This is a genomic window from Phaeodactylibacter sp. (assembly GCF_040219495.1).
In the GTDB taxonomy this organism is placed as follows: Bacteria; Bacteroidota; Bacteroidia; order Chitinophagales; family Saprospiraceae; genus Phaeodactylibacter.
On record NZ_JAVJSK010000119.1, the window covers coordinates 1 to 49,058 of the forward strand.

Here is a 49,058-nt window from a genome sequence, read left to right on the forward strand (position 1 = left end):
GCTTGCGCGTTAGCATTCGCATTGCCGAGCGTTGGCTTGTTTGTTATTTTCCTCTTTACCAAGCAAGTATTTCCTTTTAAGCAATCTCCCCTCAAACCCCATAATTTTAATTGAGGGTTGGCTTCGGGGGTAGAGTACAACTCTTTTATATACGCTTTATTTGGAGGATTTGTTGCTCTTTTCCTCCCCATCCCCCTCAAACAAACTATCCAAAGGACTGCGCACTGACATCAAAGACCGCTTAGAGCTTGTTTAGAGCGGTTTCGTCATAAAAATCAAGGATTTATGGTTCTGGCTTCCTCACTAAATTTGAGTTTAGCGGGCTAAACTCAAATTTAGTGAGGAAGCCAGAGCTTGCCCCGCATTTCTGCGGGGTTCATAAAGCGTTGATTTGCAATAGTAACGAGCTCCAAACATGCGCTAAGCCTTTGATGCAAAGTGCATCTCTACTTCTCCTTTACCTTTTGCTTTAATCTTCCCGCGGCTTTTAAAGGTGAAGGTGGGATTATGCTTCAACAGTTCGTAAGTCGCCTGACTGATGTTTACGCTACCCACCTCGCCTGAGCTTTCCATACGGCTCGCTGTATTTACCGTATCGCCCCAAATGTCGTATTGGAACTTTTTCACACCTACTATTCCAGCCACAACCGGCCCCGTGTGAACGCCCACCCTTACCTCAAAATAAGGTAGGTTCCGGGCTATCTTTCCGGCTTTCCCTTTTTCCACCACTTCAACCATTTCCAGGGCGGCTTCCACTACATCTGTTGCGTGTGTGTGGTTTGTCGAAGGCAATCCGCCAGCTGCCATGTAGGAATCCCCTATGGTTTTAATTTTTTCAATGCCATGCTTCTCACAAATTTGGTCGAAAAGCGAAAAGCACTCGTGCAAGTCCCTGACCAATTCTTTAGGGCTAAGCTGCTCGCTCATCGCAGTAAAACCTTTAAAGTCAGTAAAAAGCACTGTAACCTGATTGATCAGCTTGGCATCAGCATGTCCTTTTTCTTTAAGCTCCTGGGCCGTTTCTTCGGGCAATATATTGAGGAGCAACTCCTCGCTGCGTTGCTTTTCTTTTCCGATGCGGTTGCGTTGAATAAAAAATACTCCCGCAAATAGTAATACAACGGCAAATCCGCCCATAAAACCATTGCGCACCAGCTTTTGCCTCTCCAGCTCCTCCAAAGCAATGGCATCTTTTTTCTCTTGCTCAGCTTGCCTTGCCGCCTCTTTTCTGGAAAATTCGTACTGCATTTGTGCTTGAGTCAACTTACGGGTGTTTTCCTCATTGTAAATGCTATCCTTCAAGATAATCCTCTCCTCAAAGTAGGTAAGGGCCTTTCCTTCATTTCCCAGTTCTTTATAAGTGCCGTAAAGGCACTGGCACGATAATTCTTGCACCACTATTGCCCCCAACTCTTTGGCTATCTTATATCCATCTCGACAGTATTTCAGTGCCTGATTGTAATCTCCTTGGCGCATGTGAAATAATCCGATTTGATTCAGGTTGCGCGCTACTTCTTGCAGCGTTCCCAATTCTTCAAAAGCGGACAAGGCTTTTTGATAATATAGCAAAGCCTTCGGGGCATTCCCCTCTTGTTGATATAGAGAAGCCAGACTGCCGTAAGTCGATGCCACACCGTAATTGTCACCGATTTCTTGATTTAGTTTCAGACTTCTCTCAAAAAACTCCAGCGCCTTCTCGGTATCTCCTTGCTCCTGATAAATGCTACCTATATTCCCCACTTCCACAGCTATTCCTTGTTTTATACCAAGCTCTTCGTCAATGGCAAGTGCTTTTTTATAGTACTCCAAAGCTTTGCTGCTATTTCCCTGAGTGTTGAAAATGTTACCGATATTATTCAGGCTCATGGCCATGCCTTCTCGGTTGTTAATTTCCTCGTCTATTGCCAGGGCTCTGTTGTAGCGTTCTAAAGCCTGTGGGTAAATCCCTTGTTCCTCCCAAAGCACTCCCATGACAATCTCAGCCTCGGAAATGCCCGCTTTATTGCCAATCTTCTCATTCGCTGCAATTGACCGTTCAGCCAGTTCCATGGCTTTGGTAAAATCACCCTGCATTTCGTAGGCAATGCTTTGCAAGGTATAGGCTTGATTTACTGCTTTGGGGTAGTTGCGCTTTTCGCCAAAGTCAACCATGGCTTCAGTCAACACAAGAGCACTATCGGGTTCGGAATAAAGATACCCGTCCCAGATATAGGTTTTAAAGGCATCTACCCGAATAGAATCGGTTTGTGTTTCGTCTTGCCAAATGCTGTACAAGGAGTCGAACTTGGTTTGGGCTTGGATGGCAAGGGTGGGCCATAACAGTAAAAGGGTAAATAGTATTTTCCTCATGTAGCTTTCTTTTTGAACAGCATACGACTCAGCGAAATGCGCAGTGTGGCCTGCAAATACACTCCCGGTGACGAAAGATACGAAAACCACAAAAAACCACAACCCTTAGAGATGCTATGTTAGCCTCTCTAAGTGGTCAATCTATAAAAAGAAGCCAGCACGCTCCTGACAACCTATAAAATAGCCGCCGACCTATCCGTGAGGTCCTGAATGTCATTCTTTTCCTTTATCGTTTGCCGCCCCACCGTCAAAACCATCTCAGCGTGCCGGACGATGGCCGCTTTGTACTTTTCTTGTCTTACAAACCCGTCTATAGTCGTGAGGGCTTCCATCAGCCGGATGATCACCGCGGTATTCCCTGCTGAAAACTGCCGGATTTGATTGAATGCCGTATCAAGTACGCCCCGGAAATCGACGGCATCCGCAATGACTCTAAGGTTCTCCTCCTCATCAAAGCGATAGGGTGAAGGGAACTTTGCCTGTGCCAAATAGGACATAATTGCGGTGAGGTTGTCAATACAGGTTATGGCGGTGTACGGGTCATTCACGCCGGGCGAAAGGGCACGTGCCGCTATTTCCACCATCTGCTGAATGGAGTACTCCAGGTCTTGCTGTGACGTCTTGGTTTTCCCGATGACAAATTGGCCGGGAATCCTTAGAAGCTCCGCCTCATCCCAGTCTTCATTGGTGTAGAGTACTCCAATCTCCAAACCTTTTACCACATGCCCCCCGGGCCGGTAGTACAACTCAATCAAGGCGTTTTTTTGGGTTATGATTTCGAGCAAAGTTTCATTGTCAATATACTGTAAATAGCCACTTTTAGGGGCTTTTATGGAGACCTGCCTGATATACCCGGATACAGCCGCTGAGCGATCGGTACCGTCATCGTCTTCCGTTTCTTCACCCACTTGTTCAGAAAACAGCGTCGCGAGTTGGCTGGTGATAAAGTCAGAAATATCAGAGATCACCTTATCGGCCTGAATGCTTACAGCGATTTGATGAATAAATACAATGAGCAAAATGATGTTGGCCACAGCCACCAAAATCGCTACCAGTATGGATATGGCTGGAATAAAAACATAGTCGCCCCCGTCTTGTATGGCATTTAAGACCAGCAGGCAATAAAGATAGGTGGAAACATAAGAACCCAACACCACCTGATTGAGCCGGACATACATGAAGTTTTTGATGAGCCTGGGGCCAAACTGAGAAGAAGCAAGCGTCAGGGCTACCAAAGTGACGGAGAAAACCGTTCCGGCCACACCTATCATCGCACCCGATATGGTAGACAGTATGCTTCGGGCCGAAGCCGAGCTCTTCACAAAAAAGAAGCGGCTCACACCATCTTTCGAAAAACTAATCTGACCATCGAGGTACACAAGCCCCACAGATAAAAGCACAGCAGTGATGATGATGAGGACCGGGACAAACCAGAACGTCGCTTTTAATTCATTCCACTTAAAAAGTAGCTTATTCATTTGCTAAATCGTTTTAGACGTGCAATGAAAATGGTCTCCAAAAGGTACCCTTTAAAGTCCAATATCACAAACGCTCAAAAACGCCCCCACCCACCTGTAACCAATCCCGGCCCACGCATTATGAAGACAACGAACCAAATTCGGGAACAGGTTTTTCCGATGTTCCTAATTTTTGGACGCCCCGGGGCTTTTTTATATCCTGAAAACCCAATTTGACCAGCTGGTCCGGCTACATATAATGCTTGGCTTGCGGAAAAAATGTGCAATAGATGCTTTCGAATTTGCAATTAAGCTGTTCTTTTGCAAAAACCAATCTTATGAGTGCGCCCAAACGGACGGTCTCAGATGCGGAGATGCAGGAAGAGTGGCTTGAAGTGCAGGCCGCTCAACGGGATCCCGCTATGTTCCGGCCCCTCTACGAGCGCTACTACGAGCCCATCTATCTTTACGTTTTTCGCCGCACCACCAACGAAGACCTAACCGCAGATCTCTGCTCCCAGGTTTTCCTGAAGGCTTTGCAGAAAATCCACCGGTACGAATACAAAGGTGTGCCGTTCTCGGCATGGCTGTACCGGATTGCCAGCAATGAAATCGCCCAGTATTTCCGAAAAGCCAATAAAAACAGGGTCGTCACCATCGAGGATGCCCCCCTGTCGCACCTGGCAGAAGAAATCGGGCAGGATATTCCGGAAGACCTCACCCCCCTGCTTGTTCAGGCCCTGGACTCGCTCAGGGAGGAAGACCTACAAATTATTGAACTGCGCTTCTTTGAGGAGCGCCCGTACAAAGAAGTTGGCGAAATTTTAGGGATCACGGAAAACTACGCCAAAGTGAAGACTTTCCGCATCCTTAACCGTATAAAGAAAAACCTGGGCTAATGATACAGACCCTAACCTTACGATCAAGTGAAAACCTTACGCCCGGATTTAGAGCTTGTTGGACGCCCGCAAGCGGGCTGCAAAACCAGCAATTATGAGTAAAAATTACCACTTCAAATTCAACCCTGAGCAGCCTGCTAAAGCGGATATCGAGCAACAACGCGACTTCGATGCCCTGATGAAGCAGTATCAGGCCGCCAAGCGGGCTCAGCGTTCCGCAAAAATACGCCACCTCGCTTTCCGGAGCCTCAGCGCAGCCGCAGCCGTGGCTCTCCTGATCTTTGGTGTGCGGGCAGTCTTCTTCTCCGGCGAAACAACACCGCCCATTAGCAATACGGCCTTCCTCAAACAGCAACCCTATATCGATCAGCCTATTCAGTCCTTGTCGGCACCTACCTTTGCCAATTTCCGGGTCAATACCGCTAAAGGGGGCGTATATGAATACCCCAGCGGCTCCAAGCTCGTGGTGCCGGCCGCCGCTTTCGCCAACGACTACGGCCAGCTCATCGGCGGTGAGGTGGATGTCTTCTACCGGGAAATGCACGACTATGTGGACTTTTTCACCTCTGGCATCCCCATGCGCTACGACTCCGCCGGTAATGCCTTTCAGTTGGAATCGGCGGGCATGATCGAACTCTATGCAGAGCAAAATGGACAGCGTGTCCAACTCGCTGTGGGTAAGAAAATTGATATCGAGCTGGCTTCTGAAATCATGATCCGGACCGACCGGCTGAATGAACCTCCATCTTATAATGTATATTACCTCGATACCCTGATCAATCAGTGGCGCTACCAGGATGCCGATCAGCTGCAACTGCTGGAAACCGGACAAGTGATCGGCGGTGACCCCCACAAGGTGGAAAAAACCGATCTACTCGAAGCCCTACGGGTCATCGATATCCGCAAAGAAAGCCGGCTGTCGGCCCTCGAAAGTAGTGTCCCTATGCCGGTGAAGCCCCTGCGCCCTATACAGGCAAGTGGCGACCGCCCGACCCTCGAGCTCAACTTCCTCGATGGCTCCGTACAGGTGGAAGATGCGCAGAATGGACAGGTGGAAAGCGAGTTGGCCCAACTACAGCAAATGTACCAGAACGTCATCTGGCAGATTTCTGAAGATAGCCCGGCTTATGATCAACGGGCTTTCGCTGTGGAATGGGAATCGGTCAGCATACGCCCCATCAACAACCGGGACTATGAGCTTACCCTCATTCACCCCAAAAATCAGGTGACGCTCATCGTCAGCCCGGTACTCATGGGCGAGGACTTCCAGAAAGCCCTTGACCGGTACGCTGAAGAACTGGTGGCTTACCAAAAAACAATGGCCAGCCGCGAAGCTCGCCTGGGCGAAGAGCGCGAAGCCATCCTCCAAACCGCTGAGGCCGAAAAGCAAGCCGCGATCGCCCAATACGACGAAAACGTTGCGCCCGAAGAGGGTGCGGCAGACCTCCGCTACCTCGTGCGCCGCAAAGTCATGAACCGCTTCAAGGCCGACAAGCTGGGCGTCTGGAATTGCGCCCGCCCCGTACCGGTCAATGCGCAGCCGCTCAAGGCTAAGTACAAAGATCAGTACGGCAACACCTATCAGGAAGATAAAATGTATCTGGTGGATAAAAGCAAGAATACCGTCTACCAGTTTTACTCCGGCAGCGAGGTCATCGAAGGCCTCAACCCAAATGCCGATAACCTGATTTGGGTGGTAACGCCTGATGATCAAATTGCGGTGCTCCGGACCGGGCAGCTACGCCGGATCAATCAGCAACCTGGACAATCCACCACCCTCGAATTGCAGGTCCTCGGACAACCGGCAGACGCCCGCGAAGCCAGGGAAATGCTACAGTTTTAACGATTCTCCGTTTCGCCAAATAAACCGACGACCCGCTCTCCGGGGCGGGCATAGCCCCGGTACATGCCCGGCGTGTTAAACGGCATCGTGATGTTGCCGTTTTTGTCGAGAGCGATCAGCCCACCGGCACCGCCTGCCGCTTTTAGCTTCTCGTGGATGATGTGTTGCCCGGCTTCCTCCACGCTCCAGCCTTTGTACGCCATAAGCGCCGTCATATCGTGGCCCACCGCGTACCGGATGAAGTATTCTCCGTGCCCGGTACAGGATACCCCACAGGTTGAATCGTCTGCATAAGTGCCTGCCCCAATGACCGGCACATCCCCAAACCGGCCGAAGCGCTTATTGGTCATGCCCCCGGTAGAAGTCCCCGCTGTGATATGCCCTTGCTGGTCCAACGCCACACAGCCTACCGTACCGTATTTGTAGTCCACCGGTAATAGCGCGCCGGTCTTCGAGGCTTCAGCTGCTCTCGCCCGCTCCAGGGCTTTCCAACGGCTATCTGTGTAAAAGTAGTCCGCCGGCACCGTATCCAGCCCCTGCTGACGGGCAAAAGTTTCTGCACCTTCCCCGGTCAGCAGCACGTGTTTGGAATGCTCTAAGACGGCCCGCGCCGCCTGAATGGGGTTTTTAACGTGGCGCAGCCCACCTACGGCTCCCGCATTTCGCGTGGCGCCGTCCATCATGGAAGCATCCAGTTCATTATGCCCATCGCTGGTAAAGACTGCCCCTTTGCCTGCATTAAAGAGAGGAGAGTTCTCCAGGAAAATGATGGTTTGCTCCACAGCATCCCGGCTGCTCCCGCCATCTTTCAGAATGTCTTCTCCAATCGTCAAAGCGGCATTCAGGGCTTCGCGGTAAGCGGCTTCCTGTTCTCCAGTGATGTTTTCCGGCAAGATCGTCCCTGCCCCACCGTGGATGACGATGGCGTAGGCGGGCTTTTCAGCAACAGCCTCGGCAGTAGCCACCGTGTCTGAATCCGACGTAGGGTTCTTGGAGCAAAAAGCGGCACTCAGGGCCATTAGGACGATTAATATTCGATTCATAGTTTTTCGTTATTCCCGTTTACCGGATTAAAGTGGTTTGCCCTTTGAAGACCTCCCTGAGCCCGTCCCGGTATTCCACCTCTATTATCCAGAGGTAAACGCCGGGTTGTGCAAGCTTGCCGCGGTAGTTGCCGTCCCAGCCCCGTGCGGGCTGATTGGGCGTAATATCGTTGTCTTCATAGATCAGCTCGCCCCAACGGTCAAAGATGCGGAACGTCAAAATGTCCACATCAACGCCTTCCCGGGTGAGAATGCTGAGGATATCGTTGACCCCATCGTTATTGGGCGTAAAGCCGGTAGGTACAAGCACGGGGCGGAATTTCTCCGCGTAGAGGGTCATAATATCTTCTCCGGTGCACCCGGCAATATCCGTCACGATCACACGTATGCTCCGTTGGAACTCTACGGTGGCCAATGGCGCGCTACAGCGGAAACAGCTGAGTACGGAGGAGTCTTTCGGGAACCACTCGTAGCCAAATGGCGCCAGGCCGCCCGTAATCTCCGGATTGAGCCTGATCGTATCTCCATAATTGATGGAAAGTGTGCCGCCCAGGTCTACCATCACGGGGTCGGGTGTTCCAATCACGGCGGCATCCGCCAGAAAGCGGCAGTCGTTGGCATCCGTAATTTGAATATCGTAGGTGCCGGGCTCCAGCCTGATGAAGGTGGAATTACCAGAGAAAGAGGCACCCCCATCGATGGAGTAACGGTAGGTGGGCGTCCCCCCGCTTGCTGAAATTTCAATACGCCCGTCTTCTTCTCCAAAACAACTCACATCAAGCCCCTCTACAATAGCCGCCAGGGCCGTATCCGGCTGCTCAATGATCAGGGTCTCGGTTTGGGTGCAATTCGCTGCGTCCGTAATGGAAACGGTGTAAGCCCCGGCTGCAACAGCCTCTATATTGGGCGTTTCTGCCCCATTCGACCAAAGGTAGGTATAAGGCGGCAGTCCGCCCGATACTTCGATAGATGCTCCACCGCTGCGCTCGCCGAAGCACTCCACCTCTGTGGTTTCCCCAAACAAATTGATGGGGCTGGATTCGGTGACCTCCACGTCAATCGTGGCGGTACAGTTGTTGCTATCCCGTACGGTAGCTGTGTAAGTGCCCAGCCCCAGATTGCTTAGGGCAAGCCCGGTAGCGCCATTGCTCCAGGTGGTGGTGTAAGGCGGGTTGCCACCGGTGACGGTCAGGGCGATCTGCCCGTCTTCGCCCCCCGAGCAGGTCACGCGGGCCACATCGGCCGTAATCACAATCGCTGAGGGCTGCGCTACCGTAATTGCAGCGGTAGCCTCACACCCTAATCCATCCGTGAGGGTAAGGTTGTACAGGCCACCGGCCAGACCGGTCTGATTGGCCTGAGCGGACAAGCCATTATTCCAGGTATAGGTATAGTTGCCATCCCCTCCTGTCGCGGTGATGGTAATCGCGCCGTCGGCAGCACCGTTGCAGGAAGCACTTTCCGTTGTAAATTCAAGATCAAGCTCAGGGATGCTATTGACCTCAGCGGTATCTACAATCGTACAGTTATTGGCGTCCGTGACCGTGACCGTGTACGTACCGGCGTCCAGCCCCTGAGCGATGGCCAGGGTTTGCCCGTCACTCCATTCGTAGCTGTAAGCGGGCGTCCCCCCTCCTACAGTAACCGTTGCGGAACCATCCGGCTCAGGCAGGCAGGTGGCCATCGTCGAATTGGTGGAAGAACTCAGCGCCTCAGGGTCTTGCAGGGTTACCGAGTCTGCCAGCACACACCCGTTGGCATCCGTGAGTGTGAGGGCGTAAGTTCCCGCAGCAAGATTGGAAGCCGTGGCTGTGCTTTGCTGATCGCTCCAGGAAAAGGTGTAGCCCCCTGCTCCTCCTTCCGGAGTTACGGTGATGCTCCCGGTAGGCGTCCCCTGACAGAGCGGGTTATTTGGCACAAAGGATAAGGCCAATTCAGTGGCTTCCGCAATGACTAATGTATCCAAAGCCGTGCACCCGTTCGTATCCGTTATGGTTACCTCAATTGCACCAGCGGCCAGGCCTGTGGCTATGGAATCCTGCTGCCCATCTTCCCACAGGTAGGTATAAGGTCCGGTGCCCCCCTCCGGAATCACCGTTGCCGTACCAGAAGCATCACCGTTGCACTGCGTAGGGGTAGTCTCTGTGGTATTCAGCAGAATTTCCGGCTGTGTTACCGAGAAGCTATCTGCTACCGTGCAATTATTATCGTCAGTGATGGTTAGGAAATAAGTACCGCTGCCCAGATCAGAACGGTCCTCTGGCCCCGCTCCAATATCACTCCAGCTGTAAATCAGCGTGCCCGTACCACCGGAAGCGGTTACTTCCACGCCACCGTCTGACAAGCCAGAGCAGCTGGCGGGGAAAGGCAATAGTTCATAAGCAATGCTGTCAGGCTCACCTATGCTGATAGAATCGGTAAGGAGGCAGCCGTCGGCATCGGTCAGCTCAAGGGTGTAAGTGCCGGCCGATACCTCCGCAATGACAGAGTCTGTACCGATGAGCGCCCCTTCGTTTCGCCAAATGTAGCTGTATGCAGCTGTGCCCCCACCGGGGACCACAACGGCACCCCCGCTGAGGCTGTCTGCGCAAAGTGCATCCATGCCGGATAGTTGCAGGGTGAGCGGTGTCGGTTCCTGTATTTCAAATGGTACTACCAGGGTACAGCCATTGGCATCCTGAATATTTGCAGCATAGCTACCGGCAGGGATCTCAATCACCACTGAGCTATCCGAAACCGCCACCAGTCCGCCATCGTAGGTAATTTGATACGGCAGGGTGCCGCCGGTAAGATCAAGGCTGACCATACCCGAGGAATCGCCGGCACAACTGATATCCGTAACCATTTCGGTGGCCAGGAGACTGTCGGGCTCCGGAACCGTAAGGGTGTCCAAAGCCACACAACCCGTCACATCCGTAATCGCCACCGGATAATCCCCTCCAGATAATCCCGTCTGCAGGGAGTCTGCGCTCAACCCTTCCCAGTCGAAACTGTAGGGGCCGTTGGGTGCCGGAAGTTCCAGCGCGATGCTGCCATCAGCGGCATCCTTACAGCTGACTGGCGTGATCTGTTCGATGATTTCCAGCGGTGCAGGTTCGGTGACGGTTATACTTAGGGTGGTACCGCAATTGGCACCGTCCACTACCGCCACCTGATAGTCCCCGGCAGCTAAGCCGTTGAAGATACCGGTTGTATTTTCCACCCCATTTAGTGCAAACTGATACGGGCCAACGGTGCCTGAGGCGCTCACCTCAACGCCTCCGTCGCTGCCCCCGTTACAGGTGATGGGGGTAGTATCCACCAGCGTGACATTTGGAGGCACACAATCCAGGGTCTGGCAAGTGATCGTGCTTGATTCCCCGGGGCATTCGCCTACCCCGCGTACCTCTATAGTCACACTAGTCAGGAAACCCAGGTTGTTGATGGTGTGTTGCGTGTTGCCGTTGGCGGGTATCCAGGGGCCTCCGTCAATGCTGACTTCATAACCGCCGGTTGCCCCGGTCACTTCGTCCCAGTCAACCGTAATGCTGCTGCCTGTTACATTTGCACAACTCAACGCAGGCGCAGCGGGCCCTTGCAGGACCTCAATAGTTATGGTATCGGAAGTAGTACACCCATAGGAGTCGGTGGCATTCAGAATATAAGTGGTCGTGGTATCCGGTGTGGCAACAGGGTTGGGGCAATCCGAACAGCTCAGCCCGGCAGCAGGCTGCCATTCGTAGCTGATTTCGTAGACCGGATTGAAGGTGATGGTCCAGCTGTGCAAAGTACCACCGGCGCTTGGCGTATCATCAATCATGAGCAGCTGCCAGGTACCATTTGAGTTTTTGTCATCGCCGTACAGGTCAGACCAAATACCCTCCGGTGCCCAGTTGCCGGTAAAGGGCAGGTCAGCAGTAGTCAGGGTGTTGATGTTGGTGACCGCCTCCGGCGTGAAACAGGTGTTTATAAAGAAGTCCTGCCCCAGGGCATTACCCCCATCGGCACCAACGTCCGTAACGAGCTCCATAAACTGATCGTTGGGCCCGATGAGGAAGAAGTCCATATCGTCAATCCAGCGGTGGTCGAAGCTATCGATACACACGGATTGGATCACACCCGGCCCCAGTGTAGGGGGTATCACGCCAAGCACCGTCACCGGAGAAAACAACTGAATGTTGGGTGGGTTATTCGGAATATTGACTGGGGACGTACTGGTAAAGGAGGGCGGTGGAGGCAGAGGCACCGGCAATTCGCCTTGCAGTTCAAGGCTGTCGCCCCGGCACAATTCCATATCCGGGCCCAAATCCGCCGGAATCAATGGGTTTTCACGAATGAGAATAGGGATAGTATCCCGGTTGCAGGGATCCCGCTGCACATCAATCAAAATCGTTTCCTCCCCTTCGTCCAGGTCATCCTCAAAGGCAATGATGGGGATACTGATAGAGCTATCCCCCGCCGGGATGAACAGGTTTGGCGGGATGAATTCATAATCAACCCCATTCTCAGCAGTACCCAGTATCTGATAATCGATGGGGAAATCCGATTCCACCGGACCAGGCAGGCTAAACGTAAGCACCCCTTCGGCACACCCTTCGGCAACAGAGCCATCGAGGCTGACGGTAGAGGCCTCCACATCCAGAGAGCCGGTACCAAAACTTTTCGCTTCCAGAAATACGCCAGAGTCAAAGGCCCCATCACTCACATCGGCAATAATCAGCTTGATGGTGTAGGTACTGCAAGGCTGCACAACGGCCTCCGCGGTAAAAACATTGGAAAAACCATCAAACACAGGTTGGTTGTTGGAGTTATCATTATCGTTGTAAAACTGGGAATAGTCCAGGCTGCCTTCGGGTGGCGTACAGTTGGACAAGGTACCATTACCCCCCACCTGCCCCGAATTGAGGTTGTTGATGGCCACCGGCAGATTAGTACCGGGCAGCAGGGCAATATTCTCCGCATTATTGGAAAATGGGCCGTTGATGCCAGGACCGCTGATGAAGAACCCGAATACATCATTAAAATTGGAGCAGGCATACTCAGGGTACTCCTCCGACCCAAAGATGTAATTGAAGCGCAGCGTATCAGAAATAGGGATAAAGGTGATGGTGTAACGTACCATGTCGTTGACATCTACCCCTCCGGTAATGGCCAGCAGGTCAGGGTCGGATAGATTTGTCCCCATGTTGGAGTTAGAGAAATCATCACCCACCTGGTCCACACCGGTCCCGGAATCAGAAGAAGCAAAGCCCGTAGACATCACGATCCCCCGGTTGATGCCGAGCTCGTCCTGTGCCTGATTGAAGAAGCCTACAGACTGAGGGTTGCCCGAAAAGTTGATATCGAGGACTTCGACACCGTCGCCCAGGAAAATATTGGAGATCAGATTTTCAGGAGTGAACGGCCCGCCGGAGGAAACGCTCATATCTTGTGCAGTAGCGACAAGGCTCAGGGAAACAAACAGGCCTGCGCCGAGTAGTTTTTTCAGGATTGTGCTCATAGTACTCAGAGTAACACTTTTTTGGCTTGCCAGGCCGGATGATTTTCAAGTTTGGTCTTCGTAAGCGTATGCTTGAAGGTAGTTGCCAACGTAAAGGCTAACCTTAGACACCATAAGTGTAAAAAATGGTGGAGGCCACGTGATAAAGAACGTGTATCACCTATTCCACATACTGCCAAAACAGAAGTTTCTGCAAATGATTTCTTGCAATATTTTCCAAAAATAAGGTGTTTAAACCGAAATAGCGGTGCTATGGACTGATGAATTCAGCTTTGCGTTCCGTATTTGACATTTTGCTCTATATTTTACCCCTATTTATCTAAAAAGTAGGGCCTGCTCTTCCAAATAGCTGTTATTTCAGCTCGTTGTAAAGAACAATAAGCTGTAATCCAACTGTTATACAACCTGTAATCAATCCTGAGCCGCCCGCTTCCCGGAGTTTGGAAACAAACAGCCGGATTGAAGCGCCCGGTCAGGGAGATGCATCAAAAACGCTTACAATCATACCACTATATGGGACAATTTCTGAAATTTCTACTAGCCTCCTGCCTGGGGCTGTTTATTGGCTTTTGCTTGCTTTTTGGCATTGGAGCTATCGCCATCGGGCAGGCCATCAGTGCCTCAGAGCAAGTCAAAGACGTTGAAGCGAACTCTGTACTGCACCTCACGCTCGAACGCCCTATTCCGGAACAAACCAACAACCTGGAAATCGACCCCTTCGCCTTTAATACCGAAAGTACCCTCGGGCTGACCGCTATGGTGGAGGCGATTGAAAAAGCCGCTGCCGATGACGACATAAAAGGCATCTTCCTTGAGCCGGAGCAGCTTGCTTCCATCGGGCTGGCCTCTGCAAGCGTGATCCGCGATGCCCTCGTGGAGTTCAAAGCTACTGATAAATTCATCATCGCCTACGGCGACTACTACACGCAGGCGGGCTACTACCTGGCCGCTACTGCTGATGAAGTCATCCTCAACCCACTGGGCATTGTGGACCTGAGGGGCTTCTCCACGCAAATTCCGTTCTTCAAGGACATGCTCGACCGCATCGGCGTCAATATGCAGGTCTACTACGCCGGCAAATTCAAAGGCGCTACAGAGCCGTACCGCCTCAACGAGCTTAGCGATGCCAACCGGCAGCAAATACGCACCTACCTGGATGATGTGTACAACCATTTCCTGTCAGGGCTGAGCGAATCCCGCGGACTGACGATGGATGCCCTGCGGCAGATCGCCAACGACTACGAAGGCATGGACCCGAATGCAGCCCTGGACAATCAGTTGGTCGATGCCATAGACCACCGGGACGCCGCAATGAACCTCCTGCGCGAACGCCTCGGCCTGGAAGCCGATGAAGAGATTAAGCAGGTCCGCTTAAGCGCCTACGCCAAAGCCAGTAAAGACACGAAAGACTACTCCGTAAAGGATAAAATCGCCATCATCTACGCAGAGGGCGCTATCGTGGACGGTAAAGGCACGCCGGGCACTATTGGCGATGAGCAATACGTCAAGTACATCAGGGAAGCCCGCAATAGCGACCGGATCAAAGCAGTGGTGCTCCGCGTGAATTCACCGGGCGGCAGCGCTATGGCTTCCGAGAATATCTGGAAAGAGATCCGGCTGACCCAGGAAGCTGGCAAACCCGTAGTGGTCTCTATGGGCGACTACGCGGCCTCTGGCGGTTATTACATTTCCGCTCCGGCAGACTCTATTTTCGCTGAGCCCAATACCCTGACGGGCTCCATCGGCGTCTTTTCGCTCATCCCTGATGCCAGTGAACTCATGAATAAGAAACTGGGCATCCACTTTGACACCGTAAAAACCGGGGATTTCTCTCTGGGTATCACCCCGTTTTTCCCCATGTCCCCACAGGGCGCTCGCCTGATGCAAATACGTACCGACAGCATGTATGAAACCTTCCTCAGAAGAGTGAGTGAAGGCAGAGGCCTGCCCCGGGATTCGGTGCACGCTATTGCACAGGGCCGAGTATGGACGGGTAATGCAGGTCTGAATAATGGCCTGGTTGATGCCTTAGGCGGCCTCGATCGTGCGCTGGAAGCCGCTGCTGCTTTGGCAGAGCTGGAGGAATACCGCACGACAGACTACCCCAAGGTCAAAGAGCCGCTTCAGCAACTGATGGAAGAATGGCTGGGTGAAGAAAATGTCCGTGCCCAGGCAATGATGAAATACCAACTGGGCGATCAGTACAAACATTACAAACTGCTGAAAGACTTAGCGGAAAGCAAAGGGGTGCAGGCAAGGATGCCTTACCTCCTGGAGTATTAGAGCGTGTTGGGACTTTAGTAATCGGTCTGCAAACTACACTTTTTTGCTTATACTTCGTCCCGAAAATCCTTCCCGCAAATTGCGGGACAGGCTATTTAGTTAAGGCTAAACTCCGGTTTTCGTGCCTCGTCTAACCAAAAAATTGTTAGTTTTCGACTAGAAGACCAACGTCCCAACACGCTCTTAGAGCGTGTTGGGACGTTGGTAATAAAAAAAGTGTCCTGCTCCCGGGAGCAGGACACTTTTTTTATTGGGCGAAGTGCAGGAACCGGACAGCCCGGTTACGAACGCTAATAAGCAACAAATTCCCGGGCGTGCGCCTCCATCACCTTCAGAGTGTCAGCGTCTGTGATTTCGCCATTGCCGTTTTTGAGCTTGAAAATACTGGAAATGGGCAGCTTATTAGGCATCACCGTCATGCCCAGGTAGTTGAGTACACCGGTGAGGTGCTCCATACCACGCAGGTTGCCCGCCCGGCCAGAAGCAATACCCACCAAAGCGGCTTTTTTATGCTGGAAGTTGCGGCTGTACTCCCGTACGGTGCAGGCATCAATAAACAACTTCACCGCCCCTGGGAAGCTGCCGTTGTATTCCGGCATCACAAAGACCATTTTTTCAGCCGGCAGCACGTACTCGTCCTGTAGTGCGCCTACTGAAGGCGACTGCTCCGCGTACATGGCTTCGTGAAACCAGTCATGCGGAATCTGCTCCAAAGCCAGTAGTTTCACTTCCTCTTCCGTATGCTTTTGCAGCAACTCAGCGTACAATTTGGCAAAATTCAGGCATTCGCTGCCTTTTCGGTTAGTACCGGATATAACGGTTATCATAATTTTCTTTAGCGGCTTTTAAGAATACAGACTACTACACAGTTTATAACCTAAAATTGTTTAGCACTTTCGTCTTCTGCTCAATTTTACTATATTCAAGCGCTAACCAAATTGAGTACTAACCAAGACCGTATGAAGATCACTTGCAGCGCAGGCAGACCCAACCTTTTGGCCTATCCAAGGCAAAAGGGCAAGTCCGGACCTGCAGCAATGCGGATTCAATGGGTCTGACAAATACATAGAACTGTGAAATTAACGTATTACGGGCATTCCGCTTTCGGGCTGGAAACCAAGGGCAAACACATCCTTTTCGACCCATTCATCTCCCCCAATGAATTAGCGGCCGACATTGATGTCGATCAGTTGAAGGCTGACTACATTCTTGTCTCCCACGGGCATCAGGACCACGTGGTGGATGTGGAGCCCATCGCCAGGCGGACAGGTGCCAAGATCATCTCCAATTTCGAAATCGTAAGCTGGTACGGAGAAAAAGGCCTGGAAGGCCACCCCATGAACCACGGCGGTAAGTTCAAATTTGACTTCGGCGTCGTCAAATATGTCAATGCCGTCCACTCCAGCGTATTGCCCGATGGCACCTACGGGGGCAACCCGGGCGGCTTTGTCATCTGGAACGAAGAAGGCTGCCTGTACTTTGCCGGCGATACGGCCCTTACGATGGACATGAAACTCATCGCCATGACCTGTCCCACACTGGACCTCGCGATCCTGCCCATCGGGGACAACTTCACCATGGGGTACGATGAAGCCCTCGTCGCCTGCGACTATATCAACTGCGACCGGGTGCTGGGCTGCCATTACGATACCTTCGGGTATATTAAAATTGACCACAAGGCAGCGCAAAAAGCTTTTGATGCTAAAGGAAAAGAGTTAATTTTGCTTCCAATCGGCGAAAGCCTTGAACTTTGATGCCGGATAAAGGCGTCGAATATCAGCAGGGTGAAGTACGTTTGTGTTCTTCCGGCCAGGTATCCAAATATCCACAGCATAGCCCGTTGAGGGTGGTGCCAGGAGGTACCGGGGTGGTGCAAGCCACCGCAAAGCCGAAGCGCACTACTTCACCCTTCATTTTTTCGCGGCTACGGACAGCATGCCCGGGCCATCAACACGGATTCTGATTATGGGAAAAGTCATAGCGATAGCCAACCAAAAAGGCGGTGTAGGTAAAACCACCACCGCCATCAATCTTTCCGCCAGCCTGGCCATCCTGGAGAAAAAGGTGCTGCTCATAGATGCAGACCCTCAGGGTAATGCCACCTCAGGGGTAGGCGTCATGCCGGGTGATATCGAAACGACCATCTACGACTGTCTCGTCGGTGGGTTGGAAACAGAGGAAGCCATCTACGAAACGGATACCCCCAACCTGCACATCATCCCTTCTACCATTGACCTCGTAGGCGCCGAAATTGAACTGGTCAGTCAAATGAAGCGGGAGTTCCTGATGAAAGACGTCGTGGAACAGGTCAGAGCAAATTACGATTATATCTTTATCGACTGCCTGCCTTCTCTGGGCCTGATCACGGTGAATGCCCTGACCGCAGCGGACTCCATCCTCATTCCGGTCCAATGCGAGTTTTTCGCCCTCGAAGGCTTGTCCAAACTCCGGGAAACGATTGACCTGGTGCAGAAGAAAATCAACCCCAACCTGGAGATCGAAGGCATCTTGTTGTCTATGTACGACACCCGCCTCCGCCTGGCTAATATCGTTGTGGAAGAAGTGCAAAAAATGTTTGGAGAGGAGGTCTTCGACACCATTATTCACCGGAATTCTAAAATTGGGGAAGCGCCCAACCTGCATATGCCCGTGGTGATGCTTAACGCAGGCAGCCGCGGCAGCATCAATTTCCTCAACCTCGCCCGGGAGTTTCTGACCAATAACAATGATCAAATGGAAGGCGTGCCCAGCATGCAGGCTGATTAGTAACCACCCAAAAACCAGAGTCTATGGCCAAACGCATCAGCAAGAAGAGAAAAACCAGTGCAGATGATTTGCGGAGCTCCCTGCGCACTGCAGCCGGTAAAGGTAGCAGCAGCGGAGGGCGTTTGTCGTATTTTAATATTACCGAAGAAGATATTCAGAATGACCCGGCCGGAGTCAGCAAAGAGCTCGCTAATACTGTAGCTATGCTCCCTGTAGTACAGATCGCACCCAACCCGGATCAGCCCAGGAAGGAATTTGAGCCCGAAGCCCTGCAGGAGCTCGCCGACTCTCTGAAAACCTACGGGCTCATTCAGCCTATCACCGTTCGCCGGTTCAACGACCACGAATATCAGATTATCTCGGGGGAACGTAGGTGGCGGGCCGCCCAACTGGCCAAACTGGAAGAAATCCCCGCTTACATTCGCATTGCCAGCGATCAGGAAATGACCGAAATGGCACTGGTCGAAAACATTCAGCGGGAAAACCTCAACCCTATGGAAGTCGCCTTCTCCTACCACCGGCTGATTGAGGAGTTCAAGCTTTCTCACGAAATGCTGGCTACCCGAGTCGGTAAAAAAAGGGCAACCATCACCAACTACCTGCGCCTCCTTGATGTGCACCTGGAAGTCATGAAGACCCTCAAATCCGGCGACATCAGCATGGGCCACGGCCGTGCCCTGGCAGGTATCGATGATAAACTGCTGCAAAAGCAAGTGCTGGACAAAGTGCTGGCCGACCGCCTGAATGTAAGGGATACCGAGCGGCTCGTACGGAAGTACAGCAAACAGAACAAGAAAAAACAACAGCTCCCGGATAGTTATCAACGGGTCCTCAATGAGGTGCGCGCCAAACTCGGCTCCGGGCGCATTGACCTTAAGCTTAAAGACGAGCAGGCCGGCAAGGGGCAGATCGTCCTGCCTTTCGGGTCGGTTGAAGAACTTAATCAACTACTCGATCAGCTCGATATTCAGATCTGACCGGGCAAATGTCAACAAAAAGCTAAATCGGGGTGGTCGCATCTACAAAAGACTTTCAGCAACGTTTGCAGAGTATGAAAAGCATTTCATACACAATAGCCCTCGCGCTTACCCTTTGGGCATCGGCCGCAGTTGGGCAGGCGCCCCCTCCGGCGGAATCGCCGGCAGATACCGCCGTCCTGTCCGCTGCAGAAGCGGCAACAGACAGCCTGCAAAAGCCCAAACGGCAAAACTGGCTGACCCGGGACTACCCTTCTCCCCGCAAAGCTGCGATCCTGGCCCTGGCCATTCCGGGTGGGGGTCAGATTTACAACAAACGCTGGTGGAAGCTGCCCCTCGTCTATGGAGCCGTTGTCGGCATGGGCCTTACGATCGATTACAATCAGAGCAACTACCGCCGGCTGCGTGATGCGCTGGAGCTCAAACGTGATACGATGGAGCACGAGTTCTCCGGCACCTCAATCGATAACGAACGGGCGCTGCGGTCCCTGCGCGACGAATTCGACAAGAACACGCAGATGGCTTACGTGGGAATGTTCCTGGTCTACACCCTGCAAGCGCTGGAAGCTTTTGTGGATGCCCACCTGAAAAGTTTTGACATTGATGACGATATTGGTATGGAAATCAAACCCACGCTTGACTTCCACGGGCTGAGCACTCCTACTATCGGGCTGGGCGTAACGATCCCGCTCAACCGGAAGCCCCCTACCCTGCCGGTTGCCCGGTAACGAAATCGAAGAGCCGATAAGATGACACAGTATCTCCCCAATGGCCGATCCGCCCTACCTGCAAACATCTGGAAGCGATGGATGCTCGCTTGCGGCAGCGGCGAGTTTCTGGGCATCGTTGCCGCTGCGGCTATTGCCATAGGCTACCAGCTGCTGCTGGGAGAACCAAGTACCCCATCGGACCGCATGCTCCATTTGTTTTTCATGCTGTTGGCAGGCGTCATCGAAGGCGGCATTCTGGCCTACTTTCAATACCGCCTAATTGGGAAGCTGTTCCCGGAAATCGCCTGGAAGCAGTGGCTTTCTTACACCATTGCGGCGGCAGTTAGCGGCTGGATGTTGGGCATACAGCCCGTTCTTCTGATCACCGGCAATGGTGCCACGGAAGCTATGGCCGCCCCCTCGCCGGCAGTCTACTACAGCATGGCAGCACTGACAGGTCTCCTACTGGGCACTCTTTTTGGCTACTTTCAATGGTTGCCGTTAAAAGGCCTGCGCAAGGAAGCGATGTTATGGATTCCCGCCAATGCATTGGGCTGGGCAGTAGGTATGGTCTTTATTTTCCTGGGGGCGAGCCTGCCGGATGAAGCAATGGCCTGGCCCCTAATCTTACTCCCGGGCGCGATGGGCGGTATTTTGGGCGGATGGAGTGTTGGGGCCATCACGGGCTTTTTCCTGCTCCGCATCTTACGTACTGCTCGTAAATAAGAGCTTGGTGGGATTTTGCTTTTGGAGCGAACGCAGCCAAATTTTATTCTGATCAAGACGTGATACATTCAAGAATGGGATTAAAGCGGCCCATTTTTGAATCACATAACCTTAGCGACGGGACCGACCGGTCCGTACCCCGTCGCTTGTGGGCTTTGGACACCGGAGACCGTACATGACTATGGCAGGCGGGAGAACAACGAAGAGCAGGACGAAATTTGGCAAGAGCAGCCCAAGGTGTAAAATCCCAACAAGCTCTAAATGCCTCTTATCACGTCAGGTTCTCCATTGTGAATCGTCTGCCAAGTCAGCGCATGTTTGGAGCAAACGATATTTGATTATCAGCAGAAGTGCTCCTCCAAACAAGCGCTCAGGAAGCTACCGTTAAGTCAGGGTTAGCAAGGTCTGCAAAGCTCATCGGTAAGGTCACTTTAAAAGTAGTACCTTTATCCACTTCGCTATCCACCTCTATCTGCCCGCCCAACCCCTCAATCTGATTTTTCGTCATATACAAACCCAGCCCCTGCCCATCAGCGCTGGCCACATGCAGGCGGGAGCCCAGCTTGAAGAGCTTGTCCCGGAAACGCTCCAGGTCAATGCCCAACCCAAAATCCTGAATAGAAACCACCGTATTGACTTTGCCTGCATGGGCATCAATCAGAATATCCTTAGAGGTTTCCGTGGCGCCATACTTGATGGCATTGGTCAGCAGATTATGGAAGATGCTGTCCAGGTGAGCAGGTATGGCCTTCACCTGAATATACGGCGGCACATTAACCCGCACCCGGACACCGTGCTTTTTGATGATCTGATTATTGAGGTCTACCACCCGGTTGATGGTCTCAGCCAGGTTGCAGTCTTCTTTGTCTTTTTGATTGATCTCTTTTTCGAAGTTGAGCAGGTGGTTGATATTAGAGATCGTGGTATCCAGCTTTTTGGTGGTCACTTCCAGCATTTCCAGGTAATCGGGGTTATCCGGCTCCGCTTTGATCATCTCGTTAAGGGCCAGCAGGTTGGCCACAGAGGCGCGGATGTTGTGGGAAGTCATAAAGGAAAACTCCCGCAGGCGCTCATTCTGATCGGTTGTTTTTTCCAGCAACTGCTCCAGGTCCCTTTGTTTCTGCGTACGCATTTGAATATTGACCAGCATTTGCCCAAAGAGCTTCAGCAGGGTAATTTCGCGTTGTGTATACTGATGCCAATGCCGTACCGAATCAAACCCCACGAAACCAATACAATGGCTACCATTCATGAGCGGTACGGCCAGGAGGCTTTTTATACCCTGCGGGTCCAGCACTTGCCGTATCCCGGAATGGACTGGCAGATCAAAAACATCGGGGATATACATGGGCAGCCCTTTGGTGTGAGCATCCACCCAATCGGGCAACATTTCAAGGGGCACCGTCTGAAGGTTATCGATCTCCGGGTCGATCCCTTCCCGGCACCACTCGTAAGTATTGGTACAAATCTCTTCTTCAAAGTGATAATCAAAAATATAAACCCGGTCTGCATCTACAAACCGGCCCATTTGCTGTAGGGATACATTAATGGCGGACTCCTCCTCCCCAAGCGGCAGGTTGATGTATTTTGAAGAAATATCCATCAGGATTTTCTGCATATCGGCGAAGCTCTGCAGCCGTTGTTCTGAGTTTTTCCGTTCCGTAATATCACGGATAATCAGTACAATCTCTCCGGAACGAGGCTCCAACTCCCCTTTAGTTTCCACCCATAGCCATTCGCCATTGCGGTGCTTTAACCGGTGCTCCATCTCAAATGAGCTTTCGGCACCTTCCCCTTTAAGAGCTTCCAAAGCCAGAATAGTCTTTTCTATATCCTCAGGATGAACAAACAAAGACAGGCGTTGCCCGTCGGTCTCCTCGGAAGAGTACCCGTAATTATTCAGCCAACTCGGTGACGTGTAGAGCACTTCCCCCTCGGAGTTCACTTTGAGCACACTGTCACCGATATAATTCACCAGCATTTGATAATCCTGTATACCTGCTTGTACTTTTTCCTCTAATTCCTGATTGTAGGCACTCAGCCGCTTGCTTTGCCTTTGGTAGTGCGTTTGCCGAAGCAGATTGACCACAAACACCACGACCCCTAATGCCAGGATAATCCCCAAAATACCATTGCGGGACTTATACCAGACCGTCGAAATTTGCAGGTGAAACTTCAGCGGTTCACTCCAGTGGTGGGCAGAAGATTGCCTGCCTTGTATACTCACCTCAGATACGCCTTTATTGAGGTCAGAAAAAGACAATTGGTTGTCCCGGGTATAAATGACCTGAGCAGGGCTGTTATCATCCGAAATTTCTATGCGGTATTCCGTAAGCGAAGAAGGGAAGCCCACACTTAAATAACGGACCGACAAGTAGTCGTCCATATCTGCTTCGAAACTATGGCTCACTTTTTCATAGACGACCCCTTTTGAAGATTCCACTTGTAACAAAAGGGGGCGGTCGGTTTGATTGCCGGGCATAGGGAAAGTATTCACTGCCAGCCCGTCGGGGGTGCCCGCCCATATCCGCCCTAATGCATCTGCTTTGAGGTTGCGCCAGTTGATCGCCTTGGAAGGCAGGCCGTGCATCGTTGTATACGTCAGTATCGTACTATCCTCCAGCCGGTTGAGCCCATTGGCCGTTGCAAACCAGACTTCATCTCCCGCCCCAATAGCGATAGCCAAAACAGAGACCCCGTTTGTTTTTTCCGGCCTTATTGCATTAAACGCTTTTTTGTGGTATTGGAACAAGCCAAGCGAAGCACCAACCACTACTCCCCAACCCGGACTGTGCGCAATATCAATCACCCTGAAGTCCTGATCCTTATCTACCTGAAGTTGCCCTTCGACCGCAAGGAAGGAATCCCGCAGCACATCGTACTTAAAAAGAGGCTTGTCAGCCTGCACCCCGCCAACCAGCAGTTCCTCCGAATTTGGGTTAAAGAAAACGGCTTCGGGGTTTTCCGGCCAGGCTTCTCCTTGTTGCTTATACTGTTTGATACGACCGTTTTCTTTCAGGCATAACAGGCTTTCTGACTGGGACTGACAGATCCACACCCAGCCGTTCTGATCCACCGCCAGGTTAAAGACCGCATCACCGTAGGCCGAAAGATCGTGCCGGCGAAGTACTTTTTTATCCCACCCCAACTTCATCAGCTGCCCCCCGGCACCTCCTATCCACAGGCCCGTTGGGGTAGCCTTTATGCTGTAGGCTTCAAATGGAGGTTCAAAGAAAGATTGCAACTTGTCGTCTTCGGTACCAGTGCCCGTCACAAAAATTTGCCCCCCGTCAGAAAGGTAGGTCTGCCCCTGATAATGGGCTATGCTTTGGATATAATGACCGTCCAGCTGATCGGCAAAGACGGATTCAAAAAACTTGGGCTTGAGCAGCAACAACCCATTATCCGTACTCAGCCACAAGTCGCCATTTCGCCCTTCGTTCAAAGAAGAAAATGCAGTGACCGGCCATTCTTCCTGCTGCAAAGCAGTCGCCTGTCCTTTACCATCAATCTGAAAAACGCCGCTATTCCTCACAGCTGCGGCTATGCTTCCATTTTTCAAACGGAGCATGGCAATCGGGTTAAGGGCATTGATTTTTTGGGCCGATTGCAAGGTGCCGTTCTCATTGAGCATCAATTGAAAAATCCCGCCGTAAGTACCAACCCATATTTCCCCTTTACTCATTTGCAGGGCAGCATTGACTTTCGTAGGGAGCTGATAGAGGGGCTTAGAAAACCGGTCTTCGGCTTCTTCGTACTTAAAAAGCACGCCGTTTTTAGAAATGGTGTACACATTGCCCCAGCCATCTTCCACAAAACTATAGGACAAGGTAAAGTCCTCGCTATGGTACTCCGGACTGAACGGATAGATCTTCAGGTCTTTACCGTTGGCACGGAAGACGTTATCGTTATTGCTGCCCCAGATACGCCCTTCTTCATCCTGAAAAAGCTTCTTGGTCAGTCGTATGGACTGATTCGGAAAGGCTTTGCGAATGACCGCTGATTGCAAGGAGGGCTCTATCCAGTAAAGCCCTTCATCGGAAGAAGCCAGCAGCTTTTGTCCAACCTGAATAATATCTTTGATGAAGGGGGTAGGGATTTTATCGCGGTAGGAATGGAATTGGTGCCCATCGTAACGGATAAGCCCACCATCCGTAGCCAGCCAAATAAGCCCAAATGAGTCCGAAACGGCTGCCTTAACGAGCGTATTTTGCAGCCCATCCAACTCATTATAGTTAAATAGCTTGTACTGCTGTGCCGTCAAAGGGCTCCCCCAAAAGGAAAGACAGCAAATGAAGCAAATAATCAATCGGATGCGCATATTCTGATTTTTGGCAAAAAAGCCCCTCAAAAGCGTGTTGGGACTTTAGAGCGTGTTGGGACTTTAGTAATCGGTCTGCAAACTACACTTTTTTGCTTATACTTCGTCCCGAAAATCCTCATTTAGCTAAGGCTAAACTCCGGTTTTCGTGCCTCGTCTAACCAAAAAAGTGTAGTTTTCGACTAGAAGACAAAAGTCCCAACACGCTCTTAGTAAATCGGTCTGTCCTGCTCCTTGGAGCGGGACATTTTCCTGCCTGTGTCTCGTCGCCTGTGGGCTTTGGCCACCGGAGACCGAAGTGTTCGACACGCAGGCAGGTTTGATTCTACTTCGTTCCGGAAACCCTCTCCGCAAACTGCCGGACCGGCTATCTAGCTTAGGCTAAGCTCCGGTTTTCGTGCCCCTGCCTGCCTGGCAAACCCGTTTGGCAGGCAAGTCGTATGACCAAAAAATTGCTAGTTTGCGACTAGAAGACCAAAATCCCGACATACTCTAACAGTCTTGTAATATCTGACTCCCGCGCCAAATTTGCAAGAAAAAGGCTAAAAATCAGAATAGCGGGGAAAAGCAGGCCCGCAAGTCTGAAATCATTGTCTGCCCAATAGGCCCAGAAATGGGAATGATCCTTAACTTTAAGGAAACAGAAACCAACAACTATGAGAGGCCCCTCTATTACACTTTTTATGCTCTTGTTTTTTTTAGCACCGGGATGCGGCACCGACCAAGCCCCCAAATCGGGAGCGAACGAAACTTCCGATCAGCTCCCCCCGGATTCACTGCGCACTTTGTACCAGAAGCTCAGCGCCATGCATACGGATACATTACCCCTTCGCCAAATACAGGAACAACATAAACTTTATGCGGTGGATGAAGCCCCTTTGGATACCGCATTTTATGTGTTCCGGGAGCAACTGCTGCAGGCAGTCCGTCAATATGACGTCTTCGCGCTGCTCGATGCCGTGGACAAAGACATCGAGGTCTCCGGCGCCAAGGAGCCCGGCGTCGCGGGCCTTGTCACCTACTATGGGCTAACCCCCTCCGCTGCGGACAGCCTCCCCATCTGGCAGATTATGGAAAACCTGCTGCTGGAAGGGGGCACCTTTAGCGAAAACGGGCGGGCCTTCACGGCCCCCTACTATGCCGCCACCTGGCCTAAACAGTACGCAGCAGACGAGTATGCGGTCATCAACGGCAGCGGAGTACGGATACGCAGCGCACCAAACCTGAACAGCTCAATCGTCAAAACCGTCTCCTACGAACTCGTCAAATACCTGGAAACAACAGACCAAACGGAGGAGATTGGCGATGAGGAATACCCTTGGGCTGCCATTGAACTATCCGGGGGGCAAAAAGGGTTTGTATATGGCAAATTCGTAGCGCGCGCCAACGGCTACCGGGCCCGGTTTGAGCGGACCGGGCCGCAGCAATGGGCGATGACCCAACTGCTGCACGGCGATTAGCGCAAAATAGCTACATTCGCATTCAGTCAAACGCTATTCCTGTGGAAGAACGATTACACCCGGCACCGGCTACACAACATTACGTTTCGGTCATCCTGCCACTGGCCGTACCGAAGCCCTTTACCTATGAGGTCCCCGAACCGATGGTCCCCGATGTCGCTTTCGGCAAACGGGTGGAGGTGGAATTTGGCAAAGCCAAACGCTATAGTGCCCTCATCCTGGAAGTCACCAATCAGGCACCGGACGCCTACACCCCAAAACCCCTGATTTCAGTAATCGACGAAGCCCCGGTGGTCAACGAAGCGCAGGTCAAACTCTGGCGATGGATAGCCGACTACTACCTGTGTACCCTCGGGGAAGTCATGAATGCTGCACTGCCAGCCAACCTTAAGCTGAGCAGTGAGACGATTCTCAGCCTGAGCCCCCTTTTCGGGCAGGACTTCAGTGAGCTTGATGATCAGGAATACCTGATCGCCGAAGCCCTGACGCTCCAAAAGGAAATTACCATTGATGATGTGCGGGGCATCCTGCAGCGTAAGACCGTTTATCCGCTGATCCGCCGGATGCTGGACAAGCGTATCCTTTACCTTAAGGAAGACCTGAAACAGAAGTACAAGCCCAAAACCATTGGCTGTGTCCGGCTGCAGGAGCCTTTTGCTTCGCAACCCAAGCTACTGGAGGAGGCCTTCGCCCAACTGAGCCGGTCGAACCGGCAGGTCGAAGCCCTGATGGCCTACGTACAAATTTCCCGGAGCATCGACTTTGTACGCAAACAGGACATTTACGACAAGGCGGGAGTAGACAGCACCGTACTCCGCGCAATAGAAAAAAAAGGTATTTTCGAAATCTATGAACACGAAGTCAGCCGGCTCGGCGGGTACGAAGACCCCACGATTGAAGCCAGTACACTAGCCGAACAGCAAACCCGCGCCTTAAAAGAGATACAGGCAGGTTTTGAAGCACAAAAACCGGTTTTGCTGCATGGAGTGACCGGTAGCGGTAAAACACGGGTATACATTGAGCTGATTCAGGAGGCGATTGACCGGGGGGAGCAAGTCCTTTATTTATTGCCCGAGATCGCCCTAACCACTCAGATTGTCTCCCGCCTGGAACAGGTTTTCGGGGATGATATCATCGTTTACCACAGCCGCTTCAACAACAACGAACGGGTAGAGCTCTGGAACAGCATACTCAATGGCAAGCCAGTAATGCTGGGTGCCCGGTCGGCCTTGTTCCTGCCTTTTTCCAAGCTGGGCCTGATCATTGTAGATGAGGAGCACGACCCTTCCTTCAAGCAATACGAGCCCAACCCACGGTACAATGCCCGGGACGCAGCGGTCTACCTGGCCCACCTGCATGATGCCAAAATTATTCTCGGCACTGCAACCCCCTCCCTGGAGTCTTACGCCAACACCAAAAAGGATAAGTACCGCCTGGTGGAAATGCCCGAACGCTTTGGCGGCATTCAGTTGCCGGAGATCAAAATCGTGGATGCCAAGCGGGAGCTCAAAGAACGCAAACTTCAGTCCCACTTCACCTCAGTCCTTATTGACGGGCTTAAAACCGCCCTGGGGCAGGGGCAACAAGCCATTCTGTTCCAAAACCGGCGCGGCTACTCTCCCACCTACCGCTGTACCACCTGTGGCTGGCATGCCGAATGTATTCAGTGCGATGTGAGCCTGACGTACCACAAGTTTCACAATAACCTGCGCTGCCATTACTGCGGCTATACCGCCAACCTGCCATCGGCCTGCCCGGCTTGTGGCGACAAAAAACTGATTATCAAGGGTTTTGGGACTGAGAAAATTGAGGATGAGCTCAAGATATACCTGCCGGAAGCACGCATTGCCCGTATGGACCTGGACACCGTGCGCGGCAAGCATGCCCACGCTCGCCTGATCAACGATTTTGAGGAAGGCCGAACGGATATTCTGGTCGGTACACAGATGGTGACCAAAGGCCTCGACTTTGAAAAGGTCGCTGTAGTGGGGGTCCTTAGTGCCGATCAGTTATTGCAGTTCCCGGACTTCAGGGCCGGGGAGCGGGCATTTCAGCTGATGCTGCAGGTAGCCGGCCGGGCCGGGCGCAAGCACAAGCGCGGGCAGGTGATCATACAGGCTTTCAATACCAGCAGCCCGGTGCTTAGTGAGGTTTTGGAGGGTGACTACGCCCGTTTCTTCGCCCGCGAAATGATGGAGCGCAATCAGTTTCAGTACCCGCCCTACGTGCGCATGATCCGCATTACCCTCAAACATACCAAGCCCGCTACCGTCAATGATGGAGCTAAGCTGTTTGAAAAAGTCCTCAAAAAACGGCTGGGCGACTGGGCAATGGGGCCAGCAGTGCCTTACGTTTCAAGGATCCGGAGCTACTACCTGCTCGATTTCATGATCAAAGTGCCAAAGCATCCGAAAAAACTGGCCTACGCTAAAGCGAGCATCCGGGAAGCGGCAGACTACCTGAATCAGGCTAAAGGATTGAGCAATGTGCGGGTGAGTGTGGATGTGGACCCGTATTAAGAGCAACAAACAAAAATTAACAGCAATGAGCCTAAAGAAGCGAACGTACGAAATCCTGAATGTCTCCCGCGAAAAGGGAGACCTGAGCTGGTGGGTAGACGTCCTCTTGGTGACCCTGATCAGCCTGAATGCGCTGGCGCTGATCCTGGAGACGGTGGAGACGGTTTTCGAGCAGTACGAGGCTTTTTTTTACTACTTCGAGCTCGTCTCGGTAATTATTTTTTCTGTGGAATACGTACTGCGGGTATGGTCGGCCAACGCTGCACCTGCCTACCGTAAACCGGGGACAGGCAATCTGCGCTACGCCCTCACGCCCATGGCGTTGATCGACTTACTGGCGGTACTGCCGTTCTATCTGCCCCTACTCGGCTTTGACTTCCGTATTGCACGTACTCTCCGCCTTTTCCGCCTGCTACGGCTGTTCAAAATTTCCCGTTACACAAAGGCGCTGCAACACATCAACCGGGTATTTCAGGACAAGCGGGAAGAACTGGGGATTTCACTAACGTTCACGACCATTCTACTACTCCTTGCCTCTACCCTCATGTATTACGCCGAGCACGAGGCACAACCCGAGGCCTTTTCCAGTATACCGGAAACGATGTGGTGGGGCATCGCCACCCTGACCACCGTGGGTTACGGAGATGTGTACCCGGTGACGGCTATCGGCAAGCTGCTCGGCGGCGTCATCGCGGTCATCGGTATCGGTTTATTTGCACTGCCCACAGGCATCCTGGCTTCGGGTTTTTCAGAAAAGCTCTCGCAGGAAGCAGAAACGGCCTGCCCGCACTGTGGGGAGCGGTTAGAGGGGAGCCGCAGTTGATACCCTCCGGAAATAAAAATAGCGTTCAACCCATACCGACATTGCGAAATCACTGTTAGCGTCCATGCGAATTGGGCCTTATTTCGACCCGTTTCAGGGACTGAATTTGCCTAAAAAAGCTACCCATCTTTGGTCAAATCTTCCTATATTTAGGATTATCAGAATTAAATGAAAATAGTGCCAGGCCTTATTGCCTTGCTTTTTTCACATGCATTCGTCTGATTGCTTTGCTGAAGCAGCAAAACAGACAAACGAGTACATAATCCTAAAAACGACGACAATGATTAGGTCCATGATGCTGCTGATTTGCAGCTTACTGTGCAGCCCTTTGTGGGCGCAGCACCCGCTCGACAATTGTGAGCAGGCCCTTCCAATCGAACTTAGCCTGCCCTCCCCCTGTCCTGAGTCTTCCATCGTTACCGATTCCTTTAGTTTCAACCTTGATGAAGCCCTGCCTTCTGCCTATTTGAGCAGTAGCAGTTGTGCCGATCCTGATGTAGCCACCGCTGGCGGAGACATTTGGGTCACTTTTCTGCCTAAGGGCAACGAAATCACCCTGACCCTGACCGGTGCAGGACAGCCCCACCTGATCCTGATGCGGGGAGGCGCCTGTGGCCAACTCATACCGGTTGGCTGTGCCTCCGGCGAAACCACTGCTACCCTGCAGGCCGGCGTGAGCCGTAACGAGCCTTACCACCTGCTCATTGCCGGAGGAGCAGGAGCTGCTACGCTGACCGTAACCTCCACCAACAACTGCAGCCCCTGCACGCTGGTACGGGATGGCTATTTCACGGCCGCCCCCGCTCCCGTCAACGGGCGCTACCCCGGTGGGCAGGAAGTGCAAATGTGCTTTACGGTAGACCGCTGGTCGAATACGGCCAGTAGCGAATTCCTGCATGCGCTGGAGCTGGAGTTCAGCGAAGGCTGGGACCTGAGCACTTTCGTACCACAGCCCCCCGTTTCCTGTTCTGATAATGGCGCATGGGGCTGGTACAATGGCTGGATCAGTGGAGCGACCGGCGAGGCCTTCGGCCCCGGTTTTGCTTTTGATGAAATCAAAAATGGCATACAGGACGGCAATCCGGGCAACAACCGGGGCATGGATGGCATTGGCTGCGCCGATATTGGGGGCATGGAAAGCAATAGCACCCTGCAGTTTTGCTGGACCGTAACTACCGCCGACTGCCCGGCGGGGGAGTTTGGCTACCCGGCCTCCCTCAACCTGGGCGCAAGGCTGCTCGGTGATGGCCTTTCCGGCTCCTGGTCACAAACCGACTGCTACAACCCGGTTACCGAGCCTTTTAATGCCAGCCTTTATTGCCCGGATGATTTTGCCCCCGAAATCACTATCAACGATGCCAGCTGTGGCGAAAATTGCGATGGCACCCTCGCCCTGGCCGGTGCCGGTGCAGGCCCCTGGGACTATGTGCTGTCGGACACAAGCGGCAGCCTGCTGTACCTGGCGACCAGCATTCCCGGACCGGACACCATCAGTGGGCTATGCCCGGGCTTGTACGAAGTGCTGATTGTGGATAATGCCAGTAATGAAGCCCGCCGGCAATTGGTTGAGATCAACACCGGCATCGTACCCACAGCAACGGCAAGCTTCACTTTACCCTGCTTTGCGGGCGAGCCCATCCCGCTGAGCGCAACGGTCGTGCCTGCCAATGGCAATATCACCTACCTCTGGACCGGCCCCAACGGCTTTGTGCGGACCACCCCTGACCCAATGGCACTTTTCCCCGGCGACTATACCCTCGAAGTCAGCGTGGATGATTGCCCGGCAGCACCTTACTCCTTTACCCTTCCCGCCATCAGCGATATTGTCATTGCTGAGCTTGGCCCGGATACAATGATCATCTGCCCGGGCGAGACCATCACCCTTTCCGTCAGTGGCACGGCAGAACAGCTAACCTGGACAGAAGCAGGTGCGGATGGTGTCCTGTCCAATGCCGACTCTATTACCATTACACCGGCAGACGGCGCGGTCTACCAGGTAGAAGGCGTGAGCCCGAATGGCTGCACAGGTACTGATTTTGTTTACTTCCAGGTGGCGCTGTCCCCTACCCTGTCGGTTGTGCCTGAAGGTACACTTTGCCCGGGCGAAAGCGCCGCTCTTTCTGTAGATCAGGGCAGCAGCTGGGTGTGGAGCACCGGCGATACCACGCAGCAGCTTTCCGTTGCACCAACCGCCAACACCACTTACACGGTGACCGTGACCGATGATGGCGGCTGCAGCAACGTGCTTTCGGCCAATGTTGCAGTGGCTTCCGGCAACGGCTTTTTTGTATTCCAGGATCAGGAGCTCTGCGCCGGCGAAAGCGCCATGCTGGCAGCAAGCGGTGGGCAGACCTTCCTTTGGAGCACTGGAGAAACGACCAACAGCATTACCGTCACGCCAGACACTACGCAGACTTATTTGGTAACCCAGACGGATGAATTTGGGTGTAGCCATACCGACTCCGTCAGGGTCACTGTAAATCCGGCCCCTCAGCTCACCTATGTCCCCGCCGAAGTGCTAATTTGCGATGGTGATGAAGTGCAGCTTGAGCTTTACCAGGCAGATACGCTACTCTGGGACACCCTCGTCAGCCCGGGCATGGATACCGAATACCTGCCCCCATTCGATTTTGGGTGCCAGTCCATTCCCGCCTTTCAGGTCTACGTCAGCCCACTGCCAGCTGTTGCCATATCAGGGCCGGAGACCCTCTGCGGGCAGGACAGTGTGTTGCTTACCGGCACAGGCATTGGCCAACTGCAATGGGGAGACGGCACTTTGGGCGACAGCCTCATCGCTTACCCGGATGGTACCACCACCTACTACCTGACCGCTACAGACACCATTACCGGATGCAGCGCTACAGACAGCCTGTCTATCACCACGGTTTCGGAGCCGCCCGCGCCGGATATCAGCTGTGAATCCCGGCTCGGGGCTATACGTTTTTCCTGGCCACAGGAAGCCGGTTACAACTACACCGTCACCGTTGAGGATGGGCCCGAGGGGTTCTTCCAAAGCAGTAATCAGTATACGGTTACAGGGCTTTCACCCGGACAAACGGTGAGCATCACCCTGGAAGTCTCCCAAAACGCAGGTTGCACCACAACCGTCAGTGGCAGCTGTACCGCTCCCGATTGTAGCGTACTCGACCTTTTCACGCTAGTCCCCGACCGTGTTTGCACCGATGACGGAGACGTTGCCCTTTTGGCAGATGTAGCCGGCGGCACAAATCAGGGCGAAGGCAGCTGGTCCGGTCCGGGGCTGGACAGTACCGGGCAGGTTTTTAGCCCCGCCTGGGCAGGAGCAGGCACCCATGCATTGGTCTACACCTACACCGATCAGGGTTGTACCGTAAGCGACACGACGGTTATCGAAGTAGCCGGCAAGCTCGCGCCCGAGCTGATTACCTGCGCTTCCTCCGGAGACACCTTAGCTTTTGAATGGCCGGGGCTGCCACAAGACACGGCCTACAACGTTACAGTGCTATCCGGCCAAACCGGCACGCTCACGGGCAACAGCTACCTCATCCCCGGGCTGAGCACAGGGGATACCGTAGCCATTTCCATCACGGTTTTGACAGACGGGCCCTGTGGGAGTTATGAAGTCAGTAGCAGCTGTACCCTGTCCACGCCGGTTTGCCCAACGGTTGAAGCCCCTGCCGATACCTTTATTTGCAATGGCGCTTCGGTACTGCTCGACTTTACCGATACCACCGCCTGGAACACCTACAGCTGGTCGCCTGCAGACAACCTGAGCTGTACGGACTGCGCCCATCCGACCGCCACCCCGGATGCCACAACGACCTACCAACTGATGGTTACCGATAATGGCGGTTGCGCCGATACCGTAACCTATACCATCTATGTGCAGACCTTCCCCACCAGCTATATTCCGGATGAGCCGGTTACCTTCTGCCCGGGAGAAGCGTTTGAATTGTGCATGCCCGATGGCGATATTCACTACTGGATCGGGCCCAATGCCTTTATTACCACAGAGCAATGCCTGACATTCAGCAATATTACGGAAGCTGATGCCGGCAACTACTACGCGTTTATGCGCACCAACGGCTGCCGCTTCCTAAAGGCGTTTAAGCTAGAAGCCGCACCGGAGCTTGAGGTTACGATCACGCCGGACTTTCAGGCCGTTTGCCCGAACGACACGTTTGCCCTTTGGGCAACTGCCCCGGGAGCGACCGGCCTCAGTTGGTCGCCTGCCGCGTATTTGGATTGCCCGGATTGCTTATCCGTTAGTGGTAGTGTACCACAGACCGTTACCTTTTTGCTGTCCGCTACGGATGCTTTTGGCTGTTCTTCAACAGGACAGGCCGTCGTTTTTGTAGAAGATTGCAGCCCGGCGCCAAGGCCCGGCAGCGGCAGCCCAAAACTGAAGGGACTGAAGGTCTTCCCGAACCCCGCTTCACAAAGGCTGGAGATTCGCACGCAGCTCACAGGCCTGAAAACCCTGCAACTGTGGAGCGTTACCGGGCAGCTTGCGCTTTCCCTCCGCTTTGAAGGGCAGCAATCAGAGCTTTCCGTAGCAGCATTACCGCCCGGAACTTACTTTGTAAAGGTCTTCAATCAGGAAGACGCCACGCAAACCCGGCTCCTCATCAGCCGGTAATACCGCGTCAGCTTGGAGAGGTTTTACCGATAAATCTCCTTCAAATCTACGCTCTAAGCCCCAGGCGCCAGGAAATAGCGCCCGGGGCTTTTTTTTGGCATGTACGGCAAGTAACCTCCGCCAACGGTCAAAATCCATGAAACTTCAATAAAAGTATGCATACCCAATGTGCTAAAAATCAACCCCTTACTCTTCTTTCAAACGCCATCTCACCCTGCCCGTCTAAAAAAATGCCCTTGATGGGGCAGCACAACCCCCTCCTTGAGGGTCTACTCTACAAATGAACACAACCGGACAAACACTAAGCGCTTATTAGTAAGTTATTGTCTACCCAAACATCCAGAACACCAATGCAGCCCCCCTATTCAAGCCCCCCGTAGCTGGTATATGAATGCCCTGTGGTATGATCCGCAAGCACATCCCTAACCGGATACCCGCCAGCATTTTTCAAATTTAGCTCACCAATTTTTGTCTGGAAAATGAGAAGATCATCAATGCTTCTTTTCCTCTATGTCTCCTTGATAGCCAACGCTCTGGGGCAAGTGGAAAACGATTTATGCGCTACGGCCACTCCTATTTTGCTGGGGCAAGTCCTCACCTGTCCAAACGACACACCGGTCGAGGCACAGGCCACCGGCTCTACTATCGGGGCCACACCTACCCAACCCGAACTCCGCCTGAGCGACCCCAGTCAGGGCTTCAACCTGAACAGCCCCGGTGCTGACGTGTGGTACACCTTTACCGCTATCACCAACCAAACCGTAATTTCGATAACCGGCGGCCTGTCACAGCCCATTCTTGTGCTTTTTCAGGCCAATAGCTGTGCGGACCAATTCCCGGTAGCCCTCCAATATGGGAGCCCGAATTCCTTTGGGGCCACGCTGAGTGCACGCACAGAGCCAGGGGCCAGCTACTTTCTGCTCGTCAGCAGCGGTGACTTTGGCGCACAGGGAGACTTCAGCCTCAAGATCAAATCAGAAAACGACTGCTCCATCTGCGGCGAGCGGCGCGGGCAGTTGAGCGTTCAGCCTGCTCCGGTCAGCGGCACCTATGCAACCGGGCAGGAAGTTACGTTTTGCTACACCCCTACCCTTTGGGCGCCGGGCTTCAGCCTCGAATGGCTGCACGGGCTTGATATCGCCTTCGGGCCCGGCTGGGACCTGTCCACCCTGGAGACGAGTGCTCCTGCCGCCTGTACCGCTCCCGACGGAGCCTGGGCGTGGTACGATAGCTGGGAAAGCTGCAACACCGGCGACACCTACGGCCCTGGCTTTGCCTTTGACAGCAAACGCGGCCTGTTGTGCCCGGGCGGCAGTGCCAATGATGGCTTGCCGGGCAATAACTTTGGAGATGGGCCCTGCGGTAACCTGCAGCCCGCGCCCCTCGACCTGGAATTTTGCTGGACGGTGCAGGTCAAATCGACCTTTAGTAATACCGAAGAAGCGAACCTGAACCTGGATATCAAACTGTTGGGCGATGGCATCTCCGGCTCCTGGATGATGTTTAGCTGTGCGCCCGAGACCAGCACCTCCTTTTTAGCAACAGCTGTGCCGCCCTCCAACGCACAGCCGGGCGTCGCGGTACTGCAACCAGCCTGCCCTTCGCTTTGCAACGGACAGATCAGTCTTTCCGGGGGCAGCAGCCATGCTTTTACCCTCTATGATGCCGATGGGCTGGCCGTTTTTACCGGTAACGGACCGAGCCTGAATACGGTTGTAAGCGACCTTTGCCCCGGTAACTATCAATTTGTTATTGAGGACGGAGGCAATGAGCAATCGATCAGCGTGCAGGTGCCAGCTACAGACCTGCCAGATTTAAGCGCCAGCTATTTTCCGGCATGTTTCGAGAGCGACCCCTATCAGTTGCAGGCCACTGCGGGCAGCAGCACCGGCAATATGACCTACAGCTGGACCGGGCCCGGTAGCTTTGCGTCTGGCCTGCCCAACCCCACTGTGCTGAATACCGGCACCTACATACTGGAGGCCACCTTTAACAATTGCCCCATTCCGCCGGTAGTGGTAGAGGTAGAAAGCGTACTGCCCGAAATCAATTGCACCACAACGGAAAGCAGCATCACTTTTAGCTGGACGGAAAACCCTACCGATACGCTTTATACCCCTACCCTCTTAAGTGGGCAGCCGGGGCAGCCGGCAGGCGGGCATTCCTACGTAGTCGACAATTTGGGGCCAGGTGAAAGTGCCACGCTGGAGCTGATGGCAGAAGGCCTGGACGACTGCCCGCTCAAGGTGGTGGAGAAAACCTGCACCACCAATACCTGTCCGCAGCCCGATGCCGGGCCGGACACCCTCCTCTGCAGCAACGCAGGCATCGGGCTGTCTGTTGAAGCCGAATCCGATGCACTGATTAGCTGGGTACCGGGCAACGGGCTGAGCTGCACCGATTGCCCCAATCCGATAGCCACGCCCGCACAGACCACCACTTATCAGGTAACGGTAACCAATGCCCAAGGCTGTGTCGGTATTGATTTTGTAACGATTTATGTAGACGAAGTACCAGGCGATGCCCTACCGGAAGCGCCCCTGACTTTCTGCCCGGGCGAAGCCTTCAGCCTCTGCCTGCCGGCAACCAATCAGTACCTATGGATTAGCCCTATCGGGTTTATTCAAACCGGCAACTGCCTGACCTTCCCTTATACTTCTGCCAGTGTTGCAGGTTCCTATATGGTAAGGGTAAAGCTGCCCAACGGCTGCCGGGTAACCGAAACAATAGAGCTGGCGATCGCGCCGGATTGCCAGAGTTTCACAGCTCCGGCGGTACCCATTGCGCAGGGGGGCACCCCTGAGCTCCTGCAAGTCTTTCCCAATCCGGCAAAGGCGCAGGTACAGGTGCGTACCACCCTTGAAGGCCCAAAAGCTTTCCAATTGCGATCCATCGACGGCCGCCTGATTGCCCGGTTGGAGCAAAACACGGCAGCCGCTGCGTTTGACCTCAGTGGTATGAGCAGCGGCACGTACATCGTGGAAATGGTAGGGGAAAGTGGGACAGAACGGCAATTGCTGTACCTCCATTAGCGCTTTTTAGGATTTTGCTTTTGGAGCGAACGTAGTCCAAAACCTGAAATCCCAACAAGCTCTTAATCCGTTAAACGAACCAAGAGTTGGCCTGTTGTTGTTATATTGTGGAAATTTTTGATTCACCATCCCGGTAAAGGCCAATATGAAAAGTAAACAACAAGGCAAACTCTTGCTACATTACGAAACGCACATGCTGGACCCCAGGGCAGAATGGGTTGTCTTCATCCACGGTGCCGGAGGGAGTATCGTTACCTGGAAGTATCAGGTCGATGCCTTCAAGCCTTTTTTCAATTTACTGCTGCTTGACCTTCGTGATCATGGGAAATCGAAGAATATCGAACCTGCCTATGAGGAGTACAACTTTGATATCGTCACTGCCGATGTGCTCAAAGTGATAGACCACCTTGAGATTAAGCGGGCCCACTTCTTATCCGTCTCGCTGGGCAGTGTGGTTTTGCAAAAGCTGGATGAACTGCGCCCGGACCTGGTCAACAAAATGATCATGGCGGGCGGGGTCTTCAGAGCTACCTTCACGATCAAGTTATTTGTCCATTCCGCCAAGTTCCTGAACCACTTCCTGCCCTACCGGGCCATCTACAACCTTTTTTCCTGGGTAGTGCTGCCCCGCCGCAACCACCGGCGGTCCCGGCGGATGTTCCGCATGCAATCCCAGAAGTTGTCCCCCAACGAATACCTGAAGTGGGTAGGGCTGTACAAAGACTTTTTCCGGCTCCTGAGCCGCTTTTTCAACCGGGAGCTGCGCAACCTGAGCCTGGTAGTGATGGGTGATCAGGACCATGTATTTTTTAAGGCTGCACAACGCTTTGCACAAACCCACCAACGGGCACAGCTCGTCATCGTTGAGCAATGCGGCCACGTTTGTAATATCGAACAACACGAAACGTTTAACCGTACTGCATTAGATTTCCTGCTGGGCGAGCGCCCGGAAGAATTCAACCTGCAAGCAGCGCTGGAAGGCTAAATCTCTAACAGTAAAACACACAAGCTTTAAAATTTCCATGCCATGAGTGACTCTTCCGCTTTCCGTAAAGTAATCGACGCCATTATTGGCTTTTTCAAGCACTTCCTGTCCCGGAAAGAAAAGCCCGGGAAAAAATAATGCCCTTTCCACCCAACCCTTGCCCGGGCAAACTGCGACTATAGGATAAATCGCAGTAATGGACTTCGCTTTAGGACCAAAATTGTTGCCCCGCATGTCCACAACAGTTGTATGCAAACCCGATAGTTCCGACGAGGTGCTCCGGCAGGGGTGCCTCAATGGGGATCGTCTGGCCCAAAAGTACGTGTACGAACGCTACGGCGGCTACATGATGGGCATCTGCATGCGCTATGCCAATGGCCGGGAAGAAGCGACGAGTATGCTCAATGCCGGGTTTTTCAAGGTTTTTGAAAAAGTCGGGCAATTTGAAGGGCGGGGTTCTTTTAAAGCCTGGATCGCCAAGGTGATGATGTACACTTGTATAGACTGGGTAAGGCGGCAAGCCAACTACCGCAAGAAGATGGACTTTGACGCCTCCGGTGATGCACCGATTGATAACGAAGCGATGCAAAACCTGGCAGTCGAAGCGATACTGGAAATGGTGCAGCGGCTGCCCACTGCCACCCGCACAGTTTTTTCGCTTTATACCCTGGATGGCTACAACCACCGGGAAATCGCGGATATGCTGGGCATCAGTGAGGGTACCTCCAAGTGGCACCTGTCCGATGGAAAGAAAAAACTTCGTGAAATGATTAAATGGAGCGAGTATGAAGGAGCGTAAAGACGGATTTCAGCACCTACGGAAACAACTGCAGGACTTTGAGCACGAGGTCCCGGCTACCGGCTGGAAGGAGATGTCTGCTATTTTGGATGGAGATAAGCCGGTGCCTCAACCTGTTGTTCCTGGTCAGAAGCGCCGGAGGTTTGCAGGTTGGTTCTGGCTTACCGGTGCGCTCCTGCTGATCGGAGGAGGCATTTGGCTGGGTGCACAGCAGCAATGGTCAGGACCTCTGCGGCCCAATAGCCGGATGATACTGTCCGCACTGCCGGTCCCCTTACTGCAAGGGGGTCCCGGTACTGCCCCTGCGCCGACTGCACAAGCGCCTGAACCGGTGGCCTCCGCAAAGCCGACTGCCACTGCCGCTCCAACGAAGCCAACCACTACGCCCCCGCCTGTACCCACGGCTCCCCGCAATACATTCCTTCCCCCTTCAGTAAACCGCCATTCTGCTATAGCGGTAGCGCCCCTGCCAACCGATACCACAGCCGATCAAAACAAGCCGCTCGTGCAGCTGCCCCCCCTACCCCTTCCGGATAGCGCCACTAAAACGCCGGAGCGGATCTTTGCCGTTTTGGACCAACTTCCACCATTGCCCGCAGTACGACCAGAGCAGTCTGCCCCAACGGCAGCTGCGGCTATGCCGGATATCGGGCCCGCCACTTTTCAGCGCTGGCATTTCGGGCTGAAAGCAGGTGCGGATTATCAAACGCTACAAACCAATGCACTGCTGGGTGGTTTTGCTCAGCGCCGTATAAGCCCAAAGTGGGTAATTGAAGCCGGGCTGCAATACAAGCAGCGGTCAGCAAACCATGGCCGTGGCCTGGGCATAACGCCTCCGGAAACCGACACCATCTACCTGCCCGCACTGGCAAGTGTTACGCCACTACATCGTCCGTTGACCCGCTTGCATTTCTTTGAAGCGCCACTGACTGCGCGGTACCAAACCGGTAAAAGGCTACACCTGCTAGGCGGTTTTCATATCGCTTATGTACGTAGCACAGACCGCCCTCCCAATGGCCTTGCCTTTGACGAAAGTCTCATGAATTCGACGGCAGCAGACCTTGTCCAGAATCGGGCAGGCACAGCTGCGGAGGGCGCTAAACCGGCTTTTGAACAATGGGACTTAGGGCTGATCGCCGGGCTGGACTACCGATTGGCCCCACACTGGTCTGTAGAGCTGAGGTTGCAACAGGGGTTGCGCGATTTGACACCAAACACCTACTACCAGAACGACGAATTTTATTCCAACAGCAACCTACAACTAGCACTCAAATGGTATTGGTAAGGATCCTAAAATATAGCATGATTGGAGTACTCCCCGTACTACTGAGCTGCGGGCAGGACGAGCTTAGTGAGCTGCGGCCTGCTGATGGCGGTTTTGCTACTATGGCTTACTTCCTGGACGCCACCCTTACCCTAAACGACACAGCCGGGACTATTGAGCACATTCAGCTGTACGCTGATCTCGACCCTCAAACGCCGGAAGGGCGCAATGAATTTCTAGCCATTGAAGCCGGTGGCGTACAGGAAATTTACTCGGTCTTTTTCAATGACAGCACCCGTTTGGACACCAACCTGCAGCCACTCCTCACTATGGATAACGCTGCTGCACTATATGGGTCAGCGCGCTACGAAGGGGTCGGGTTTTGCTTCTATCTGCCCATGCAGGATGCCACTTCTTCCTATTCGATGGTCCTCGATGACCTCCTGCAACCCGGGCAGACCTTGCCGTTGGGACAGGAGTCCGGTGGGGTCGAAATCGGTTACTTTAAAAACCACCCTTCTGCTGCTGACCGCGCTGACCGAGGGTTGGTCACCACTACTGCCGTAAGCAATTCCGGCCACCTTGAAATCCTTGAGGTTACGGCCGTACAGTCCGGGTTTGGCGATGATGGCTTTCAGGTATCCGTTGCATTCAGCGCTCCCCTTGAGCAACAGCTCGGGCTTGGGCAGGGCGGCACGCTCACTGGTCAGGCCCGGATTTTTGTGCCCGGGCTATGACCCGGTTTTAGAGCGTGCACGGATTTTGCATTGGGTACGAACGCTGCCGAATTTTGTTATGATCGAGACGTGATACATTCAAGAATGGGATTAAGAGCGTGTTGGGACTTTAGTAATCGGTCTGCAAACTACACTTTTTCGCTTATACTTCGTCCCGAAAATCCTTATTTAGCTAAGGCTAAACTCCGGTTTTCGTGCCTCGTCTAACCAAAAAATTGTTAGTTTTCGACTAGAAGACAAAAGTCCCAACACGCTCTAAGAGCGTGTTGGGGTTCAATTGGGTTGCTTTTCAAACGACAGTGTTTTATATTGTGGTGGTTTGAGCCCGATTTTGCCCGTGCATCAATCGGCTAGACCAAAATAAAGCGGCGTGGTTCACGCTTTGAAGCCCGGGAGTTGCCTGACCTTTACGCTCTGAGCAGTTGTTTCCCGTTTACAAACGGTTATAACCGTTTGTAAACGGATGATAGGTTATAAGTAATTGATTGTCAAGCTGCTATCTTGTGATGGGGGAGTGTGTAGGTAGGTGTATGAAATGGGGGGGATGTTCGTATATATCCTAGTTCGCTTCCACCAGAAAAATAAAAAACAATCAAAAAAATGACTCCAATTGGGAGAAGTCCAAAATCAGGAAGTTGGTAGCAACAAGTAAGAAATGAAAGAACTCATTCTATTCATATTAGTCATACTGTTCGTATTGGGAATTGTTTTTGGATCGATGCAGTATCTTGAAGACAGCATTCCGAATTATATAATTTTTATCTTGTTGTGTTCGATAATTGGCTACTTTGGCGGGATTGGAATAGATTGGTTTTTTGAGAAAATTAGTCATTTAATTGATGACAAGCCGATTAAAATAAATTTATCTCATCTTCTTTCAATAGTAAGTCTTGTCATCGCTGTATTTTTTAGTTACCACTCTTGGAAGCTAACGTATGAAAATCAATTAGATGAACAAGCCCTTAGAATTAAAAAATGGGAAGAAAAAAACAATCTGATGAAAGAACAAAACTTAGATTTTAAAAAATTACAAATTAAGAACAATTGTGATGGGAAGGTACTTTTGGTGTTTAGATTTAAAGACTTAGAAAATAAATGGATTACAAGAGGGTGGTTTCATATCAAGGGAGGTGAAAATGCAAATTTTGATAAATTTACTTTTTTCAATGAAATGTATATTTATGGAAAAATCGCCGACCAAGAAAAGTGGGGATTTAATTTCAAAAGATTCTGTATAGGAAATGGAATAGAAAATGACAGGAAGGATTTTACTGTTGTTAATGAAAGATTTTTACACATTGATAGCTTTAAATTATATGGTTCAGGAAGGAGATTAAAGACTTTTAATTTAGTTAAATCTCTCAATGAAGAATATCGTGTAGAAGTGAATTGTAATTGCTAAAAGTAAAACTATGTACAGAAGCCTGATGCAAAATCTAAATATTGGACTTTTATTTTAATATAAAAATTACGACCTAAAATGAGATGCTAAAAATCAGGTAGTTGCTCTGTTTTTAAGGCGAAATAGAAAAAGGAATTTTTCTCCGTAGAAACGATAAAAAATTAAAAAATCAGTCTTTGGTTTCGGCAAATGAAAAAGAAAAAGAAGGCGAAAAGCGAACAAAGCATAGCTGTCCATAGCCATTAAAAAATGGCTACGGCAGCTATGCGAGACGTTGTGCAACATTTCGAAATAAACTCAGTTAGATGACAAAAATTGAAGAAGAATTAGGAGAACAAGTACGTAGAGACTTTAAGTCTGTAAGATATTTCCCGTTTAATAATGACTCTGGTGCACCATTTATCTTAACTTCTGATCCATTTAGTTACCTGCAGGCTTGGCTTGATAATAAAATAAGTCGAATAAAACGTGATAGAAGGAAACAAAAAGGCTTGCTAGTAAAAGCAAAATATTTCGCTGAATTGTCCGAAGGTTTTCATAATTCATCGAAACAAGCTAAAATGCCTTCAAAAGGTACATTGATTTACTACACCTTTATCAACCTAGTAAAATCATTTCTTTTAGTTCGAGGATACGATTTGGAAACTAAAATGGAGCACCACGGTCTCTCACTTCCATCCGACAAAAAACTTGAGCTTAAATTAATTAGTATTGGAGGTGATGGAATTTCAATATTCCACGAATTCGCTAAAACAATAGGAGTCGAAATTAATAATGGAGATGGGTTGAGTATCAAATTTGATGAAATACTAAGAGAGCTACCAGAAGTTCATGAAATTGGATACGCATTAAACCTATTTCCCAAAACCAAAAGAAAGCATTTACCTATAGATGTAACAATAAGAACCAACAAAAACAGAAATCGTATATATTATACTATAGCTTACGAAAAGAAGTTTGATAAAATCATGAAAACGGACAAGCTCTTAAAAGGTGTTTCCAGAGAAAAAATATATCCAATAGATTGTGATTCAGATAGTGGCAAAAAGTATTTTCGTTCAAAATTGATATTTAATTATACTTGTAATTCCGACATCAGTCATCGTCGAGCATATAAAAGGATTTGTAATGATATTGCGCCTTTAAGAATAAATCAAATGATTACTAGAAGTGGATACAGAAATTATTTAAATTTAGAACCAAGTCGAATGCATAGATTGTCTGCGACACTAGCATTTGGTTATTATATCGGGACCGTTGCAAGATATAGACCTACTCTGAACGAAGAAATATTAAAAGGTAAATACCAAGCCTTAATACAAGAAGCGGTAAGTTCTTGTCCGAGTCAGTTCTTTTATCTTTTAGTAAGTCATATAACAAATCAAATATGTGCAATACCCATGGCAAAAATTGAATAAAAAACGTTGCACAACAATGGCTACATGCCATGCCGGTAAAAATCTTCGAGAGGAAAATAGAGATGGGAAACCCGCGCAGGCATCAAAAGTCAGGCTGCGCCATCATCGCCTTTTGTTGCCTGCGCTCGCATTTATGAAATGAGACGAAAATGGTAAATTTAGAGTCCGGCACAGCACGTAGCCGGGCCGTTGCCTACAAGTAAAAGAAAAAAAACAAAATGAACCGACAAGCCTTCATAAATGAAATTATCAAATACTCTTCAAGATTTACTGAAGAAGTTAAACAGTATAATTCTATTGGGCTTTATGATATAAACATTCATGCTGAAAATTTCTTGATTCCAGTTTTAAATAAAACTTTAGATTTAGAATTGGAGAATCTCAACATCAGCAATCAAAAGAATTTTCCTTCAATTGATTTGGCAGATTTTAAGAATAGAGTTGGTATTCAAATATCTTCTACCTCCACAACCCAGAAAGTGACTGATACTTTGGATAAATTTGTAAAACATTCTCTGTATGAATACTTTGATGTTGTTTACATATTCTTTATATCTGACAAGCAAAAAACGTATCCTGCCGATAAGATTAATAAGGTAGCAAGCCCACATTTACAATTTGATTCTAAAGAACATATTCTTGATAATTCTGATTTAGTGAAAAGGCTAAGCAACCTTTCCCTTGAAAAGTTAAAATATTTAGCAAGAATTTACAAACATGAGTTTTCCGATATTCAGATAGAATCAAGGGAAAAGCAATTCAAGTCAGGATATTTAGAAAGTGAGAATGAAAAACTATACAGTAATCTTTTGAAAATTAAAGTTCCGCAAAAATTATATTCAGCAGATTTGTACTTGGATGAAGAATTGATTATAAATAGAATGAATATTTATAGGGAAAGTAAAGGTTGGAGTTCGCTAAAAAGCATAAAAGATAAAGGTAAACTACTCAATAATGAGTTGATGTACCAAAAAATATATTTGAAAGATTGGGTACTTAGAAGTGGAAGGTTATACACATTTAGAAATCTTCATGATAATAATGAACCATTCAGTCGAGTCATAGATAAAGGAACAATCGAAGAATACGACAGCAATGAATATTACGAGGAGAATGAAGATTACTTGAGAATATTTAAAAACCTTCTTAGAAATACATTAATTCAAGACTGTTTTTACAAAGGACTTGAATGGGTGCATAAAAAGAAAATTTTAAGGTTTAAGATTGACCCAAATAACAGGGGAGCTAAAAAAGTGATGTGGGTAGCCAAAAATAAGGCTACGAAAACAGTAATATTTGAGATGATAAACAAAAAAGAGAATCATCTTATTTGCTATAAGCATTTAGCCTTTAAGCCAAGTTTTGAATTATTAAATAAAACTTGGTATTTAGTGATTAACTCTACATGGAGTTTTACTAATCCAGGAGGGAAAAGGCAAAGTAGATTTGAGGAAACCTATTTATCAGGAATTAAGCGTTTAGAAAGTAACAAATCCATCTACTACTTCTATAGATTTTGGAGCTATTATTTACGGTATGAAGACTTATTTTCTCATAAAGGTAAAATCTTAAAACTTGAAGAGTTTAAACCTCTTTCATTCATGCCAAAATTAAATGACGAAAAATGGCTACCTGTTAGAGAGGAAAAGGAATTGAGTGAGGATGATATTTTAACAGAAGATACTGAATTATCACAAAAACTATTCGATTGATTTCAACAAAATTTATAGACGAACCTTCTTTACAATTTGGTAAAGACCAACATATTTGCCCTCGGCAAGGGATATACTCATTTAATCCTTACGACATTGACCTTTCTACCAGACCCGATAAAATTAAGATTGGGATAATTGGTAAATCTGATAGTGTTGAGCAAATACTTGAATGGATAGAAGATTGTCAAAGTCATATTGAAGGCAAAACAAGTAAAAATCCTCATCCAAACCTTTTTATGAATTTTTGCGGATTTAATAAAGAGTTAGGTTTTAAATCTGAGATTATTTATGACGATAGCTACATACGAAATATTAACAACTCTGATTTTTTGGACATAATAAAAAATTGCAAAAGTCTTGCAGAAAGAATTAAGTTGATAGCAGAACTATATCTGACGGAAATAAAGTATTTAGCAAACAACAGAAAGCCTGATGTAATTCTATGCGTTTTAAGCGATAATTTTTTGACATCAATTAAGGGGGATGATAATGTAGAAAATGTAGATGATGAAGATATAGAAAAAGACCCGTATGAGGATAAGGAAGAATCAAGTTATCTTGAACAGAACTTTAGAAGGTATTTGAAAGCCAAGGCAATGAGATATAAAATCCCTATCCAATTAATGAGGGACAAAATTTCAAAACCTAATTCTTCAATGCAAGACCCTGCCACCATTGCATGGAATTTTTTCACGGCAATTTATTACAAAGCATCAGGTACACCTTGGGCATTAATAAGAAAAGATTTTTCAGAAACAACTTGTTATGCTGGAGTAAGCTTTTTTCAGAGTAGAGATAGGAAAAGCATCCAAACCAGCATAGCCCAAATATTTAATGAATTAGGAAACGGTGTAATTCTTAGGGGTGAAGAAGTAAGAACTAATAAGAGAGATAGAGTACCTCATCTTTCTGAAGAACAAGCATTTCAATTACTATCTTTATCTCTTAAGGAATATTATGATACCGTAAAAATCTTCCCCAAAAGGTTGGTTCTACATAAAACATCAAACTTTAGTCCTGACGAAATTTATGGATTCAAACAAGCAGCAAAAAAATCAAATATTTATCAAATCGATTTAGTGACAATTCAACCGAGTCCAATAAGATTGTATAGGACTGGACAATATCCTCCATTAAGAGGAACTCAAATGAGATTGGCGGAAGATAGGCACTTATTATATACTCGTGGTTCTGTTCCACATTATGAAACCTATACTGGGATGTATATTCCAAGTCCAATTGAAGTTCGCTTATTCGAATATGATGAATCACCCGATTTGATTTGTGAGGAAATAATTGGTTTGACAAAAATGAATTGGAACAATACTCAATTTGATAGGAAATTCCCAATAACTATCGAATGTGCAAGAAACGTTGGGGATATATTAAAATATTTAGAACCCGAAGACCCAATGGAATTGAAATATAGTTTTTATATGTAAAAAAAGAAGTCGAGTAGAGCAGGGAACTGACTGCTCAGTTCCCCACCCTCTCACAGAACCGTGCTTGAACCTCTCGACTCACACGGCTCTTCAAGACTAGAAGTGCTTAGGGGGTATAGCCATATTTCCAATGCTCGAACAGATTAGGGAAGTCGCGAGCGATTTCCTTTAGTTGCTGCCAAGCTTGATATTTACGCCTTCGGAATGACTTGTACTTGTTGGTGATCCAACGCACCAGACGAGTGTTCAATGCCGAAAATACCTCTCGTAAAGCTGATGGATAGAATGGAGAGAAATACCTGATCCAGCCGCGCAATTTGGGGGCGAGAGATTGAGCGATTTGCTCCAAATCAGATCCCGTTGCTCGGTGGATTTTGTACTTCATTATCTGATTGCGAATATGGCGGGCGGCTTTCGTGCTGATTGCTGCACAATAGCCCCACCACATATTGACTTTGCCGTCTTTCACCTCGTAGATTCTACGGGGTTGGAAGCCAAAGCTCAAAAAATCGAATTGGGTTTGTTTATACTTACCACGTCGATTATTCTGTTTGCAATACACGATTTTGGTTTTCCGGGAATGAAGCTCCAGGCCACAGGCATTCATCCGCTCTTTAATCCGATTGAGGATATAGCGAGCTTGTTTCTCATTGTTACAATGCACAATGATGTCGTCGGCGTATCGTTCCCATCGGATGCTGCCGTATTCCGTATCTGCGTAGTGTTTACGCATCCATGCGTCAAAGACTACATGAAGGAACATATTGGCAAGCAACGGGCTTATCACCCCTCCTTGTGGCGTACCTTTAGTGCGTTCTATTTGCCGACCATCGGGCATGACCATCGGACATTTGAGCCATCTTTCCACATACATCAGTATCCACTTTTCTGAGGTGTAGTGCCGCAGCACTTCCATCATTAAGTCGTGGTCGATGTTGTCGAAAAAGCCTTTGATGTCCATGTCTATAACCCAACGATATTGTCGACTGCGTTCTTCACACTTGGCAACCGCTTGATGGGCAGATTTGCCCGGACGATACCCATAGCTGCCTTCATCAAAAACCTGTTCCATTATCGGTTCTAAAACCGACTTAACTACCTGCTGTGCGGTGCGATCCGATACCGTCGGAATGCCCAGTAAGCGGTAGCTTCCATCTTTCTTGGGTATTTCCACTCCCCGTACGGCTTGAGGAAAATAGCTGCCCGATGCCATGCGATTCCATAGCTTGTAAAGGTTGGAAGGCTTGGATGTATCGAAGTCAGATAAGGTCTGCTTGTCTACTCCGGCCGCTCCTCGATTGGCCTTCACTTTTCGGTATGCTTGTGCTACACCCTCCAGTTTTATGGGTTGTGTTTTGCCCCTTAATTCTTCTGCTTCAAATAGATTCATCTTCCCGAATATGGTTGTGAATAATTCGTTACTAAAAGTCCTGTCAGCTCCTTCGCTCTTTCCCAATTTCTGGGGACTTCATCACTACTACGGGCTGATCCGCCCCTGTCTGAAAACTGCCATCATGAGCCTTTGGTCAGCTAAAAAAAAACTGAATGGGTACGACTGTTTCGCTTGTCCAGCCCACGCTCATTTAGATGGATGACTTTCCTGAACCAGACAGGTTCTCCTGTTCCAATTACAAGCCCACTGGTAATTCCTGCCGTCTTAATGCCGCACGCCGCACAGTCCAGATTATCAAGTTTAACTGTCTATACTCATCGGGAGCAGACGACACTCCTCCCTTTTGACGTGATCGTTCCAGCGCTGAAATAAAATCAGGCTGGGTTAGTTTCGACACTTCATCAAGCGGTTCACTTTCGTTCAGCTCTTACCAGCACACCGCTCACAGACGCTCAGCACCAACTCTTGAAAAGTAAGCACCTCCATGAGGGTTTGATAGGTTTGCTTGATTCAACCCCTACCGATGGGGCATTTTGACATGGCTTAAATCGAAGCCACCTTAAAATTCCATCATCTTGTAATTAGCATTGTTTCTTCA

Annotated in this window: 30 protein-coding genes; 22 read left to right on the top strand and 8 right to left on the bottom strand. The window is 50.5% G+C overall.

The window, feature by feature from the left end; genetic code table 11:
• Positions 1–420 precede the first annotated feature (420 nt).
• On the bottom strand, positions 421–2,349 hold the full coding sequence (locus RIC19_RS18585) for an adenylate/guanylate cyclase domain-containing protein (RefSeq protein WP_350179858.1): 1,929 nt from the start codon (positions 2,347–2,349) through the stop codon (positions 421–423).
• 173 nt (positions 2,350–2,522) lie between these two features.
• On the bottom strand, positions 2,523–3,827 hold the full coding sequence (locus tag RIC19_RS18590; protein WP_350179859.1) for a DUF2254 domain-containing protein: 1,305 nt from the start codon (positions 3,825–3,827) through the stop codon (positions 2,523–2,525).
• 317 nt (positions 3,828–4,144) lie between these two features.
• Here RIC19_RS18590 and RIC19_RS18595 point away from each other — a divergent pair, with 317 nt between their 5' ends.
• Both RIC19_RS18595 and RIC19_RS18600 read left to right on the top strand, forming a co-directional pair.
• Positions 4,145–4,705: an RNA polymerase sigma factor gene (locus RIC19_RS18595; RefSeq protein WP_350179860.1), complete on the top strand. Its 561-nt coding sequence runs from the start codon at positions 4,145–4,147 to the stop codon at positions 4,703–4,705.
• Positions 4,706–4,799: 94 nt separating this feature from the next.
• Positions 4,800–6,548, top strand: a complete 1,749-nt coding sequence (locus RIC19_RS18600; RefSeq protein ID WP_350179861.1) for a hypothetical protein — start codon at positions 4,800–4,802, stop codon at positions 6,546–6,548.
• On the opposite strand, the gene RIC19_RS18605 is transcribed toward RIC19_RS18600, so the two are convergent.
• Both RIC19_RS18605 and RIC19_RS18610 read right to left on the bottom strand, forming a co-directional pair.
• Entirely contained in the window at positions 6,545–7,591 is a 1,047-nt protein-coding gene (locus RIC19_RS18605; protein ID WP_350179862.1) for an isoaspartyl peptidase/L-asparaginase family protein, read from the bottom strand. The genes RIC19_RS18600 and RIC19_RS18605 overlap by 4 nt on opposite strands.
• Before the next feature lie 19 nt (positions 7,592–7,610).
• Positions 7,611–13,070, bottom strand: coding sequence for a choice-of-anchor L domain-containing protein (locus tag RIC19_RS18610; RefSeq protein ID WP_350179863.1), 5,460 nt, complete (start codon positions 13,068–13,070; stop codon positions 7,611–7,613).
• Positions 13,071–13,583: 513 nt separating this feature from the next.
• Here RIC19_RS18610 and sppA point away from each other — a divergent pair.
• Positions 13,584–15,353 (top strand): signal peptide peptidase SppA, encoded by a 1,770-nt coding sequence (sppA, locus tag RIC19_RS18615; RefSeq protein WP_350179864.1) that lies wholly within the window; start codon positions 13,584–13,586, stop codon positions 15,351–15,353.
• Between the two features lie 290 nt (positions 15,354–15,643).
• Here the strand turns inward: sppA and RIC19_RS18620 are convergent, their stop codons facing one another.
• Positions 15,644–16,180, bottom strand: coding sequence for an NADPH-dependent FMN reductase (locus RIC19_RS18620; RefSeq protein ID WP_350179865.1), 537 nt, complete (start codon positions 16,178–16,180; stop codon positions 15,644–15,646).
• Between the two features lie 246 nt (positions 16,181–16,426).
• Here RIC19_RS18620 and RIC19_RS18625 point away from each other — a divergent pair, with 246 nt between their 5' ends.
• A complete protein-coding gene (locus RIC19_RS18625) occupies positions 16,427–17,107 on the top strand; it encodes a metal-dependent hydrolase (RefSeq protein ID WP_350179866.1) in 681 nt (226 codons plus the stop codon).
• 22 nt (positions 17,108–17,129) lie between these two features.
• Here the strand turns inward: RIC19_RS18625 and RIC19_RS18630 are convergent, their stop codons facing one another.
• Positions 17,130–17,267 (bottom strand): hypothetical protein, encoded by a 138-nt coding sequence (locus tag RIC19_RS18630; RefSeq protein WP_350179867.1) that lies wholly within the window; start codon positions 17,265–17,267, stop codon positions 17,130–17,132.
• Positions 17,268–17,318: 51 nt separating this feature from the next.
• On the opposite strand from RIC19_RS18630, the gene RIC19_RS18635 reads away from it, so the two are divergent.
• The 5 genes from RIC19_RS18635 (at position 17,319) to RIC19_RS18655 (ending at position 20,775) form a co-directional block, all read left to right on the top strand.
• Positions 17,319–18,119, top strand: a complete 801-nt coding sequence (locus tag RIC19_RS18635) for a ParA family protein (RefSeq protein ID WP_350179868.1) — start codon at positions 17,319–17,321, stop codon at positions 18,117–18,119.
• Between the two features lie 23 nt (positions 18,120–18,142).
• Entirely contained in the window at positions 18,143–19,096 is a 954-nt protein-coding gene (locus RIC19_RS18640; RefSeq protein ID WP_350179869.1) for a ParB/RepB/Spo0J family partition protein, read from the top strand.
• A 74-nt stretch (positions 19,097–19,170) separates the two neighbouring features.
• Complete coding sequence (locus RIC19_RS18645) at positions 19,171–19,824, top strand: DUF5683 domain-containing protein (protein ID WP_350179870.1); 654 nt, start codon at positions 19,171–19,173, stop codon at positions 19,822–19,824.
• Positions 19,825–19,845: 21 nt separating this feature from the next.
• The gene (locus RIC19_RS18650; RefSeq protein WP_350179871.1) at positions 19,846–20,532 is read left to right on the top strand and encodes a hypothetical protein; all 687 of its coding nucleotides are present in this window, start codon (positions 19,846–19,848) and stop codon (positions 20,530–20,532) included.
• 96 nt (positions 20,533–20,628) lie between these two features.
• Positions 20,629–20,775 (top strand): hypothetical protein, encoded by a 147-nt coding sequence (locus tag RIC19_RS18655; RefSeq protein WP_350179872.1) that lies wholly within the window; start codon positions 20,629–20,631, stop codon positions 20,773–20,775.
• Between the two features lie 127 nt (positions 20,776–20,902).
• Here RIC19_RS18655 and RIC19_RS18660 read toward each other — a convergent pair whose 3' ends face one another.
• On the bottom strand, positions 20,903–24,853 hold the full coding sequence (locus RIC19_RS18660; protein WP_350179873.1) for an ATP-binding protein: 3,951 nt from the start codon (positions 24,851–24,853) through the stop codon (positions 20,903–20,905).
• A gap of 656 nt (positions 24,854–25,509) precedes the next feature.
• Between RIC19_RS18660 and RIC19_RS18665 the strand changes: the two genes are divergently transcribed.
• The 13 genes from RIC19_RS18665 to RIC19_RS18725 all read left to right on the top strand — a co-directional run bounded on the left by RIC19_RS18665 (position 25,510) and on the right by RIC19_RS18725 (position 47,067).
• Positions 25,510–26,313, top strand: coding sequence for an SH3 domain-containing protein (locus RIC19_RS18665; RefSeq protein WP_350179874.1), 804 nt, complete (start codon positions 25,510–25,512; stop codon positions 26,311–26,313).
• 41 nt (positions 26,314–26,354) lie between these two features.
• On the top strand, positions 26,355–28,832 hold the full coding sequence (gene priA, locus RIC19_RS18670; protein WP_350179875.1) for a replication restart helicase PriA: 2,478 nt from the start codon (positions 26,355–26,357) through the stop codon (positions 28,830–28,832).
• A gap of 25 nt (positions 28,833–28,857) precedes the next feature.
• Positions 28,858–29,655 carry an ion transporter gene (locus RIC19_RS18675; RefSeq protein WP_350179876.1) on the top strand — a complete coding sequence of 266 codons (798 nt, stop codon included), beginning with the start codon at positions 28,858–28,860 and terminating at the stop codon, positions 29,653–29,655.
• Between the two features lie 280 nt (positions 29,656–29,935).
• Positions 29,936–34,273 carry a T9SS type A sorting domain-containing protein gene (locus RIC19_RS18680; protein ID WP_350179877.1) on the top strand — a complete coding sequence of 1,446 codons (4,338 nt, stop codon included), beginning with the start codon at positions 29,936–29,938 and terminating at the stop codon, positions 34,271–34,273.
• Between the two features lie 479 nt (positions 34,274–34,752).
• Positions 34,753–37,305 (top strand): T9SS type A sorting domain-containing protein, encoded by a 2,553-nt coding sequence (locus RIC19_RS18685; protein ID WP_350179878.1) that lies wholly within the window; start codon positions 34,753–34,755, stop codon positions 37,303–37,305.
• A gap of 145 nt (positions 37,306–37,450) precedes the next feature.
• Positions 37,451–38,290, top strand: a complete 840-nt coding sequence (locus tag RIC19_RS18690; protein ID WP_350179879.1) for an alpha/beta fold hydrolase — start codon at positions 37,451–37,453, stop codon at positions 38,288–38,290.
• Between the two features lie 232 nt (positions 38,291–38,522).
• On the top strand, positions 38,523–39,089 hold the full coding sequence (locus tag RIC19_RS18695; RefSeq protein WP_350179880.1) for an RNA polymerase sigma factor: 567 nt from the start codon (positions 38,523–38,525) through the stop codon (positions 39,087–39,089).
• Positions 39,076–40,374, top strand: a complete 1,299-nt coding sequence (locus RIC19_RS18700) for a porin family protein (RefSeq protein WP_350179881.1) — start codon at positions 39,076–39,078, stop codon at positions 40,372–40,374. The genes RIC19_RS18695 and RIC19_RS18700 overlap by 14 nt, the downstream gene beginning before the upstream one ends.
• Positions 40,375–40,391: 17 nt before the next feature.
• Entirely contained in the window at positions 40,392–41,090 is a 699-nt protein-coding gene (locus tag RIC19_RS18705; protein ID WP_350179882.1) for a hypothetical protein, read from the top strand.
• 655 nt (positions 41,091–41,745) lie between these two features.
• A complete protein-coding gene (locus RIC19_RS18710; protein WP_350179883.1) occupies positions 41,746–42,492 on the top strand; it encodes a hypothetical protein in 747 nt (248 codons plus the stop codon).
• A gap of 305 nt (positions 42,493–42,797) precedes the next feature.
• Complete coding sequence (locus RIC19_RS18715) at positions 42,798–43,910, top strand: YaaC family protein (RefSeq protein ID WP_350179884.1); 1,113 nt, start codon at positions 42,798–42,800, stop codon at positions 43,908–43,910.
• 218 nt (positions 43,911–44,128) lie between these two features.
• Positions 44,129–45,622 carry an SMEK domain-containing protein gene (locus RIC19_RS18720; RefSeq protein WP_350179885.1) on the top strand — a complete coding sequence of 498 codons (1,494 nt, stop codon included), beginning with the start codon at positions 44,129–44,131 and terminating at the stop codon, positions 45,620–45,622.
• Positions 45,619–47,067, top strand: a complete 1,449-nt coding sequence (locus RIC19_RS18725; RefSeq protein ID WP_350179886.1) for an argonaute/piwi family protein — start codon at positions 45,619–45,621, stop codon at positions 47,065–47,067. The genes RIC19_RS18720 and RIC19_RS18725 overlap by 4 nt, the downstream gene beginning before the upstream one ends.
• 106 nt (positions 47,068–47,173) lie before the next feature.
• Here RIC19_RS18725 and ltrA read toward each other — a convergent pair whose 3' ends face one another.
• The gene (ltrA, locus tag RIC19_RS18730; protein ID WP_350179887.1) at positions 47,174–48,457 is read right to left on the bottom strand and encodes a group II intron reverse transcriptase/maturase; all 1,284 of its coding nucleotides are present in this window, start codon (positions 48,455–48,457) and stop codon (positions 47,174–47,176) included.
• Between the last annotated feature and the right edge of the window lie 601 nt (positions 48,458–49,058).

What these genes read in the sequence shown, in the direction of transcription:
- RIC19_RS18720 (WP_350179885.1), top strand. Translation starts at nt 44,129, where the DNA reads ATGAACCGACAAGCCTTCATAAATGAAATTATCAAATACTCTTCAAGA.
- RIC19_RS18675 (WP_350179876.1), top strand. Translation starts at nt 28,858, where the DNA reads ATGAGCCTAAAGAAGCGAACGTACGAAATCCTGAATGTCTCCCGCGAA.
- ltrA (WP_350179887.1), bottom strand. Translation starts at nt 48,457, where the DNA reads ATGAATCTATTTGAAGCAGAAGAATTAAGGGGCAAAACACAACCCATA.
- RIC19_RS18695 (WP_350179880.1), top strand. Translation starts at nt 38,523, where the DNA reads ATGTCCACAACAGTTGTATGCAAACCCGATAGTTCCGACGAGGTGCTC.
- RIC19_RS18700 (WP_350179881.1), top strand. Translation starts at nt 39,076, where the DNA reads ATGAAGGAGCGTAAAGACGGATTTCAGCACCTACGGAAACAACTGCAG.
- RIC19_RS18710 (WP_350179883.1), top strand. Translation starts at nt 41,746, where the DNA reads ATGAAAGAACTCATTCTATTCATATTAGTCATACTGTTCGTATTGGGA.
- RIC19_RS18715 (WP_350179884.1), top strand. Translation starts at nt 42,798, where the DNA reads ATGACAAAAATTGAAGAAGAATTAGGAGAACAAGTACGTAGAGACTTT.
- RIC19_RS18585 (WP_350179858.1), bottom strand. Translation starts at nt 2,349, where the DNA reads ATGAGGAAAATACTATTTACCCTTTTACTGTTATGGCCCACCCTTGCC.
- RIC19_RS18610 (WP_350179863.1), bottom strand. Translation starts at nt 13,070, where the DNA reads ATGAGCACAATCCTGAAAAAACTACTCGGCGCAGGCCTGTTTGTTTCC.
- RIC19_RS18595 (WP_350179860.1), top strand. Translation starts at nt 4,145, where the DNA reads ATGAGTGCGCCCAAACGGACGGTCTCAGATGCGGAGATGCAGGAAGAG.
- RIC19_RS18705 (WP_350179882.1), top strand. Translation starts at nt 40,392, where the DNA reads ATGATTGGAGTACTCCCCGTACTACTGAGCTGCGGGCAGGACGAGCTT.
- RIC19_RS18680 (WP_350179877.1), top strand. Translation starts at nt 29,936, where the DNA reads ATGATTAGGTCCATGATGCTGCTGATTTGCAGCTTACTGTGCAGCCCT.
- RIC19_RS18640 (WP_350179869.1), top strand. Translation starts at nt 18,143, where the DNA reads ATGGCCAAACGCATCAGCAAGAAGAGAAAAACCAGTGCAGATGATTTG.
- sppA (WP_350179864.1), top strand. Translation starts at nt 13,584, where the DNA reads ATGGGACAATTTCTGAAATTTCTACTAGCCTCCTGCCTGGGGCTGTTT.
- RIC19_RS18590 (WP_350179859.1), bottom strand. Translation starts at nt 3,827, where the DNA reads ATGAATAAGCTACTTTTTAAGTGGAATGAATTAAAAGCGACGTTCTGG.
- RIC19_RS18645 (WP_350179870.1), top strand. Translation starts at nt 19,171, where the DNA reads ATGAAAAGCATTTCATACACAATAGCCCTCGCGCTTACCCTTTGGGCA.
- RIC19_RS18620 (WP_350179865.1), bottom strand. Translation starts at nt 16,180, where the DNA reads ATGATAACCGTTATATCCGGTACTAACCGAAAAGGCAGCGAATGCCTG.
- RIC19_RS18600 (WP_350179861.1), top strand. Translation starts at nt 4,800, where the DNA reads ATGAGTAAAAATTACCACTTCAAATTCAACCCTGAGCAGCCTGCTAAA.
- RIC19_RS18685 (WP_350179878.1), top strand. Translation starts at nt 34,753, where the DNA reads ATGAGAAGATCATCAATGCTTCTTTTCCTCTATGTCTCCTTGATAGCC.
- RIC19_RS18605 (WP_350179862.1), bottom strand. Translation starts at nt 7,591, where the DNA reads ATGAATCGAATATTAATCGTCCTAATGGCCCTGAGTGCCGCTTTTTGC.
- RIC19_RS18650 (WP_350179871.1), top strand. Translation starts at nt 19,846, where the DNA reads ATGACACAGTATCTCCCCAATGGCCGATCCGCCCTACCTGCAAACATC.
- RIC19_RS18635 (WP_350179868.1), top strand. Translation starts at nt 17,319, where the DNA reads ATGGGAAAAGTCATAGCGATAGCCAACCAAAAAGGCGGTGTAGGTAAA.
- RIC19_RS18660 (WP_350179873.1), bottom strand. Translation starts at nt 24,853, where the DNA reads ATGCGCATCCGATTGATTATTTGCTTCATTTGCTGTCTTTCCTTTTGG.
- RIC19_RS18665 (WP_350179874.1), top strand. Translation starts at nt 25,510, where the DNA reads ATGAGAGGCCCCTCTATTACACTTTTTATGCTCTTGTTTTTTTTAGCA.
- RIC19_RS18690 (WP_350179879.1), top strand. Translation starts at nt 37,451, where the DNA reads ATGAAAAGTAAACAACAAGGCAAACTCTTGCTACATTACGAAACGCAC.
- RIC19_RS18630 (WP_350179867.1), bottom strand. Translation starts at nt 17,267, where the DNA reads ATGAAGGGTGAAGTAGTGCGCTTCGGCTTTGCGGTGGCTTGCACCACC.